This window comes from Candidatus Planktophila sp., from assembly GCF_044348745.1.
Classification (GTDB): Bacteria; Actinomycetota; Actinomycetes; order Nanopelagicales; family Nanopelagicaceae; genus Planktophila.
On record NZ_JBIKSG010000055.1, the window covers coordinates 1 to 57,671 of the forward strand.

Below are 57,671 nucleotides of genomic sequence, written 5' to 3' on the forward strand. Positions count from 1 at the left end.
CATGTGCATATGGGAATGTAACTACAGTTCCGCCGTCAGTTGCTGACCAACCAGAAAGTGTGTACCCAGTGCGAGTGGGCGCGGTTGGTGCTGCTGAAATACTTGCAGCGGTGTTAACCGTGCCATCGCTGACGGTAGTTCCACCTTTTGCATTATAGGTAACTGTTAAGGCGTTGGCGCTCCAGATTGCAAACAAAGTGAAGTTTGCAGTTTGGTTATGTGCAAATGGAAAAGTCACAACTGAACCTGTTGATGTTGTCGACCAGCCACTTAATGTGTAGCCAGCTCTTGTTGGTGCTGTTGGTGCCGCGGAAATGTTTGCTCCAGAATTTACAGATCCTGAAGTTACAGCGCTGCCACCTTGGGAATCGTAAGTAACTGTTAACGAATTACCGCTCCACTGTGCATAGAGAATGAAGTTTGCACTTCGGGTATGAGCTGCGCTGGTTGTGATCTGAGTTCCACCGCTTGCTGCCGTAAACCAACCACTAAATGTGTAACCAGTGCGGGATGTGGTGGCAAGACTTGAGATTGTGCCACCTGTAATTGTCGTTGCTGCGCCACCACTCGGTGCGCTTCCACCATTTGCGTCGTACGTGATGTTGAGAGTATTTCCGGTTCTGACTACAACAACGCCGGAGCCACCTGCACCACCATTAGCGCCTAATGATGAATCACTGTCACTGGAGGTACCTGTCGCTGCTCCACCACCACCGTTACCGGTGTTTGCAGTTCCTGTGGTACCGACAATATTCGCTGACGAATCTTGTTTTGAACCACCACTACCACCTGCGCCATAACTAGTCGAAGTTCCTGAGTAATCAGAAGCGGTTCCATCTCCACCTGTTTCTGTTCCTCTAACGCCAGAGCTTCCACCGCCACCCCTGCCACGTTTCCAGGAAAAACCGGTCACAGGTTGATCAGCTGCACCACCGTTGGCTGCAGCTGATGCAGTTGCAGCGCTTGCTACAGAGCAACTTGGGGATGCAACACCACAACCACCGGTTCCACCGAGAGCTGTAATTGATGACACGATCGAATTTCCACCACTACCACCGCGACCGGTAGAAAGAGTTCCTGCGGTACCACCCGCACCTACCGTTACTTCAAGTGTTGGACCAAGTGTTGCCGTGCCAGTTTTAACTTGACCACCACCGCCACCACCAGCGCCTGTGTTGCCATATGAATAACCACCACCGCCACCGCCTGCAACAGCAAGTACTTCAACATTAGTTAAACCGTTTGGCACTGTCCAAGTACATGTACCAACTGTTGTAAATCTATAAATGGTGTAACCGTTTGCGACTGATGATGTTGGTGAACAAGAAACTAGGGTCCACACTGGATACAAAGTTGTAGCTGCCTCTGTAGTAAATGATCCTCCAAGTGCATGTGTCTGGCTTCCAAGATTAGTTGTTGACCAACCCGTAACAGAATAACCAGTGCGCGTGAAGTATCCATTTGCAGTTGCTGAATTTGGCAGAGTTAAATCTACGCCTCTTGTCTTAGTGAGGGTTTGGTTGCTTCCAGAACCATTTGTTCCGGCTGCCAAAGTGATTACATAGGTAGGAATAGAGATTGCAAAGGTCACAGCTGTGCTTGCAGTTGCGTAGTTTGAAGTTGCTGCAGCTGTCGCCGTTACTTGGCAATTTCCAGCTGCAGTAAAGGTCAGAACTGCCGTCGAAGAGTTAACTGTGCACCCAGTTGTTCCAGCACTTGTTACCGCATAAGAAATAGTTGCCGATCCAAGTGCGGTTGCTAATGCAGAAGGAGTTGCAGGTGAATCAGTTGTCAGTAAATTCGTATTCGGTGCCCAAGTTACAGTTTGTGTGGCTGTGGTGATTGTTAAAGCTCCCGCAACATATGTAATCGTGTAATTGCTTGCACTTCCTGTAGAAAATGTCGCGTTTGAACCTGTGATCGTGTAATTGCCACCTGCGGTAGGAGCTGTCGTTGAGTTATACCCACCCGCAGATGTATATGTATAAGTCATGCCAGAGATTGCATCTGATCCTGCGAGTGTTCCTGAAGTTCGCGTGAATGTGTTAGTTACAGATACAGAAGATCCGGTGTAAGGAGTTGAGGCAGGATTACCAACGGTCAAGGTGATATCAAGTTTAGTGACAGTAAAACTAGGGTTCGTGCCATAAGAGATTGTGTAATTTGTTGCCGCAGCACCAGCACAGCGGACTACGTATGAACCTGCAGCCAAGGTCGATCCCAGAGTTTGCACAGTCACAAATCCTGTATCGCTTGCTAAATACAAAGCACACGTTGGGTTTGTGGTTAATGAAATGTCTGGATTCTTTGTATAAGAAATTGTAGGAAGTGAACCGCCAGATGTTCCGTAAGTCATTGAAGATGCACTGATCGTTGGGGTAACAACCAGTCCTGCATTTGTAATTTCAAAATTTTGTGCAGCTGTAGCAACCGATGCATAGTTAGTATCCGCTGCCAATGTTGCAGTTACTGTGTACGTTCCAACTGCAGTCGGTTTATTACTTGAGCTTGCATAACTTGTTGATCCACGCCCAGCATAAGCATAAGTAACTGCTCCTGTTGAACCCGAGGTAGTTGCTGAATCTGGACCTAACCCTGACCCCGTATAGGTATACGTTCCGCCAGACAAGCCAATTGTAGATACAGCTTTGCTTACAGTTATGGTCACAGGCGTAGTAGTGGTAGCTGATGCATATGTTCCATCTGAAGCCACAGATGCAGTTACTAAACAGGTTCCAGTTCCACTTGAAATTGTTACGGTGCTCCCATTAACGGTGCAGGCAGTGGAAGATCCCACAGAGTATGTGACCGTTCCGCTACCCAATGAAGCGGTTGCTGACACTATCTGTGTTTCTAAATAGGCCTTGTTGTATGCAGTTGTAGCAAATGAAATAGTACGGGGAGCTAAATCTGTTGCAGCAAAAGTTATGGTGACAACTCCGGATGAGTAACTAACTGAAGTAGCGCCCGTATAGGTAAAACTTCCGCTTAACCCGGTCAAGGTGTAACCAGTTTTTGCAGTCAGTGTCACCTTTGCGACATAGACAGTATTGGCAGCAAATGTAGATGGCGCAGCAGTTGTTCCATTGCTTTCAAACCAGGCGACAGTGCCTGTGAATTGAGTGTCATCCACGGCAGTTGTTAAAGGTGTTGCGGCCCTGACCGGTGCTGTCACTTTTGATGTAAGCGCGTTAGCGGTGATCGGCGTTTCAGAAACTGAAAATGAACTTGATGTTGCTGCTGCAAGTGATGTTGGGGTGAAAGTAAGTGTGTGATTCCCCGTTCCAGTAATCACCAAGTTTGTAAATGTGGCAATTCCATTGACTGCAGCAACTGTTGTGGTTCCAGATAATGTGCCACTTCCAGAGGCAATAGATGCCACAACGTTGACCGTTGATGATGTAATTGTTATGCCATTTCCATCAACGATACGAATTACAGGTTGAGTTGTCAGAGCTGAGCGACTAACGGCTCCGGATGGTTGTGTTGTAACTGCTGCACCTGCTGCGCCGCCATTTGCATACCTGACGATTACTACACCGCTTCCTCCTGTACCGCCTGTTCGACCAAAAGATGCTCTCGATGCAGCGCCTGTTCCACCATTTCCAGTATTTGAAGGTTGCGCAGAGGGCGTTACGTCTGCATTGTCTGTTCCACCAGTTCCACCAGTTCCATACGTTACTGATGTGCCTGTGATCGAGTTTGCAAGTCCTGCGCCTCCAGTTTGGTTTTGTGTCGGGCTTTGTCCACCGCCACCGAAGCCGTTTCTATTGAAACAACCATCTTGGCCACCAGTTGCAGCCTGGCTTGGCGTGGCAGCAGTGCCACCTTTAACTGGTGTGGTGAAAGTCGGACAAGAGCCAGTCCATGACTCATAACCTCCAAAACCACCAGCACCACCTAGCGCCGTTACCGAACCAAAAGTTGAATTACCGCCGGAATTACCGTTCTGGGGCGAACCGCCCGTTACACCAACACCACCAGTACCCCCTGCGCCAACCACAATTGAAATGGTCCCTGAAATACTTAACGATGAATTAGCGTAAACATATCCAGCACCACCACCACCTGAAGCAGCATTGTCGTGTGCACCACCGCCACCGCCACCGCCACCAACAACTAATACTTGAGCGACTGTTACGCCTGCGGGAACGCTCCAGTTACAAGTTGTTGCATTTGTAAAAGTTAAAACTGTAAATCCAGCTGGCGGTGATGGATTCTCAGTTGGTGAACAACTTGGGAAGGTTGGTGTACCGGTTGTAGAAGATGTTGCCGCGCCATTTCCAACTACATTCACAGCGCGGATTTGAACGTTGTAAGTAGTTCCATTCGTAAGCGTCACAGGAGTTGCTGCTGAAGTAGTGTTAATGACAAGAGGTGACGCAGTTGTACCCGAATCTCTCGTTCTCCAATTTGAACCACCATCGGTTGAATATTGGTAATTTGTAATTGTTGCTCCGCCGTCAGTCGATGGTGGATTGAATGCAACCGAGAGTGTCATGTTTCCGGGTGTTATGCCAGTTATTGATGGGGCGCCTGGGGTTGTTTGCGGGGTTGCAGTGATTGTGCTGTTCCCAATATTTGCCGAACTTGTCGAATTTGTAGCGGTGCGTGCAAAAACTCTAAAGTTATATGAAGTGCTACTTGTTAGTCCCGTGATGCTTGCAGTTGTTTGTCCAGATACACGGAAAGAGTTGCTATAGGAAGATGCTGCTGCTGTCTTGTATTGAACAACATAATCAGTAGCACCAGAGAATGTTGCCCATGAAAGATTTACCTGACCCGCTGCAGGAATCGAAGCTGCGAGTGATGCGGGGGCGGCCAGGGAAGGGTTTGGGGTTTTGCCCCATATTTGAAAACCTGAGGGGTAAACATATGTACCAGGATTAGAAACTCCCGACGGAGTTGAGGCATTAGGTCCGACAGTAGAACCATCTGAATAACTTACTTGCGCTGCGGCTGAAAAATCAGCCATACCAATTCCACTACCCGTATCATTTGAACCGTTACTAGTTTCGTTGTTGAAAGTAACGCCCCATCGATACACATATGCCGAAGTGTTATTAAAACCGTATCTCGACCAACCTGTTTGATAGGGAAACACTAGTTTTCCAGTAGATGAATCAGTTTCGCGTAACAATGTATTTCGCGTTCTGTAAGTCGACTGATTTCCATTCTGATCGACAAGATTTTGGTTCGTTGTGAACCGTGTGAACATACTTTGTTCAGAAATTGTTTCTTGCCAGGTGTGTCCAGCAAATCGATTGTTAGAACCCAAATCACCTGATCCAGATGCATTGAAGTTAAATGAATCTCGATCTCTAAAGACAGCAACTATTTTCACGACAGGTAAGTAATTGAATGCATCAAACTTTGCATCTGCTGCTACATCGTTTGAAAGACTTGTGGTGCCCGTGGTCGTGGTTTGGTTTGTCCAAAAAGTAGAATCGTTTTTGAAAGTGGTTGACCCCTTTGGTGCTTTCATGCCAAGAAACCACATGCCGCCATCGGGTGCTGACGAGTTCATAATAAGAAATGTCTCTCTTGCCTGACCGTTCACTTTGAGCCAGTAAGAGCCATCCGTGGTTGTTCCGTAAAGGTTAAAGATTTCTTGGGGAGAAGTAGCAGGACAACTGCTGCTAGAGCCAATAATGCATTCGGCATCTTGCGCCGCGGAAGCAGTTGGCGCAGTGACAATTGAAATTGCCGAAAGCGTTGAAACCGCTAAAACTAAAGGAATAAATGAGGCGACGAAACGTCGGGCTTTGCGCATGAAAGTAGCGCGATTAGCAGTCATCCCCGTGTGTTCCCGTCTAGCCCGAAGGACAAATACCCGATTTGTAACCAGGATTTGCCCGAATTGATGGAACATTAGTCCACGTAACGCACCCCCGCCAAGCAAAAATGAGCGTGGCGCAGGTGATTTCAGGCCTGGTTTTGCGCCCAAAAACCCTTAAGAATTAAAGCCCTACTTTAAGAAACTAGCTCCGCGCACATTGTGTGAAAAGCCTTTGTATGGGCATCCACATCGGCGGCAGTTGTATCCGGGCACATCAGCGCCATGTTGTGAAATGGCGTGATTAAGAAGCCATCGTTCAACATACGCAAATGGATGTACTGCTCTAGCTCGAAATCCCCAGCGTTATTGGCATCAGCGCCCGTTACCGGAGCGACCTTGCCGAATATGTATTCGCCTCGTGCGCCAAGTCGGTTAACAGACCATGGCAGATCAAACTCATCAATTGATGCATCCACGCCATCTGACCAACGGCTTCCCAAATCAATCATGCGATCAAAGTTTTCTTGAGTTAAAACCTGTGTCAACGTTGCACGCATCGCAGCTAATGACAACGCATTACCCGCCAAAGTTCCACCGACTCCACCAGTGTCGATGATTTCTAGCTCAACCATTGACTTGATCTTGTCTGCAATCGCTTGAGTCATCCCAAAAGTTCCGGTTGGAATGCCGCTACCTATTGCTTTACCGATAGTTAAAAAGTCTGGCTTTAAGCCACGTTCTGCAGTCATTCCACCAGGACCCACAGAGATTGTGTGGGTCTCATCGATAATCAAAATCGTGCCGTATTTCTGTGCTAATTCAGCAACAGCTTCTAGGTAGCCTGCTTGTGGCAAAACGATTCCCACATTTGTCATGGCAGGTTCCATCAAAATCGCTGCCACATCGCCCTGAGCCAAAGCCTGCTCCATGCCAGCAATATCATTGAATTCAACTACTCGTGTGGTCTGATCCAAGGCAACGGGAGCACCGATATTTCCTTCGCGGGCTACTGTTTTTCCGCTCTCATCTAGGGTTGCAAAGGTTTCATCGACTGAGCCGTGGTAGCAGCGATCGATCACAACAATCTTTGAACGCCCTGTAATCATGCGGCTATAGCGAATCACGTGGCGGTTGGCATCTGTGGCAGAGACCGTGAACTGCCAGAGTGGCAATCCAAAGCGGCCGGCTAACTCTGCAGAAACAATTGCTGCATCTTGTGTCGGCAACATCGCTGTTATTCCTTTACCGACTTGCTCTCTAATGGCGGCAACTGTTGCATCTGGTGAATGCCCTGTCATCGACCCGGTGTCACCTAAACAAAAATCAATATAGGTATTGCCATCAACATCGGTAAAGCGTGCACCCTTTGCTTGGTCGATAAAGATTGGGTATGCCCCTGGCCACTTAGCCATCCATGACATAGGAACTCCGCCAGGCATGTTCACTTGACCTTTTTTAAAGAGCTCACCACTTTTTGGGTGTAGTGCTAAAAAGCGTTCATCTTCAATTTTTCGAAGAGCAGCTAAACGGTCGCGATTAATCATGGACAGATCCTATTCAAGTGATTCAAACACAAAGAGCGCTTCGATGTAGTTCTCGCCGGTAATTCCTAAGTTTTGCGCATCAGGGGGCGCTGTCTGTGGTTCCAGACAAACCCCATCAGAGTCCTCAGAATAAACAACCCACCAAGGGGCATCGCATTCAATAGATATCCGTGCCACATCTTCCCAAACGACAGCCGGGGTGCCTTTGATGCCGGTAAAGGCATCATCCCAAGGTGGCGGAGTTGGTTTAGAGCGCTCTCCCGTTGGAATGCCATCGCTGCCACGAATCAACATCTCTGTTGCTTCAAACTCAATTTCTGCGCTTCCGCCGCGTTCTAGATCCCGGGCAAACCAAGGATGAAAACCAAGCCAGGCCGGTAGATCACAACCATTATCGTCATATTCCAGTGACCAGCGAATCGCATCATCTAGCACTTCAATTCTTTGTTCAACCGTTGCATTTCCATATGGTGATGGCAGATGCAAGAGCGAGCGGCCAGGACCAATTTCTTGCCAAGAGGAAATCAGCCCAAAACCATGCAGTGCATGTGGTGGATCAATAGTTGCTGGCAGTTGAATCTGTTGGCCTGTGCTGTTGGTAATCAGACCTTCTTTGATCCGACCTGCCCAAGGCGCCATCGCATACCAACCCGATGAATGAACCTGCCCTCTGAAGGGAACAGCAAACTCATTCTCCCGCCATTTAAGGGAGGTAATGCGAGCGCCATTGTCATCATCAATTGCTATTTGAAATTCAGCATCATCAATAAATTGCATTATGCATCCAACGCTTCTACTAATTCGTGCAATCGTGGAGGCTGAGCGCCAGCACGTGAAACTGTAATTCCTGCAGCTATGGCTGCGCGCTGTAGGACGGCGTTCAGTACTTGTCCTGCTAGGCCATTAACTGAGTGTTTGATAATGCCTTCAACCACAATCGCACCCACGGTGTCACCGGCCCCAACCGTGTCTACGACGCTTACTTTGGCCCCGTCTATCTCTTCAAAACCATGCTCGGTATAGCCAATGATTCCACTAGCGCCACGAGTGATAACAACCAGTGAGACACCGTTTGCAATCCAACCCTTTGCCACTTCATCCATCGATTGATCTGGATATAGCCAAGAGATGTCATCATCTGAAAGCTTCACAACACTTGAAATTCCAACCCATTTTTCAACAGCTGCGCGATATTTATCTCTATCTCCCACAACAGATGAGCGCACATTGGGATCAAAGACAATAGGTGCAAACTCTCCTGTCTTTATCGCCCATTCATATAAAACCGTTGCTGCGGGTTCCACGATTGTTACCAGGGTTCCGATGTGTAACACCGATGGCTTTAATCGTTCTGGATCTGGCAACCAAGAATGTGAGAAATCAAAGGTGGCGGTGCCATCAATCAGAAATTCATAACTGGCAGAGCCATGTGAATCTAAAGTAACTGTGGCGGTGCAGGTTGGTTTCTCACTACTTAATGAAAGAGATAGCCCAACCCCATCTCGCTCCAATTCTTTGCGAGCGCTCACACCAAAAGCATCTGTTGAAATCCCATCAATAAAATCGACTTCATATCCCAACCGAGCAAGGGCTTTTGCAGTATTTGCTGGCCCACCGCCAACAACAGGACCAATTGGCAAAATATCTATTAAAACCTCACCGCACACCCAGATGCTCATAGAAATTCACCTGCTCCAGTGGTCATGTGCTCAATTGTGCCTTAATCTGCCCTTCATGATCACTATTCCAGAGTCCGACCTCGTAGTTCATCCACTCTGCCTCGGCAGCAATATCTTTGGCGCTGCTGCCACAGAGGCAGAGTCCCACCTAGTGATGGATGCCTATCGCAGCCATGGTGGAAACTTCATCGACACGGCAGATATGTATAACCAGTGGGTTGAAGGACATGTTGGCGGTGAATCAGAATCAGTTATTGGTTCCTGGATGAAATCCCGCGGCAACCGCGCAGATATGGTGATCGCAACCAAGGTTTCAAAGATGGATCGCAGACCAGGGTTATCAGCTAAAAATATTGTGGCTGCCTGTGAAGAATCCCTAGATCGTTTGCAAACCGATTACATCGATCTCTATTACAGCCACTCAGATGATGAAACAGTCTCACTGGAAGAAACTCTTGGTGCATATGCCCAACTGATCGCTGAAGGCAAGGTCCGTTACATCGCAGCCTCTAACTTCACACCAGCCCGCGTTCGGGAATCAATTAAGTTCAGTGAAGATTACAACTTGCCTTCCTATATCGCAGTCCAAGATCTTTATAACTTGGTAGATCGCACCACCTACGAGGCTGAAATGTCTCAAACAGTGGCCGAACTTGGAATCTCTAATATTCCTTTTTATGGCATTGCTCGCGGATTCTTAACTGGAAAGTATCGTCCAGGAGTTACCGAGGTTGATTCAAAGCGCCCTGCTGCTCTCGTATACACAACCGATAAAAACTACGCAGTGTTATCTGCCATGGATGAGATTGCACAAGCCCACAACGCACCTCTAGCAGCAATCGCACTTGGTTGGCTTCGCGCTCAACCAACGGTGAGTGCACCTATTGCATCAGCTCGCACAGTGGCGCAATTGGAAGAAATCATTCAAGTTGTTGAATTGACTCCCGATGAGATTTTAAGGCTTAACGAAATATCTGCTTAACTACTTTTCTTGTAACCGCTTGGCCATAGTCACAGCAACATTGAGCCACTTAGCTACTTGAGCATCGCTGAAACCATTTGTGTTCAGCACATAGAGGCCAGTCATCATGTCACCATTGAATTGGTAGAAGCCGAGCAATGTTCTGCTGCGATCTTCTGTATCTATCACTGCATGGACAAAGACTCTGTTGCCCTCTGAAACAACCCCAGCTGGGATGCTCTTAATGATCTTAAAATCATAAGGAACAAGAGTCCCTGTTGTATCCCGATATCCCTTATCAATCTGGCACTGTGCCAAAACCTTTACCAGCTCTTTTTGGGCAGCAGTTGCTGCAGCAACAGATGAGTACTTAACAACCTCTGTTGATAGAAATGAGAAGGGAGAGCCTTCTTTAAGAGCCAGGACCTGGCGGCGCTCTGTCCGGTCTTTTTCAGAAGGAAAGTTGCCATTACAAAGATCAAGAGATGGATCAATCAAAGTTGTGCCACCGCTCATGGGCAACACACTCCACTCTTGGCTGAAGTCTTCTGCTCTAAAACCAAGTTTGGCTAGCTTTGCTTGTTTGGCATCCGTAAGTGATGAGTCTTGAACAACTGGTGGGCTATCGATCTCAGTCAAAGTTCCAAGGGTTGTTGAAACAGAAGATAAGCCAACTAAAACAAAGTTACTTCCAGTTATCCGAACAACTTTCTTGCCGGCCCCAATATCAAAAGACCCACCTGTTGCTAAAGATTTAGCTTTGCTCTCACTTACAGTCCCTAGAGTTTTTCCACCGACTGCAACTGTGGCGGTACCTGACCCTACAATCACATCAAATCTTCCTGATGTTGTAAGTGACGCGGTGCATTTACCGGTGCACTTTAATGCACCAACTCCAAATGATGCTGGCGCTGGCGTCCATTTGCCGGTGCGCGAAGATTTAGAAGCGGTAATAAAACTACTTGAAATACTTAAATCACCGCTTTGTCCATTACCCACGCAGTCAAAGACTTGAGCTGTGCCAGTTAAAGCCACACCATTTTTCACAGTAAATGCCGGGGCGTTTTTAACTGATGAGCCTTGAATAACTAGTCCATCCTCATCAACAACACTGACCTGACAAATTCCAGCTCCAGCATCTGTGGCACCTTTCCAGGCCACAGTTACCTCATTGGCATTAGCGTTATTAACCACAAAGTTATTGGTAACAACTGGGTAGCCGCGATCAATGACTACCTTTTCCTCTTTTGACCACTGACTCTTGTTGCCTTCTTTATCAATGGCACGAATGGAGAAGTTATAGCTGCCCTCTGGTAAGTCCTTTAAATACACTGTTTTTGGAGCAACAAAGGGGGACAGGTAGGTTGGCTTCCAATTCTCAACATCTGCGGCTTTGAGTGGGGCAATTTTTCCATCTATCTGAGATTCAAATCCAACGATTGCGGTATCAACATCTTCGTTGCCATCTTTTAGAATAGACATACCCGGTGATCTCCACTGAGTTGCAGGAATAACAACAGGCACAGGTGGTGGCGTTGTATCTGCAGTCCGCTTGATTGTGACAACTGCGCCAGTTTCAGAAGCAACAGCGCTAAAAGAAATTTTACCGTTGTAGGTAGTTGCAGATAGTCCAGTCATCGATCCAGAGACTGCTCGTGAATCACGGTAAATATAGGAATCTAAATTAAGCATCCACACATCAGTACCAAGGAGTGAATTAAATTCACTTGTCTCATCTTCGGTATTGGGAGAGATGACAGCAGAAGCTGGTGGTGGATCAATGCGATAAATAGCTAACCCTGGTTTATAGCCAACACCTTCAAGTTTGCGACGATACTCAACCCAATAGGCAGCTTTTCCATCTCTCACATAAATTGCGCGAATACCTTTTGCAAAATCACTTGGTGCAAGATTTACCACATCTGATTGCCAGACCTGTTTGATCTGTGAATCATCTAGATATCCCATGCGCCATTGGTGATAGGTGCTCAGGGGAGAGCTAGTGTCAACATTTCCCATGACATCGATAGTTCCCCCGTATTCAACTGCTTTGCAGCCTTCTCCCCAAGGTCCATCACTTTCACCACTGTCACATCGCAAAAAGTTTGTATGTCCAAGCCCAAAGGTATGTCCTAATTCATGGGTAATAACAAAAGATGATTCACTGTCATGAAGGACGATGTTTCCATTAGTGCTTCGGGGGCCGCCCAACTCTGCTCGACCTGACCACACACAGCCTGCTTTAGGAGCAACAATGAGCAAGTACCTCTTGCTGTAATCAGTTATTCCTAGTTTTCTAAATGCTTCAGGCTGAATCGAATCCAAAAAGGTAGAGGAAGCAATACCTGAACAAGGCATCTTTGAGGTTAAAGAAATAGGTGTTTGAAGCACCTTTCCGGCCGTGAATGAAATAGTTCGATCACTGGTATCACCATAGAGAGTGGTGAATTTTTTCCAGTCAGCATTGACTTGTGTATTGATCAACTCAGCAATTTTATTTCCATTAGCAGGTGGTGCAGCAGCACCAGGCCAGGTTACTGTGACGATATCAATGACTCGCACATCAACTGCAACTGCAGGGGAGAGACCAAGAGAGGTAAGTGCAAAGAACAGCGCAAGTACTGCAACTACTCGATTCTTAATCAACTTCACTTATATCTCCCACGCTGTGTCTTCATGACGATTAACTGCAAAAACTTGATACCCCTGAAGTTCAGGTTGTCCAAACCATGGGGCGCAATCACTACCGCCAACCATAACGGCAGTTGCCATGGCATCGCATAGCCACCCCGCAGCACCAACAACAGTTGCAGAGGCTGCGCCAATAGCGATCAAACCCGTGTGGGGATCACGGATATGTGCACCTCGTTCATAGGTGCCAGAGGTTGCAATGGCACCATCTGTAATCTCATAGACCTTCACAACTTCCATCCGGTTCTCAGGATTGACAACACCAATAGACCAGGGCTTTATTTCTTCGGCAGCTGAATCAAACCAGCCACCGCGCAACGCTAAATCTCCTGCAGCATTTACTTGCACGTGTGGCACACCTGCTGCAACCAACATATCTGCACACTTATCTGCAGCCCAGCCCTTTACTAATCCAGAAGGATCAAAGCCACCTTTAACTGCCCAAGGGTCAAAAGCCCCATCACTTAACCACTTTGCTTGAGCACACAAATCCCAAACCTCAATGACATCATCTGGGCAATCTTCGATGGCAACTTTTCCTAGGCGCAACCGTGTAATCCAAGAATCCTCTTTGTAGGTTGAAAAATCTCGATCTACTGCTTCACAAAAATCAGTTATTTGTTTCATTGCCAGATTTAAATCTGCATCACTGACAAACTGTGAATAACAATCCACATCCACAATTGTTCCCCACACAGCAATCTGCTCGCGTAAGTGATTCACTCGACAACCCTACCCGCTTAGAAACCTGCGTCGGCAAGGGCTCCCTGTAATGATTTAAACCAGCCATAGCTTGTATATGAAGCACCTGATGCTCCCTGAATATTTGCACTCTGTGCCTGAAGTGTTTGTGCTTTCAAGATAGGCACCGCCATGTTTGTGTATCTATCATTTTTACCCTTAGGTGCCTTCACCGCCACAGCATCTGTAATCTTGCCATTGGAAACGGTGATCTTTACCTGCACATTTCCATAATTAACATTGGTTACTGGACCGGTATATGTTCCATCTTTAATACTTGTTGTAACAGGTGCTGTTGTCTGTGTTGCTGCAGCAGATGCAGTGGCAGTTGCACTCTGTGAAGCAGTTGGCTGAGTTGTTGCACCAGCTGTTGCCTTCTTTGTTGCCACAGGCTTTGCACTCTTTGCTGGAGCTGATGAAGAGGTTGATGATGAAGCAGACGCTGAAGAACTAGTTCCAGTCGTTCCAATTGCAGTACCGCCAGCGATGTTAATCGAGCTGGTAGTCGATAACTGAGGTGGCGTAATCGCCAACACAGCACCAAGGCCCCCCACAGTGCCTCCTGCTATTAGCAACGCCCGCTTCATCTCATACCCTCACTTCGTTATGCACCGTGTGTGAATCTCCCTCGAGAAGACCAACACCTTTATACAAGCCTAGTAACCTGAAGGTTTTCTGAGAACGCCCGCAAAGCGGACGCAGAGTTCTTCTGCTGTGGCTCTGAAATACAAAAGGCAGGTCAGGCATATTCGCCCAACCTGCCCTTTGCTTTAGAACTTACTTATTGCGTGCTGCGATCTTTGCCTTAATGGCAGCTAGACGAGCTGCACGTGCCTTAATCGCTTCAGTTTCTTCAGCAATTACTGCTGCAATGTTTTCCTTAGAACCCAATGAAGATGCATCACGATTCTTCAACAAATAAGTCAAGATCGACTTATTGTTGTTTTCTTTAGCAAGGAAACCAGTTGCAATCAGCTGTGTGACAGTTACCTGCTTTTGCGTAGCGGTAGTTGAAATCTGGTCTACCAAGTTTTCAATCTTTACTACCTTAGCAATCTCTTCATTCTTCACACGCAGATCAGCTGGCAACTTCAGTAGTGCAGCATTAACGCGCGCTAGAGCTGCCTCAGATGAAACCATAAAATCTGCTTCTTTGTACTGAGCCATTGTTCCTGGCTTGTCACCCTTTAGTAGGCCTTGCAATACAACCTGTGCAGCAGCAATTGCTACTTGGCGCACTCGCTCAGCTTCCAGAGCCGCGGCTTGTGCTGCCGCATTTGATGATCCAACGCTTCCTCCCGAGGTAAAGAAAGTTGTTGGGCTAACTACCCATCCTGTTATTGCATCAGTTCCATTAACCAGTAAGTTAACTTCGCCAGGACGACAGAAATAGTTAGCACTTGTAGTTCCTTCTCGTAAACGATAAAAAGTGTAAGTCGTGCCAGTTACTGGCGTGAAGGTCCCTCGTGTACCTGAAGCATTAATTAGAGCCTGTGTAAATGCAGCATCATGTGCAGAACCCCATACAAAACTAGCAGCGCCAACAAATGAAAAATCGATGTTATCGCCAGAGGTCCAATTCCGCACACGAGTCGTGGCCGAAATAGATGTAAGTGTAGTTTGGCAACTTGTCATCGATGCGGCGGTGCTTACCAATGAAACTGTGCTGCCATCTGAAATAGTGATTGCCGATGACGGCGCAGCAGTCGCAATTGAAATTCCTGTTGCCAAAACGGCGGCACTCAGAATTGATGTAATTTTTCTTAACATGTGTATTCCCTTAAGTCTCCGAGCACTTCCTTGATCTCGCGAGGGTTCGAAAAGACTCAAGTGTGGGCTAATTTATAGGCACATTGTATAAGGCATTGGACTATTAGTCTAAATCCCACTCCTGATCCTTTTTAGGCTACCCCAACACCTCACGAGCAATCCGGCCAATCAACCTCTCCCAGTCGGCATCATTCATTTGGGTAGTCGTAATGTCATCAACGATTCTGCCCAGTGTGTAGGCCTGAATAAAGACCGCACCAGTTCTGGCTTCAAAGCTCTTATTTAAAAATCCTTTTTCCTGCGCCTGCTCAAATGCCAGGGTTAGAGCATCGGTCAACTGCTGTTGCAATTGTCCTAATGAAGTTCTAAAGCTCTCATGACGCTCACTGCGAGCCAACTGTCGTGCTCGCATAAAGCGAATAGATTCATTCTCGCGTGCCTGTGTCGTTGCAGTGAGCCGATCAAGTGCAACGAAAAACTCTTCTTTGGTTGTTGAGCTCGCAATGATTTTTTCAATCACATAAATTGAGGTTTTCACAGTTTCACCAAAGCGATATAAGAAAGTGGCTTCCAGTAAATCACTAAAGTCTTCAAAGAAGTGATACATCGAGCTCTTTGAGGCACCAGCACGCTCAAGCACCATCGCAGCGTTAATCTCTTCGAGAGCGACCTCATCCATTAAATCAGAGGTCACTTGAATTAATTGTTGCTTTGTTTTGTGGAGACCGTTTTCCATTTAAGAACTTTACTACTCTTTGTGAAAAGCAAAGGCCTCATCGTGAAAACGATTCTTGGGCACGCCTAAATCCTCTGCTGCTTTTCGCACAGCACTGACCAACGGCTCTGGTCCACAAATATAAATATCGCTATCTGCAAACTGTGGCACTAGTGCTTTGAGTGAATCAGCATCCATGGGATGGTTCTTGCGTGATCCCACTAAGTAATGCACGCGGATTGATCCACCGCTGTTATTTGCCAAGTAATCCATTTCCTTTTTCAGCACTAGATCTTCTTCTTTAGAGGCACGGAATAACACATCCATCTGCACGCCACCTGCAAGCTCCTCCATAATCGCTCTAATAGGCGTAATTCCCACACCTCCGCCCACTAACACCACATGAGGTTGGGTGCTGCGCCCTGCTGTGAAAGCACCATAGGGTCCTTCAACAAAGACACGTGTGCCAGGCTTTAGAAAAGCTAGGGAGCGTGAATGATCCCCTAAATCCTTAACTGTAATTCGCAAATGCTTTTCTGTCGGCGCAGCCGACAAAGAGTATGGATGTGACATCAACGCATGTCCTCTTGCTAAAAAGCGCCAACCAAAGAACTGCCCACCTTGGGCAGCTAAGTGATGAAGGTTGCTACCTTTCATAATCACAGAGACAACTCCAGGACCCTCAATGACAACTTTTTCAACCTTTAAATTTACTTTCATAGATCGATAGAAAGGAACCCAGAAGCGCCAGTAAACAATTGCTACCGCCATCAATACATATAACCCAATCCAATAAATGCGATTGAGTGGATGACCAACAAACATAGAGCCATTAACAATTTGGTGCATAAATGAGGCCGCCATAGCAAAGTAGGTCAACACATGAACCATCCACCATGTCTCATAACTCATCTTTGCTCTGGCCTTCTTATAGGAAGTAACTCCTGCCACAATCATTAAGAAAAAACCAGCAAGTGCAAACCACATCCACTCATACAAGGTTAGAAACTGCCACAACTCTTTATAGAGTGGGATTGAATCTTGTCCTGCAAAACCCACGATGATAAAAAGAACATGCATGCCAATCAAATATAAAGACCACGGCCCTAACTTGCGATGCCAAGTAACTAAGCGATCATGGCCAACACCTTTTTCAACCCACGGAATACGAGCAACGAGAAATATCCCAACGACAGCAAAGTAGGTGCCGACCAAGGCAGCTAATCGACTAATCGAAACCACGACTGCATAAAAGCCATTGAAATCACTAAGCCGCACAGTGGTTAATTGCAGCGCCAAGGTCAGCCCCAGCCCGCCGCCGAGCAGCAACGCCGCCCAGTCGGTGCCCGCCGAAGAATGCTTATAAATGCGGGTTGGCTGCGTCATGGGATGATTACACCGCAGATACCTGAGAACCAGGTGAGCGCAAACGGAGATATCTCTCGAATTTGAAACTAAGGAGCAGGAACCACTCTTGGATCAAGCCTTAAGAGCTCTACTTTGATCTCTTTCATTCGAGCATCTGGTGTATCAGGCAACTTTGATAACTCTTCCCAGGCTGAATAAGAGTCAGGGAAGGTTTGAACTGTTAACTCCAAAATCTCCCGCGCCTGCTCGACAAAATTATTGTCCTTTAAAACACGAGCACTGCCCACCATTCTTACTATGTCATATGGTTGCTGAATCGCTGCTTGCTCAATTTTTTCAATAGTTTGAGATTCGATAGCGTTCTGAAAGTTAACGGCGCTGTTCCAGTATGGAAACGCAATCACAAGCGCCAGCACGGCGCCACCAGTTAAGCGCAAAAGATCAGAGGCAGGCAACACTTCACTTTTTTGAACATTTTTCTTTTTAGAGGTCTTTGCCGCAGTCTCCGTTTTTGCAAGATCGCCTGTGAAACAACTATAGCCAAGCAATATTCCACCAAGTGCCCAGCCCCATACCGCGTTACCAATTTGGTTAATACTTATGAGAAGTTGTGCCTGAAAGGCAACCCAAATTGAAAAACCAATAATGTAGTAAGGGCTAAGTTTCTCAGTTTTCTTAACCATAGTCAGGAAGGAATACAGAACTAAGACAACTAAAAACAGATTAAGCAGTAAGAAAGGAAATCCACCATTTGACGAGAAATCTAAATAAACATTATGAGCTGCGTTGGTTTCCTGGGTGGGTAGCCACTGGAAAGCCCCTTCTGATCGCGCCCTGCGATACCAGGATCCAAAATTATCGAGCCCAATGCCAATAAATGGGCTATCTACAGTCATTTTCCACGCTGCGCCCCAGTAATACCCGCGAGCCTCAAGGGAGCTCTTATAGATAATTGAGGCAAGCGGCCCACTATTTATCAGTCCAAGAGCAACAAGAATTAGCCCAACAAAGCCGACAGAGGTCAATGAGTAACCCAGAACTTTGCTCCGCTGGTAGGCAAGAATGACAATCACAAATGCAATACCAATAACTGCTACTAACACGCCTTGTTTTGCACCTGCAATTTTAAGGGCATAAATATTGAGAAGAGAGGAAACGATATAGACATATCGAAGGTTGTTCTTCTCTTTGATCACAATTGCCATAGCAAGGCTTGCAATCAAAGCTAGTCCATGGAAAGCAGAGAAGAAGTCGGGATTGCCAAGAAAGCCAATCGCTGGGCTATAGAGACTCACAAAACCAGCGGGATCTATCTTCATCGATTGCAAGATTCCATACACACCTGAAACTATGCTCACAAAAACTAAGCCAAGTAAGAATCGCTTGATTAAAGACTCATTTGAAGTCAGTGCGCCTAGAAGGAAAACGAAAATCAATCCAAGATAAGCCAACAAGCCATTATTGCGACCAAAAGTTCCAAATATCTGTTGCCCAAAATCCGCATCTGCCAGAAGCAGAATCAGCAAAAGATCCAGGATATATACCCCGGTAAATATCAATAAGACTTTGGCCTTGCCTTTGAAGTAAAAACCAAGGTGAGGCAAGATCAAAGATATCCCTGCCGTACTCAGAATAAAGAGAAAAAGCATTTTTGGAGCATTTATTGGGTCAAGGATTAATCTCGGGGCCACAATCATTGAGACAGCGGCAATCCCATAAATAAAGTACTTGCGGATAAATGACTCGGCCATGCCTCTATTCATGGCCAAATACTAATTCCTTAGCCCCGATTAGTTGGAAAAGACCCTCTCATGACATATGAGAAGGCACTTATTACCCACAGCCGGCTCTCGGATCGTCCGAGAACCGACTAATCGAAAGGAAACAAATGTCTACAAAGACAACTATCAAGCGCATCGCGCTTGTAGCAGTTGCTGCTTTGGGCTTTGGTGTCATGTCAGTTGCGCCTTCAAGCGCAGTTGTAGCAGGCGACTCCATCACGCTCTCAGCGACAACAACTACTATCACGACGGGGTCTGCAGCTACTGTAACCCTAACAACAGCTGGTTACTTCGGTGCTGCGTCTGACTCAATCACCGTAACAGCTGCGCTAAAGACATATCCAGTAGCAGCAACAGTAACTCAGATTACTTCTGCAGCTGGCCTTGTTTTCTCAGACATTGATACTGCAACTGCCTACACAGGTGGTTCAGCAGGTGGTTCAAACGTGACTAACTCAGGACCAACAGCTGTTGTTGGTGTTGCAGGCGCTGCTCCAAAGCTTGTGTCTACACGTTCAAAGCTAACTGTGTCACCAACGCTTGTTGGAACATATACATACACACTTACACCATCAGGTGCAGCTACTAACGTAGCAGCACTCACATGGACAGTTGTTGTAGTAGCTAAGGCTGCTGCTACAGCAGCAACAGTTGGTAACACAGCTGGTTCAACACTTGTTTATGGCTATGCATATGGTTACTGGGATGGATCTACTAACCGAAATGCAGCAGGCGGGCTTTGGGGTAATGGTGAAAATGATTTCACTGCTACAACAACAGCAGCACTTAATACTGCAGGTGGCGCGACATGCTACGCAGACCTTGGAAAGGGTGCAGGTTGCCTCCTTGGCAAAATAGAACTCTCTAATGGTTCTACCGTTGCTGGTGCTGGGTTATTGGCTGCAGAAGCACCAAACCTAACTTACGTGGTTTCTGGTCCTGGATCAGTTTCACTTTTCGACGGTACTAACTATTCAGCCCCAGCTAAGGTTGCTTATGAAGTAACTGGCGTTGCTATTGGAACTCCAGGAAGTTTGACAAAGCAATTTGTTGTCAATACTGACGGAACTCCAGGCAAGATCACCGTTACTATCACATCTGGAACTACAACAATCGCTACTGTTTCAGCAACCGCATTTGGTAACGCCAAGACAATCACGCCAACAGTTGTAAATAATCCTATTGTTGCAGCTGCAACAAACACAGGAACAATTACAGCTCTCGTAAAGGATGAAAGCGGCACACTAGTTCGTGGAGCTACTGTTTATGCAGTATCTGACACTGTTGCAGCTATCAGCAACAGCTACACATCATGCGGTACTACAACTGAGACTGGTTTGGTTACTTGTAACCTTGTCGGAGTTGCTGCAGGTACAGCAAACATCACACTTACAACTAACTCATCTGCAACAGCTACTACAGGAGTTTCTTCAACACCTGTAGCAGTTCGTGTAAGCGATGGCGTAGCAACTAAGGTTGCATACACATTCGATAAGGACACATACGCACCAGGTGAAACAGCAAAGATCACAGCAACTGTTTCTAACGCTGCAGGTGTATTGCCAGCTGGTACATACACAGTTCTTTCATCTGCTGGAGTTACAGCTAACTTCACAGTTGCAGGACTACCTGCTGCAACAGTTCTTGCGGTACTAAACACGGGAGCAGCTACATACACTGTAACTATCCCAACAGGTATCACAGGTGACTTGCAGCTAGTTGGTACAGCTTCAGCAACAACAATTACCGCAACATTCGGTAAGGCAACTGTTGTTAACGCCGCTCTAGATGCTGCAACAGCAGCAACTGATGCAGCAGCAGAAGCAATTGATGCAGCAAATGCAGCAACTGATGCAGCTAACGCTGCAGCAGAAGCAGCTGATGCAGCAACAGCGGCAGCACAAGATGCTGCTGATGCAGTAGCTGCTCTATCAGTATCAGTTGCAGCAATGATCGATGCTCTAAAGAAGCAGATCACAGCTCTAACTAACCTAGTAATCAAGATCCAGAAGAAGGTAAAGGCGTAAGCCCAAAGCTTCACTGATCTATATGTGAGGCCGGAGTTCGGTTCTTAATTGAATCGAACTCCGGTACACATAAAGTTTTAAAAACCAGTTATGTCTTCATTGAGATAGCTGGTTTTTAAACAATAGTTAGTGACTAGTCTTAACAATCTGACCATTCTGACTATTTGTTAGGCCTAAGAACTCTAAAAATTTATTGAGTTAATCTCGGGAGTACGTCATTATAAAATTTGAGCTAACTCCTTTTGATTTCGAAACTGAAATGAGAAGGGGTAATAGTGTTGTTTGAAAGTTTTGCTATGCAGACTGTTGACAGCTTGCCAATTCGTCATAAGACGCGTGCAACCTATCTTTCTATGCTGCGATTACACATTTTTCCTACCCTTGCCCACCGTGAGATTGCTACGATCAAGCGATTAGATATACAGCGCACTATCTTTGGGCTCCCTCCGCAAACATCTGCGATGTCATTAGCTGTAATTAAAACTGTGTTCCGGGAAGCGTTAGCTCAAGAAATTGTTGAGGCATCACCTGCCCATGGAGTATCTGGGCCTAAAATTATGGTTAAACCCCGTGAGTTTCTAACGTGGGATGAGGTTTCAACAAGTTCCTTTGGTAAGTACGGGCCGCAAGTCAGATTCCTAGCCCTACATGGACTCCGCTGGTCTGAAGCTGTTGCATTAACTGTTGAGGACATCCGGGATGATCGAGTATGGATTAATAAATCTGTTCATGGTCAGACAAAGAGCAAGGCAGGCATTAGATCTGTGCCTCTAGTAAGTCCTTTCATTGTCTTTCCTAAGAGCCCTAAGACCCTGCGTAAGGTCTTAAAACCCTATGGTGTTGATATTCACTCACTACGTCACACCTACGCATATTTGTTAAAGCAACAAGGTGTTCACGTAACTACCGCCCAACGATTACTGGGCCACTCTGATCCGCGAGTAACAATGGGTATCTATACCCAGGTACTTGATAATGAAATTGATGAAGTTGGATTGTTGTTAAGTAAAGCCGCTGGTTTCTAAGCCAGGCCTAAAAAGAATTAAAACCATCGAGAGCGAGTTAGGTTGACTTGAATTGGGGAGCTAAGGAATAAACTCGCCCACAACTCTTGCAAGCTCCAAAATCTGATACATAGATCCGATATCAGTCTGTCACTTCTTTACCTTGTACCCACTTGGACACTTAGGTTTCACCGCAGTAACCTTCTTGGTTAGTTTGCCCTTGACACAGGTGATAGCAGTTTTCTTTGAGGCGACTTTAGTTCCCGCAGCCTTTGCTACTACTTTTTGCTTGGCTTTCAGTTCAGTAGCGCTCATTTGGTTGGCGGTAATAACACCTTTGGGAGTCACTCGCGCTTCAGAAAATAGCAATTCAGTATCTACGGTAGCGGTATCGCTTTGCGTAGTGACGGTAGCGGTATCGCTTTGCGTAGTGACGGTAGCGGTATCGCTTTGCGTAGTGACGGTAGAGGTATCGCTTTGCGTAGTGACGGTAGAGGTATCGCTTTGCGGAGTGACGGTAGCGGTATCGCTTTGCGTAGTGACGGTAGCGGTATCGCTTTGCGTAGTGACGGTAGAGGTATCGCTTTGCGTAGTGACGGTAGAGGTATCGCTTTGCGTAGTGACGGTAGAGGTATCGCTTTGCGTAGTGACGGTAGAGGTAGTGACAGTCCCAGCTTTAATTGTCACACCTGACCCGGTGTCCCATACTCGTCCATCTGGATCCGTTGCAATTCCTCCAGAAAGTGTTGTGCCATTCGACAGAACAAAGACTCCATTGAAGTAAAAAACATTGAGGCCATGCCAGCCCGCAACATTTCCAGAACTTGAAGCTTTAGTTTGAAAAATTATTCTACTTCCTGCAGGACAGCCCATATATTCCGTTGCCATAGTCCCACCATTGCCAAATGGGTCATTGCTTGATGCAACAATTACCCCACAAACGTGCCCATCTGTGTGAACGACCGCATACCCACCTAGAATGCCTGCTGCTGCGGTTGCTCTTGCTGCTAATTCAGCTGCTGTTGGTGGGGAATAGGTTCTAGTTAGAACCGCATACCCTCCGAGGCCACCACCACACATATTTACTCCACACAATTCAATCAAAGCGCTGTTAGGTTGCGTGGTTACTGTAGAAGTATCACTTTGAGTAGTTACCGTAGAAGAATCACTTATTGGACCAAGAACTCTATTTTTTTCGACCCCACTTGCATCATAGATAGTCCACTCGCCACAGGAAGTCCAACCCTGAGTTAAGCAGATTCGCTCATAAGTATCGTCAGCAGTAGCACTCTCAGCCTGACTAAGAGGCACAAGTATTGAGAATGAAATTGCGGATAATGCAACTTTTACAAACTTCTTCATTGTTGGCACCTCTTTCTATCCTAGTGTTCGTGTGGCACTAGTGAATGTCAAGGCAAAAGGTAGAAGATCACCTCTAAGTTAGCGCAAGTCTCTTCACCGAGTGCACTTTAGTCTAACGACAGAGGCAAAAGCAGCGAGAGCTAGGCTCGAGCCTAGAAAGCCGAAACCCGGCCCCCTCTTGCGAGAGAGCCGGGCTTCGGACTAGAGCTAACTCCTAAGAGTTAGATCCTTGGAAAGCTCGGGCTAATTAAGCCTTTACCTTCTTCTGGATCTTGATTACTAGGTTAGTTAGAGATGTGATCTGCTTCTTTAGAGCATCGATCATTGCTGCAACTGATACTGATAGAGCAGCTACTGCATCTGCTGCATCTTGTGCTGCAGCTGTTGCTGCATCTGCTGCTTCTGCTGCAGCGTTAGCTGCATCAGTTGCTGCATTTGCTGCATCAATTGCTTCTGAAGCTGCATCTGTTGCTGCTTGTGCTGCATCCTGTGCTGCGTTAACAACAGTTGTCTTACCAAATGTTGCTGTAACACCTGTTGCAGCTGTTCCTGTAAGAGTCAGATCTCCAGATACTCCTACTGGGACTGTAACTGTGTATGAAGCAACACCAGTTGCATCAGTTGTTGTAACAGTTAGCGCTGGGCCACCTGTTAGAGCGTAGTTACCTGTTACACCTGCTGTTAGAACTGTGTATGTACCAGCTGGCAATACACCTGCAGCGTTTGAAACAGTTGCCTTAATTGTTGCAACTTCACCTGGAGCATATGTGTCCTTAGCGAATGCGTAATCAACCTTTGTTGCAACTCCATCGCTCACGCGAACAGATACTGGAGTTGAAGAAATTCCAGTAGTAGCTGTTGCAGATGCGTTAGTTGTAAGGGTGATTGCAGATGTACCAGCTGCTACACCAGTTAGTGAACATGAAACAAGACCATCCTTGTCTGTTGCACCACATGATGTGTAGCTGTTGCTGATTGCAGCTGTTGTGCCAGAAACTGCGTAAACAGTTAGATCTGGAACCGCGTTGCCAGAAGCATCAGTTACTTTACCTGTAACAGTTGCTGCTGTCGCAGCAGCACCAATTACTGGCTTAGCTGCTGTTGCTGTGATAGTTGCTGGGTTACCGAAGAAGTTGATCTTCTTTGTACCAAGAACAATTGAGCCAGCCTTGATTTCAACAGTTACAAGTCCTGGAGCACCAGTTCCATAAACGTATACGTACTGTGTCAGTCCAAGGTTAGTGAGCTGAGTAGATGTTGTAGTCGCGTAGATTCCCTTAGCGCCTAGGTTAGCTGAGTAACCACTGCCTTCACCTGAGATTGCAACAAGACCTGGACCTGATGTAACAGTTGCTGTTAGAGCAACTGCGTCAGCAGCGATCAATGGGAATGTTGTATTTCCATTGCCCTGAATAACTCTTACTGACATTGCAGGAGCATCGCTTGGTGTTGCGTATGCTGAGAAAGTAAGTGCATCAGTTGTTGTGCTCCATGCCGCCCAAGTTCCACGAGAAGGGATGTTCTCGTAGTAAGCGTATGTAGCTAGAGCAGTTGTCGCAGCAGCTGTCATTGCTGGACGTGCTGTAACAACAACAGTCCATGTGATTGCTGTTGTGTTAGCTCCACCTGATGGTGTGAGTGTGAATGTGTATGTACCTACAACTGGTAGTGATGCTGCAGCAACAGTCACCTTTGAACGTGTAGACACAAGCTTTGGAGCAGTGCCAGCAACACCAGTTTGAGATGTTGTTGTTGAGTTAACAACGCTTGATCCACCAGCTGAACCACCTGTGTAGGCAGTTGCAGTGTCAACATCTGAGAAAACACCTGGAGCAGCGAGTGATGTTGCAATTTGAGCTGCTGTTAGTGTTGATGGCCATGTTTTTAGCGCAACTGTTACTGTCACTGTGTCTGAAGCAGCAGCAAAGTAACCAGCTGTTGTTAGTGTTACAGAGGCTGGGCTTCCAAGAGAGACAGTAGTTGTGCTCTCTGAAAGTGTGTAGGTGTCGTTAAGTACAGCCGCGCTTGAAGGCACAACTGAAACAACACCAAAGCCCAAAGCTGCAACTGCTACAAGCGCGATGCGCTTGATAGTTGTCTTTGTAGACATTTGTTTCCTTTCGATTAGTCGATCGGAGGAATTTCCCCCGTTCGGCTTTGGGTAATAAGTGCCTTCTCATATGTCATGAGAGGGTCTTTTTCACCCGTTTCGATGAATCGCACGTGCTGATTCACCAAATCCCCCACCGTGTATCCGGACGCGGCGAGGAAACCTATTTATTTGTTTATCACCTGCACTGCTTGCGCGAGTACGGTGGTCTTGCCTGAGTTCAGAAGAACTCGAGTTGTGATGGTCTTTGGAGCATCGACTAGGTCATAGCCGCGCTTGCCAGTTGGCATCACAAAATCTGTTGTGTTGAGGTAGCCGATGTTAAATGTGGCTGTGATAAGGAAGTTGCCGTTTGCAAGGCGATCAAGTGATGTCTCTGTTGATTTAACTTCAACTGAGCGCCAGTTGCCACCAAAGCCAACGTTGATTGAGTTGGCACTGTAGTTGGTACCTGTTCCATCAACTGTGATCAACTGATCGATCAAAACATTTGGGCCAGCTGAACCGGTAATAAACTGGTTGCTAACTAGTAAGCCTGTTGTGCCAAGAGTTGAAATTCCCTTTGTAACGCGGCCAACGCCTGCGTTGCCATTTTCATCTGTGATTGAAAATGCTGTTGGAATACCCTCTTTATTAAGGCCAATGAAGGAAAGCGCAGCAATCTTTGCGTAGATCGCATCTTGCTTAGCCTTCTTAGCAGCAGCTGTTGCTGCAGCCTTTGCTGTGGCAGAGGCTGATGCAGATGGTGCTGCAGACTCTGAAGGAGTTACCTCAGCTGGAGTTGAAGTTTCAACCTGGGCCACACCTGGTGCAAGAGGTGACTCATTGCCAGTCATTGAGTTAAAGCCAAGGAAGGCTGTAATAACTAGAACAAGTGAAAGAGCAGCCTTAGATGACTTTTGCGCGATTTCAATGCTCTTCTTGTATGTATTTGAAAGAGCGTTAAGTGCAGTCAGGCCAGTCTTTTCATCAACAATCCACTCTTCAAGAACACGAACCATTGACTTGCGAGCGCGACCCAAGATGTGGCGCACGTTGGCAGGTGTTGTGTTAAGAGCAGTTGCAATCTCTTCTGTTGTGCGGCCTTCCATTTCCCACATCACAAGCGCTGTGCGCTGATCTGGGGTTAGGCGAGCTAGTGCTTCGCGGATAATCGCGGCATCTTCTGCTGCAGTAATAGTTGTATCAAGATCAATGTGGTTCTCAGTTGCAATCTCGTTGAGACGCTCCTGTGTGGTGTCAGCATCAATTGCAACCAGGTTTGGACGAGCACCGCGAGCGCGGATTACGTTTAAAGAAAGGTTGGTAACTGAGGTGCGAAGGTAAGCAATCGCGCGATCTGCTGTGTCTAGATCAGGAGCAGCAAGCATGAACTTCAAGAACGCTTCCTGGACTACTTCGTTAGCTTCAGCCTCGTTCTTTGTGATGCGACGAGCCTGAGAGACAAGCTGTGTGCGGTGTTCTGTGTAGATCGCTGAGAGTTGTGCAATAGACCAATCAGCGGCTGAGCCTTGAGCGTCTGCGGGATTTGCGCTCAATATGCGGGCGGCATCGGTCGCTGCAGCTGCTTTCGCCGCTTTCGACTTCAATAGTGCCATGTGAGTAACTCCCGCGAGTTTGTTAAAACGAAGACAACGTCTTGCCCTCTATTAGTTAAGACACCGCTGGGGGCCAAATGTTGTGCCCAAATGAAAAGTATTTTGGGCTAATTCCTGGATCCAAGGGTGGTTGAGCGTAAATGGGTAGATTGGGGATAGAACGCAGGGCTTTCGCCGAATGGCAGCGAGAAACAAGCCTGCCGGAATCAGGTCTCTAGTCTATTGGGTGGGCAAGGGTAAAGCCCGCATTGAGGGTTTAAGCGTGTCTAAAGGGGTTAGAAGAGCCCCAAAGCAAGTGCCTTCTTGGCAGCTTCCTTGCGATCGCTAACCGAGAGCGCCTGGTAGATCCGCATGGTCTCGTGGCGGATGGTTGAGACTGAAAAACCTAGCTCAGTGGCTAACTCGTGATTGGTCTTGCCCTCAACCATGCCCCCCAGGATCGAGAGCTGACGGGCGGTGAGTTGGGCATCGCCGGTGTCCTTGGAGTCGCCCAGGGAGTTAATGCTGATTGCCTGATTAGGGGATCGGCGAATTTGGAAGGAGAGATAGAGAGCAATCGGCATACACAGGTTGTCGATGGTCTCTGCAATAACCAGCTTCTTGGAGTCTTCGATCGGGTTAATAAACTCAACGATTAAATACCCCTGCACAACACCGTGATCACGAAGGGTGCTCACAAAAAAGCGAGAGTCATCTGTCCATTCTTGGCCAGAAGCGCTCACAATCAATTGAATATCTGGAGCCACAATTGCATGCCATTCCGCGCTGGGAATCGTGCGATTTCTCCATGCCATCGCATCTGGATATCCATATTGACCTAACAAAAGAATTGAATCATCGCTATTGAGCAGACCAAAGCGGATTCCTTTAACTCCATATTCAGTTAAATAATCAGTAGCCAGCGCTCGCGGAATATCCTCCATCGCTGGGTGAAAGGTCATCCATTCAATAAACTTTCGGACCGTATTCAAATCTGTTGATCCCATGTGTTCAGTGAACAGTTCAATAACTGGTCTTGACCTTGGATGTCCATGTGCTAAATGTATGGGCATTGACCTGTCAAAGGGAATACGCATCAATGACCTGACTAGTCACAGAAAAGAGAATTGGAGGGTGATTTAAGGACGAAGGGTGGTGCTCGAGCGCTCAATGATCTGTGGCTGAAAAACAACATGCTGATGAACATGCTCATCCCCAGCTGATAGCTCAGAGACCATTTGGGTGCCCATGGTGATACCTAATTGATAGGGGGTCTGGGAAACAGTTGTTAAGGGGACAAGTGCAGATTCTGCATAGGAGACATTGTCATATCCCAATACTGAGATCTGGCCCGGCACTGGGATGCCGACCTTATGAAAGTAATTCATGATTCCAAGTGCAAGAGCGTCATTGCCAGCAAAGATGGCATCAGGCAAGGGACCGCGGGCAATGATGTCGGGAGCAATGTTCTCACCCGACAAGAAATCTAGTGAAGGAGAGGACATCACATCTAGCTGCACCCCGAACTCTTGGGCAGCAAGTGAAATGCCCACAAAGCGTTGATTTGATTGGTGATGATGCTCTGGTCCTGATACCCACAAGATTTTTTTGTGACCCAGCTTTGCTAAATATTCAAGCCCTATATAACCACCACGAACTTGATCAATAGAAACAGAACATTGGTTGGGTTCTTCATCAGTTTGTGAAAGGTAACTCACGCGAACATTGCGATCAATGAATTTTTCAAAAACTTGGTTATTGGGTCCAACCGGAGTAACGATAATTCCTCGAAAGTTTGCTTCCGTCATTGATGTGAGAAGCTGGAGTTCAATCGCTTCATCTTCCCGTGAATATCCAATTAACACACGCAGGCCAGCCTTTGCGATTGAATCTTCAATACCCAAGGCAAGTTCATCATAAAAAGGATTTTGTGCAAGAGGCAAAATCAATCCAACGATCTTTGAGTTGTTACTCGTGCCTGAAGAATTGCTATATGGAATGAAGCCCAACATATCGATTGCATCTCGAACCTTTAAACGAGTTTCTTCGGAGACATTTAAAGGTCTGTTTAATACATTTGAGACTGTTCCAACCGAAACCTGTGCTTGTTTAGCAACATCTCGAAGGCTCGGTTTCTTGCTCACTCCTCAAACATACTCATTTAGCGCCCTTTTTTCTATATAAAGCCTTTCGATATTCACACAGATTGACTACAGTTTGAGATTATGGCGAAGAAGTTAAATGTGGCTACTCAGCAGGCTGAGATCACTATTGATCAGGTTGCAAAAGCTGCCAACGTTAGCCCTGCAACTGTCTCTCGCGTTCTCAATGGGACTGCAAAAGTCTCTGCTGATAAAGAGAAAGCAGTTCGTAAGGCTGTTGCAAAATACAACTTCACGCCTAATGCAACTGCGCGCCGATTAGCTGGTGGGCGCAGCGGATTGATTGCTTTGCTCATGGAAGAATCCAGTGAAGAGTTTTTTCTCAATCCCTTTTGGGGCCAAGTGGTGCAAGGTTTTTCAACTGCAATTACAGAAGCTGGTCTACATCCCATGCTGCTAATCAGACCAAAAAGCGGAGCAGAGGATTCACTCTTTTCCACATTACAAGCAGGACAAATGGACGGCATCGCGATCTTTAGTTGGCACAGACCACTTCGAAGTTTTGAAAAGATGTTAGATCCCAAGATGGCGGTTGTCTTTGGTGGTGACTTAGGTGGTTCTAAAAAGTATCCCTATGTTGATGTGGACAACGTCAAAGGTGGTTATTTAGCAACTAAGCACCTAATAGATTCTGGTTGTAAGAACATTGTGACGATTACCGGTGACCTAAAGTTGCAATCTGGTCGAGATCGCTTAGATGGATATGAAAAAGCTCTTACAAGTGCCGGCATGAAGATCAATGATCAACTGATCATCCATGGTGACTACACCCAATCAAAGGCAGAAGAGTTAATCCGTCAATTTCTCAAAAGAAAAATCAAATTTGATGGTGTTTTTGCCGGCAATGATTTATCAGCACTTGGTGCCATTAATGTATTGCTGCAAAACAACATCTCTGTGCCAGGCAAGGTAAAGGTTGTTGGTTTTGATGACTCACCTGTTGCCAGTCGAAATCACCCATCGATAACAACCATTAGACAACCGATTAGAGAATTAGGCGCACAAGTTGCGCACAGCCTATTAGCGATTTTAGATGGTGAAGAAGTTGAAGATAAAGTCTTGGATGTTAAGTTAATTAAGCGCCAATCATCTGCTTCTAAATAGCAGTGTTAGCAGCAATAATCTCTTTGTACTTTTTAAAGCTCATCTTTGGGGTGCGCTCAAAAGTTTTATAATCAACATGGACTATTCCAAAACGCTTGGCATAGCCTTCGGCCCACTCAAAGTTATCAAGTAGTGACCAAGCAAAATATCCCTTTACTGGCGCACCATCTGAAATAGCGTTCTGGAGTGATTGCAGGTGTGCCACTAAATAGGCGGTGCGCTTGGTATCAATTACTTCGCCATTTACCTTCACATCATCATATGAAGATCCGTTTTCAGTAATGACGATGTAAGGGATTGATGGCCAATCCTTGTGGACTCTCTTTACTAAGTTACCCAGGCCTTCTGGTGTAACAACCCAGCCCATGGCCGTTAAGTCATTGGTTAGATGAGCAGGAGATGAGCCATCTACACGCTGTGGGAATGGCATAAAGCCACCCTCGATTGCTGGCTTATCTTCTGGGCGCGGTGAGCGCACAAATCCATCGCAGTAATAGTTAATGCCTAAGAAATCTGGGGCTGCAATAAGTAGTTGTTCATCTCCTGGCAAGTCCACGCGGCTGAGCATTTCGCCGTAACAATCAACCAGGTTTTGTGGGTATTTTCCAGTTGTAAATGCATCGATCCACCAACGATTTAGATTTGAATCATTGAGAGCTGCAAAATCAACAACATCTTGATCATGAGGTGATTCATTATGAATGTTGTTCATATTCACAGTCAGCCCTACGGTTGCATCTGGGCAAACTCTCTTAATTGCGCGAGTTGCAGCAGCATGAGCTAAAGCTGTGTGATGACTTGCAGCCACAGCTAAATTGAAATCCTTTTTACCTGGGGCGTGAACTCCATTTGAGTAACCAAGCCATGAAACACACCACGGTTCGTTGATGGTAATCCAGGTTGAAATGCGATCGCCAAATGCCTCTGCACACGCCGTTGCGTAATCTTCAAATGCCTTTACGACATCACGGTTTGCCCAGCCACCTTTATCTTCAAGTGCTTGTGGCAAGTCCCAATGATACAAAGTAACCATTGGTTCAATGCCAGCTGCAACAAGTGCGTTAATTAAACGATTGTAAAAATCAAATCCGCGTTCTTCTCTAACGGCGTCCCCATTTGGAAATAGGCGAGGCCAGGCAATAGAGAATCGGTATGCACTCACACCAAGATCTTTCATAATTGCAATGTCTTCATCAAAACGGTTGTAGTGATCACAAGCTTGATCACCGGTGTCGCCATTTACTACCTTGCCAGGTGTCTTTGAAAATGTGTCCCAGATGCTTGCGCCTCGACCATCGACATCAAATGCGCCTTCAATTTGATAACTTGCAGTCGCAGTTCCCCAGGTGAAATCTTCTGGAAAGTGAGAACTCATGTCGTGGATATCCCATCTGTGCAGATCAAATTACAACGTTTTGGTAAATGATAATTTGTTAAGGAAACGCTGTAGTAGTCTACTGAAAGCGGTTTCATAAGCAATACTGTAGCCTAATTAGATTCCAGCCTTTAGGAGAAAAACATGGCCAACGGGCCCGAACTATCACTTTTGTGGTCTGAGGAGTTTGCCGACCACCATGGCGGTGAGGTTCTAGAAGATATTTGGAATTTTGATATTGGCGATGGGGCATCTGCCGGATTAGTCGGCTGGGGTAACAATGAACTGGAGTACTACACCAAAGATTCAGTCAGTATTCATGACAACCTCATCATTACTGCCCAAAGGGTGACCCCTGATTCTGGTTTGAACTGTTACTACGGTCCAGCACAATGGAAGAGTGGCAAGATCCACACAGCTGGCAAAATTGGATTTAAGTATGGTCGACTTGAGATTAAAGCCAAGATGCCATGTGGAACTGGCGTTTGGCCAGCATTGTGGTTACTCGGAGCAAATCTTCTAGATGGTGTTGCTTGGCCACATTGTGGAGAGTTAGACATTCTTGAAAATACTGGTGCTCATCCCTTTCAAGTTCAAGGAACAATCCATGGGGATGGCTACTTTGGAGAAAGTGGATTAACAAAAATCATTCAGTCTCCAACAACTCTTTCAAGTCAGTTTCATACCTACTCGATTAATTGGACTCCAGACTCAATCCAGTGGTTCTTTGATGATCTTTGCTACAACACAATTAATCGAGCAGATGTTGAATCGCAAGGCAAGCCTTGGCCATTTGATCAAGAGTTCTATCTCATTATCAATCTAGCTATAGGTGGCTGGTTTGCCGGAGATGTTGATCCAGAGTTAAACAGTGCTGAGTTACAAGTTAACTCAATTAAGTACTACTCAATAGATGGGGTTGGCGATCTCATCCTGCATTAATGCTTGATTACTTCTCCCACACCATTGATCGTTGAGAATCTGATCCAGTCAAAACTTATGTTTGCTTGCTTTAGGCCTGGCTCAATTGCTCCGCCAAGGTTTCCACCCATAGCCAAGTTCATCACTAAGTAAAATTCATGGTCAAAAACCCAGTCTTTATCCTTCTTTTGCTGGCTTCCAAAGAGCACACCATCGACATACCAATCAATGCTGTCTGGCAACCAATCGACTGCATAGGTGTGGTAATCGTTGGCAAATCCATTAGGCATATCAACAGTTGTACCTCGTCCACCAAAGCCACCTGAAAGTAGACCGTGTAAGTATCCGTAGGCAGTATTAGGTGATTTACCAACTAACTCAGTGACATCAATTTCTCCACACCATGGCCAAATTCGAGTATCAATATCCGCGCCCAGCATCCAGAACGCACCCCATGTACCGGAACCAACAGGACCTTTAATCCGTGCTTCTAGACGACCGTACTTAAACCCAACTTTATCTTTTGTAATGTATTTAGAACTTATCCACTCACATGGAGTTTTGTAATAACAGTTATAGGCATTGGCACCGGTTGTGGTCGCATCAATTTGCAGTGCACCAGATGAAGTGATCTTGGCTAAAGTTGGGATGTAGTACTGACGTTCTTTATTTCCCCAACCACCACCTGCTGCAGCTTTACTTCCATCACCATCTTCAGATGTCCAGATTGCACTATCTGGTGCTGAGCCTTCAGGAAGATTGAACTCATCTGACCACACCTGCACATATGTTCTCTTGAACATTGGGATCGCTACTTCACTTGAAACAACTTTGTTATCTGTAAATCCTTTAGCGCTATATGTTGCGATGACATAAACCTTAAAACCTTGATCTATGCCTGCAGTTGAATAAGTTGCAGACTTTGCGCCCTCAATTTCAACTGGTCCTTTAAACCATTGATAGGTGACCTTTGCACTCTTTGGTGAAAATACCCCTGGAGTTGCAATTGCTTTACCGCCAGAAGAATCAGCAAGGGTTGCAGATGGCTTCACATTGATAATGACATGGCCGATCTTGCCCACAACTGATGAAACTGTGGCACCTGCCGCTGTTACCTTCAATTGAATGCTCTGGTTCTTTTGCTTGACAGTTGCCTTAAAGGCGGTTTTTGTAGCCCCAGCAACTGCTTTTCCACCCACAAACCATTGCAGCTTTGGACTCTTAACTCCACTAATTGAAGCCGGAACTACTGCCAGATTTAATCCAGTGTTATCTGAGTAAACAATCTGCGGTTGTTTTGAGACATCTGCCTGGGCTGAAAATGGCACAACTAGTGCAAGAAGTGAAAATGAGACAAGAAATGCTAATGAGCCCTTAAGTGACTTCATTAGCATTTCTTACTCTCCCCCTACTTCGCTACAACTTTAGATGTGTATGTCTTTCCATCGATAACCACAGAGACTGTCTTTGCTCCTGCAGATACCTTCACAGGAACAACCTGCATAGGAGATGAGATCTTGACTGTAGTTTTCTTAGCACCTGTTACAGAGACAGTTGCTGACTTTCCAGCAGCTCCTGCAACAGCGACTGAGACTACAAAATCTTTTCCAGTTTTTGCTACAGAGGTTGAGATGCCGCGGTAGTAATGGAACTCGACACCTTCTGCTGATGCCGCAGTTGTATCTGCGATCTCAGGAACAAGAGTTGCAAATGCTGTGCTAGCCCCTGGCATTGCCGATGTTGCTGAAGCTGGTGCTGCGTTTGGCTTTGTGTCGGTATTTTTCAGAGTAAATGCGGCATAACCAAATGCATCAGTAGTTGCCTCAAGTGTTGACTTGCCACCGTTCACCTTCAAGGTAACAACCTTGTTTGGTACTCCGGTCTTTCCATCATCACCAGTTACCTTGTAAACAACAATTAGGCTTCCGCCAATCGGTGCATATGCTTGCTTAAGACCCTTAGCTGCATTTGTTACAGAATTAGTTGCATCTAATTTTGGTGTTACCAATGTGATTGTTGGCTTTGTTGCTGGCACAACAATTGGTGTCTTTGGTATGTAGTAATGAAATTGAGTGATAGCTGAGTGATCGGCCTGCTCACTATTAACTTCAGGAAGCATCTGTGAGTGAAGACGATCGAGCTTATCCTCGCTAAAAATTGGCTTAGATGTCATTGATTCTGGCTCTGTCTCGCCTAATGACTCAAGATCTAGGTTCTTGACGGCAAAGGTCACGTTTCCGTATGCATCGGTGCGCTTGATTACATTTGCTTGATCAAAAGGCGGGCGATCAATTCCCTTTGTCTTTATTCCATCAACTGAAATAATTGAGGCAGCTTCGCTATAACCCTTATTCATTCGTAGGTTAACGGCTGTGAAGGCAAGCGGCTTTCCATTCTTGTCTCTGACGTTATAGGTCAAATTAATTGTTGATCCAACCGGTGCAAACGCAACTTGGTAGACCAAACCAGTTCCAAACCAGCCCTTAGCGACCCAACCATCAGCCATTTGCTGATTGACTCGTGCATCTGAAGTATTGGACGCATCAAGAAAAGGTGATTGCAACGTAATGTAGGCATCTCGTGGTCCACCTGTTGCAGCAGTTGCGCTGTAGAAAGCAACTGGAGAAATAGCCAGGACCATCGCAAGGATGAGGCCGATGTGAGTACGGAATTTAGACATGTGTATGCCTTTCTTGCCTAGGGTGGATTGAGATTTAATCATTAACCTTTTACCGCTCCGTCCATAACACCGCTTACTAAGCGGCGACCGACGAATATAAAGAGAATCAAAAGTGGTGCTGTTGCTAAGAATGCACCACCCATCTGTAGTGAGTAATCAAGTCCATAGAGCGGCTTTAGCTGAGTTAAAGCAACCTGCAATGTGAACCGCTCGGGAGATTGCAAAACAATGGTTGGCCATAGGTAGTCATTCCATGATGCTAAGAATGCAAAGAGACCAAGCACAAATGCGCTCTGGCGAATGCTTGGAAGCACGATGCTCCAGAAAACACGTGGCACGGAGGCACCGTCAATGCTGGCAGCTTCAAGAATTTCATTAGGGACCTGGGCATCAATGATCTGGCGCATCCAAAACACGCCAAAAGCAGTAACTAACGCTGGAACGATCAATGCATACAAGGTATTAACCAAGTTCAATCTATTGGCCATAATGAACAGTGGCACGATTCCCAGCTGGCTTGGAAGCATCATGGTTGCAACAACAAAGAGGATTGAGAACTGGCGTCCTCTAAAGTGCAGTTTCGCAAAAGCAAAACCAGCGATTGCAGAGAAAATTACTTGCGCTACTGCAATGGCAACACCAACTATGAAGGTGTTAATTAACGCCTGAGTGAAATAAACACCTTCAGCAGTCAAAACCTTGTTAGCAACCTCCAAAAAGCGAGGTCCTGGAACAAGTGATGGTGGTGATTTAGAGATTTCAGCATCAGTGTTGGATGAAACGATAAACATCCAATAAAAAGGGAATATAGAAAGGAATGTAATCAAGACCAGCATCAAGTAATGCAGCTTGGAAGTCTTCTGCCACTTCGGAATATTGCGCTTCATCGGCTGCCCTCACCTGAGATCTTGCGAGTGATCACGAAGTTAATCGCCGAAATAATCAGAACAATAAATGTGATTGCTATACCGATAGCTGCCGCATAGCCATACTTGTTGTTCAAGAAGGCTTGGTTATATAGGAATAGGGTCAGAGTCAAGAACTGCTTGGTAGATCCACCATCTGCAGCCAACTGCTGAGGCTCAGCAAATACTTGAAGTCCACCGATTGTGCCAACGATCAACACGAAGGTAATGGTGTTCTTCAGTGATGGGAGAGTGACATACTTAAACTGCTGCCATTTGGTTGCTCCATCAACAGATGCAGACTCATAGAGCTCATCTGGGATTGCCAGCATTGAAGCTAAGAAAATCAGAGTGTTATAGCCAACCCAGCGCCAGGTAATCATTGTCGCAATTTGGATGTGGCTTGGGATTACACCTTCAATGAAGTCGATGTTTTCAACCCCTGGGATTAAGACCAATACGGTGTTAATTAACCCGTATTCACGGCCAAACAGTTGCTGGAAAACAATAGTGATTGCGATGACAGAAGTGATGTTTGGTACCAAAAGAATGGTGCGCCAAAAAGACTTTCCCTTTAAGCGCTTATTACGAAGGATTGCAGCAAGGCTGATCGCAATAATCATCTGAGGAAAGGTTGATAGCGCCCAGATGCTAAAAGTGTTTCTAAGAGCTATCCAAAAATCTGAATCTTGAAATAGGAAAATGAAATTGTTAATCCCATTAAATTCAGATTCACCGAGGGGATCCCATTTGAAAAATGCAATGTAGATGGAGTAAACAACTGGTGCGACACCAAATATTAAGAAGATTATGAAAAATGGAGCAATCGCGGCGTATCCCCAGCGACCATCCATTGATCCCACACCTGGAAGCGGTTTCTTTTCTTTCCTACTTTTTTGCTTCCAAGGAGTAAGAGGCGCTTTTTGGCGCCCCTTACCGTCCTTAATAGTTGTCATCGGATAAATACTTTAATTCTTAAAGAGTTTATCGATGTCAGAAATAACAAGTGCATATGATTTTGCAGATGTCATTTTCTTAGATGCCACTCGGCCAAGACCTGCACCAAATGTTGCATCAATCTTGCGTTGTAGTTCTCCTTCAAAGATTGGCTTCAACTTCAAGACACCCTTTGTATAGATAGCACCTATTGGCGCGTTGCTGAAGAACTCATCTTTGTATTCAAGCAAGGCAGCATCATCGTAGAGAACTGAAGTTGAAGGGAAAAGACCATAGGTCTTGAAAACCTTTAACTGTTGTTCTGGTGCTAAGTACCAGGTAAGGAAGTCATAAGCAGCTTGCTTGTTCTTTGAGTAGCTAGGAATACCAAGTTCTGTTCCACCTTGGTTTCCGCCACCTACTGGAAGATCAGCAATATCCCACTTGCCCTTTGTATCTGGTGCTTGCTTCTTGATGTAATCAAGCATCCAGGCTGGAGCAAGAATCGTTGCCATTGCGCCCTTATTCATACCGATGTTCCAGTCAGATGTGAACTGGCCAAGGCGCGCGCCAATACCTGCCTCAAGTGCTTTAACTGTTGTGTCCCAAGCCTTCTTGATCTGAGGGTTTGTCTTGTAAACAAGCTTTCCTGCATCAGTTCCGTCTGGTTGGTAATACTTAACAGTTCCCTGGTTCATTACAGCTGCATAGATTGATCCAGCATCATCAATGAATCCCTTGCCTGCTTTCTTTTCTGCAGGCGTTAACTTTGCAACATACTTCTTACCGGTTGCAATAAATGCATCCCACGTTGGCCACAACTTACTCACCGCTACACGATCAGTTGGTAATCCAGCCTTCTTAAACAAGTCTGTGCGATATGCAACTTGCAACCCGCCGACATCTGTTGGGATACCAATCACTGCGTCATTAAATGCAACGCCTTGTTCCCAGCGCCATGGAAGATAATTCTTTTTAATGTCATTTGCTGATAGTCCAGCTGCAACGCCTGCAGAGACGTTGATCGCTGAAGTTTTCATCTGTCGCAAATCTTGGAAACAACTTGGGCGGTTTCCTGTGCGCCAGTACCCTGAGTAAGGAACTTCAAAGGCGATGATGTCTGCTGGCCCACCTGTTTGACAGGAAAGGATTGTCTTTTGGTGAAGAGGATCAACATCGTTCTTAATCGGGATGATTTTAATATTAGGGTGAAGCTTCTGGTATTCACGTTGTAGACCTGGCTGAATAACTTCGCCAAAAGTCCAGATAGTTAAAGTGATTTGCTCGGCTGCCTTAGCAGGTGCTGAGAGCACGCCTAATGAAACGGCCATCGCAACGAATGCACCAAGAAACGCATTTCTGGTCGTTGATTTTTTCATGTGTGAAACCTTCCCTTTAACAGACCTGACATCCGGCAGGCCCCTAGTGAAACCTTGAAACTCTCAGGAAAACTCTCGCCTTTGGAGGTTTCCATGAAAGCGGTTTCAAGGTACGCTATTTAAGCCTTTAATGCTATTTGGCACAAGGGAATTTGGGTTAAAGTTTGATAACGAGGGGAGCCCGCTAATGGCCACGAAAAAAGTGATTCTGGCACCAACCAGTCTTTTTGTTGCACTGTCTGTTGCTCTGACCTTGATGGTCAATCCTGTCGCAGATGCTGCCACTAAGAAAACGCTAAAGCTCTTGTGGTCAGATGAGTTCAATGGCAAAAAAGGAACGCTCCCATCATCAAAGACTTGGACCCGTGAAATCGGTGGTGGTGGCTGGGGAAATTCTGAACGCCAGTTCTATACCGACAAAGCTGCCAACGCCTCTATGGATGGCGCGGGCCGTTTGGTTATTACCGCCAACAGAATTTCAAATGAGTACGGCGATCTCATTGGAGATGTACCAGGCACCGAAGACATCCTTAATCGTTGCTCTGAATGCCAATTTACGAGTGCTCGCATGAAAACAGCACGGAATCTTTCATTTCAATACGGCCGCATTGAAGCGCGTATCAAAATGCCACAAGGTATTGGCACCTGGCCAGCATTTTGGATGTTAGGTGGAGATTTATTAGATGGTGTCCCATGGCCTGAGTGCGGCGAAATCGACATCATGGAGTTTCGTGGTGACATTCCAGATCGCTCTACCTCTGCAATTCATGGTCCAACAACACCGCAAGGATCTGGTTTAGGCGCAGCATTTTTAAGCTATGACTCTTTGTCTAATGGTTATCACACCTATGCAATTGAATGGAAAAAGAATTCACTGACATTCATTGTTGATGGCAGAGTCACAGGGACCTTCTCTTCTGCAGACACCGGAACCCGCGGCTGGGTCTATAACCAGAAGTTCTTCTTGATCTTGAACTTAGCTATGGGTGGCACATATGCTGGCGAATACATCGATCCAATGCTTAATCAAGCGCAATTACATGTTGATTACATACGTTTCTACTCAGTTAATGGAGTTGGAAAAGTATTTAGAGGTTAATCCACTAGGAAAAGGAGCAGGAAATGAAGCACATATCAATTACACGAAAGTTAGTAAGTGGGGTTGCAACGCTTTCGCTCCTGCTCGCTGGTGGGCTGATAGGGCAGAGCTCATCTCAAGCAGCTGGACTACCAACAATCCGCTACGTATCTCCTGACTTTAACGCTGCAAATGAAACCTTTACATCCGATGGTCTCGGTCAGTACTACGCAGCAGGCGGCCGCAGCTTCTTCAAGTATGTTGGCGCTGGCTCAACAATCACAGTTACCTATTTGGTAACTACAGATGGAACGACACCAGCGGCTGATAAAGCTGTTTCATTTATGGTCAACGCTCCATACAGTGGATCAAAGGCAACATGGGAAGTAAACGGCAAGGCTGTCGGTGCCTCAAGTGATTCGGCAACTGGATACGGACTACTAGTTCCAGGAAAGACTGATGCGGCTGGAAAAGTTTCATTCACGATGAAGAACACAAACACTGCAGATTCCGCGATGGCAATCCCTGCTTCAGAAACACAGCCACGTGCAACAACTGGACGTGTCTACGGAAACATGAAGCTCATTATTGATGGTTTGACTGACATGCAACAAGTAACAGACCTGTTGACTTTTGATATAACAAAGTCACCTGCAACAACTATTGGGGCTGCGGTTACACCAACACCTACTGCCACTCCAACTGCGACTGCAACACCTACAGCCACTCCAACACCAACTGTCACTGTGCCAGTCACCTTGCCATCAATGCGTCTTGTTTCACCAGCATTTGGTCCATCAAACAGCATTGATACAACTGGTGACATTGCTCAGTACTACTCTGCCAAGACTCGTGCGTTCTACACATACATCGCGGCAGGAACTACTTTGACTCTTAAGTATCTTGTTACCTCTGATGGAACAAAGCCACTTGCAAACAAGGAAGTAACTCTGCAAGTTAATTCTCCATACAGTGGATCAAAGGCAAACTGGTTGTTCGGAGCCACAAAGATAACTACTCCGGCATCAGAGACAGCATCAGGTGCTGATTTGAAGGCAACAACAAATGCCATGGGTGAAGTTACCTTCATCATCAAGAACACTGACACAACAGGCACAGAGGCAAAGCCAGCAACACCAACCACACCCGCTCCAAAAGTTCGCCTCTACGGCACCTTTAAGCCGATTATTCCTGGCTATGGTGACAAGGATGCAGATGTTGATCTAGTGACATTTGATATCTATGCAGCACCAAAGCCTGTTGTTAAAGCAACAACAATTACTTGCGTTAAGGGTAAGACAACTAAGAAGGTGACTGCGGTTAATCCAAAGTGCCCAACTGGTTATAAGAAGAAGTAACAATTCTCTAATAAGAGATCCCGGTGCCCGTATGGGTGCCGGGATTTTTTATGGGGTAAAGACTTCTCCGTAGCCATTGAGCTGATAACTACGAACCCAGTCAATACTCATTGTTGATGATTGAAGGTTTGCCCAACTCCCACCAAAAGAACCCACTGCGTTGTTGAGGATGAGGAAGAACTTCTCATTAAATACCCATTTACCAGACACGCGTGAGGGAGTTGTGTTACTGACTAACTGACCATCGAAATAGTATGAAATCGAGTTTGGTAACCACGCTATTGCATAGGTGTGATAGTCACTTGAGACATCTACTCTTCCAAAGTTTACTTCATCAAAAACAAATCGGTGATTGTCACAGCATTTATTAGGGGTGTCTGTAGCAGAGAAATGAGTTGCAGATGTAACGATAGATGGTCTATCAGAGTGAATCTCTACGATATCCATCTCTCCTGAATAGGGCCAACCCACTTGATTTATATTGTCGCCCAACATCCAAAAAGCTGGCCAATTCCCCGAACCTGCGGGCATCTTTATACGAGATTCAATAAACCCATACTTAAAGGAATGCTTGCCTTGTGTGTCTAAGCGCCCGCTGGTAAATGAACAGAGTCCCACATAACAAATTCCAGCATTTGCTGGTGGTTGAGTAATTCTCTTTGTGGTGATTATCAAGTTTCCATTAACTGAGCCATCCTGGGCGATAGCTTCAGGAATGTAGTACTGCTGCTCATTATTATGGCAAGTGCCACCACCATTTGATGCAGCATGTCCACAACGCCTGGGTGTCCATGATGTTGAACTTGCTTGAGAACCTGCTTGCCCTTGAAAGTCATCGCTCCATAAAAGTTTGCCAATAACTAATCCCGCAATCTTGGGCACTTCTGCGGCCGCTTTTGCTGCCTTAGCATCTGCTGCAGCTTTTGCCGCAGCTTCTTGCTGTGCTTTTAATTCTGCTGCTTGTTTGGCCAAAAGTTCTGCCGCTGCCTTCGCTGAGGCATCTCGAATATCAGCAAGTTGTTGCCAAGTGGGACCATTAATTGGAAATGGTGCAAAATCAGAGGTGTTGTCTTCGGTTAATTGCCAGACCAATTTGTTGTTCACTTTTGCACAGGTGTAGAGATCGCGATTCTTTAATTGTTGCAATCCAGATTGCTTGCAGGAAGTCCCAGCGATGGCATGAGCGGTAACAAAAGAAAAAGATGCAAGGATTACTGCCAAAGTTGATACCAAAGCCAAGGGCAACCGATTTTTTAGGGAATCAAACACAGGGTTAGGTTACCCGCAAATAGGGGAATTAACTTTTTGTCAGAGTAAACACAGCACTCGTTTCTCCTGTGCTCTTAACTGTTAACGTATAAGGAGCTCCTGGCAGCTTGAATACTTCACCAGCCTGAAATCCCGTCAAAGTAGATCCGGTTAATGAGGCAAGGATAGGTTCTCCATCCTCATCAAGTGTTACTGGAATTGTTGGAAGATCAGATTGCTTTCTTAGAATTAGAGTTGGACCAACGGCAGCACCTTTATCAATTGCCCAGTTGGGGCCAACCATTCTGAGTTGAAGCTGTGGTGCGTAGAGAAGGTGAGTAAACGTCATGCAACGATCTTTGCCAGGGATGTAATACTCAAAGAAGTACCAGGTGCCTTTATAGTTAAATTGGTACAGAATGTTATCTGTTGCCTGTTTTGACTCATCAACACTTATATCAACCCCAATTTTTAGGGTTTTCGCCATTGGTGTGCGAAAGATGGTTGCGCGCTGGGTGGCACTGAGCGTCGTGCCCGGGCACCAATCATCATTGCCCATTAAGTCTCTAAAGTCTCCGTATTCGTCAACAGAGCAGTTGGTTGTATTAAATTTGGTGTAATCAGAACCCTTGCAATACATCGTGGATGAGTGCCGATATCCAAAGTTATGGCCAAGCTCATGAATCAAGGTTGTTGCTCCTAAAGACCTGAGGTTAACCGCATTGCCTCCCATCTCGCCAAGTCCTGCATATCCACAGGAATCATAAATATTTGCAACAACCACATGGGTTCCGATTGGAATCGTCTTGAACCCAGCAATCTTTATCGCCGCTTTTATGTCAGCATCAGGGTTGCAACGCTCGATGGCAGTACCTGCTTTACCAATATAAAACTTTGAAGTTGTGAACTTCATTTTGCCTCTGGAGTTTTGCTTCCAAAATCTAATTGCTTCTGTGACTGTTTCTTTCGCAAAACTCAGCATCTCCCCATCACTTGTTGCTGTCGCTGTGTCCACTTGATTTTCAGTCCAGAAATTTGGTTGATCCTTAGGAGTTAATCCCACATAGACAATCTTGTGTGTCGTGGCCCATTCATTCTGAGCCTTGGGCGCACCGGTGGCAGGTGCAAAAGGAGCAAGTAGGGCTAATGAAATGGCAACAATGAGGATTCTCTTCATAACTACTACACCGTTGATTAAGTGAGTATTTATGCGACTTAAAAACAATTTATGGCTGTGGGCCCAGACGGGCTCGAACCGTCGACCCACGGATTAAAAGTCCGTTGCTCTACCGACTGAGCTATAGGCCCCACTGCAGCATTATCTGCGGGCGTAATCGTATCGGAGATTTAGATGACCCACTTCACGCACAAAAGCGGCATAAAAATGGGGTCAACTGATGTTAGACAAGCACAAAGCCATCACACTGATCACTAGTGTGATGGCTTTGTCTGTGCTTTAACCCTTGGCTTGATGAGCCTTCATTAACAAGTAGTCAAAAATGATTCGGTATCCAAACATTGCTACCGCGCCGATAAGGCCAGCAAAAATGCCGTAGAAGATGTAGGAAGCCTCACCGTAGTAAGAAGTATCCCAAGCTATGTACCCAACAATTGGTCCACCAATTAAATAGATCCAACCAAAGACGGTGAAAATATTTCTAAAAACTCCGCCCCAGGTAATAATTGAATCTGCATACTTTATGACTGCTTGACTAGTGTGCTCGCTCATGAACTGCTCCATTCTTTGGTACCAGTACTGGTATTTGTAATAATTATGAGGTTCGATAATTCCAAGTTGTTGCTGTGACCCACCTGTGAATGGTCAAAAGTGAAAAACTTACGTGAGCCTATGCGTGGGGCTTAGTCATGTGATGGGGTGCGCAAGAACAGCACCAGGGCCGATAACCAGCCTGCGGCAAATACATAAATCAGCACTGATCCTAAAGAATCTGAGTATCTGTAAATTCCAATTGCCACCAATGCGCACACACCAGATGCCGCCCACAGCGCAATGGCAGCCATAGGCCGGGTTAATCCTGCTCTCACTAAACGATGGGAGAGATGATCTTTGCCGCCAGTTAATGGAGAAACGCCACGTGCCAAGCGAGAAAACACTGCAACACATGTATCAAGCAGTGGCACCGCTAATAAAATTGCTGGGATTGTTAAAGACTTCCAAGTTGGTTGTATCCCTGGATTTAATCTGATTGTTGCAGCTGAAATAATGATTCCTAAGAACAAGGCACCGGCATCACCCATATAGATCTTTGCAGGCGACTTATTCCACATCAAAAATCCAATAGTTGCACCAACTGTCACAATCGAGAGAGCGCTAACTAGTTCTTGGCCTCTATCAAATGCAATAAAGAAAACTCCCAATGCTGCAATTGCAACAGCGCCCGCTGCTGCGCCATCTAGGTTGTCAAAGAAGTTAATACTGTTACAAATTCCTACTATCCAAAAGATGGTCACCGCTGTGTTTATAGTCGATGTGCCAAATGGAGTTCCGGTTGTGCCACTGTTTACGATAACTATCGCAACAACTGTGCCAACAACTGATTGTGCAATTAATCGAGGCCACGGTGATAGCGAGCGCAGATCATCAATTAATCCCATTGCTCCCAATAACAAGGCGGGTAACAAAACAGTGAGAGCTAAATCTTTAAGCTGACCTGAATTCTCACCATTTTTGTTTCCACCAACATAGACAGCAGCTAAAGTCGTGATTGTTATTCCCAAAGCAATTGCTACCCCACCTAAATACGGCACTGGTTCTGCCTGTGATTTACGGGCCAAGTTAGGAGCATCCATCGCACCTAATCGAATTGCAAGTGCCCGCACCGGCCAAGTTAATAAACCAGTTAATGCAAAGGCTGCGATACCTAAGACTAGAAATTGTGTGGTGGAGATAATCACTGCGAAATCTTACTCATTTGCCATAAGACCAGAGTGTGCGGCTCGCTTTAACCGGTCACGAATTGCAATTGCAATGCCATCACCCACAGGTTGCTGCACAACAACAGTTGATAGGCCTTGCTCATCTGCTGCGCGCAGCGCTGCATATAAGACTTGTGCAAACTCTTCATGTGTTCTTGGTGCAGCCAATCGCACAACACCTTCTGCTGCCACAACATCTGCCATTGCAATAAATCCTTGACCGGCCGTCGGAGATTGATCCAATACAACTACTGCTGCCGGTGCGTAGTGACTATCCAAGGAACCGCTGACACGGATCTCTGGTTCTTCCACAGACCCAACAACTGTCAGTCCTGTGCTCTGCTCGATCATTTCAAGTGTTATCGCACCTGGACGCAAAATCTTTGGCGTATCTCCTGTGCAATCAATAATCGTTGACTCCACACCCACATCACATGCACCACCATCAAGAATCTGATCTCCATCTGCCAGGTAATCACCTAGCTCTGCTGCAACGGCATTAGCAGTTGTCGGAGAGACATTTCCAAAACGATTGGCACTCGGTGCTGCCACACCTTTACCGCCAGCGGCCACAAAAGCCTCAAGCAATCCCAGTGCGACAGGATGATTAGGCACTCGCACGCCAACTGTGTCCTGTCCGCCTGTTACAAAGTCGCCTGCCAAATCAGATCTGCCCACCACCAATGTCATTGGCCCTGGCCAATAATCACGCGCCAGTGCAATTGCATATGTGGGCACATCACGCGCCCAATCACCCAAACCATCCATGGATGCAACATGCACAATCAGTGGATGGTCGGCTGGCCGACCCTTTACTGAATAAATCCGCGCAACTGCCGCTGTATTGCACGCATCTGCGCCCAACCCATAAACAGTTTCAGTTGGAAAGGCCACTAAACCACCAGCCATCAAAACGGAGGCAGCATCGCTCATCGCTGAGGCATCGCACCTACTTAAGAACTGGCTCACCCGCTAATTCTCCCACTATTCCCAGCAATAACTAACGCCCATCACAACAAATACGAGATACTTATCCTATGAAACTAACAAAACTTCGCACAATCGCATCCATCCTGACCGTTTCTGCAGTTGCAGGCGTTATCGCCCTTGCAATCCCAGCCAATGGTGCTGGCACATCAACTGATCGATACATCACCCTCACAGGTGTTGGCACGATCTCTGTTGTCCCAGATGCAGTCCGCTTTAATGCAACAGTCTCTGTTGTTGGTTCAACAAATGCTGCAGCGTTGTCTGCTGCAAGCAAATCATCTGCAGCTGTGCGCGCAGCGCTGAAAGACAAAGGAATTGCTATTAAGGATATTCGTTCAGCAAATATCTCTGTCTATCCTGAATACACCTGGACACAAGAGGCTGGCACAAAGATCACCGGCTACCGCGCCTCGCAAACATTTGATGTCCTCATCAGAAAAGCATCTGATGCTGGAAGCATCATTGAAGCAGTTGTCACGGCAGGTGGCGACAATGTGCAGCTTGGTGGAGTAATCCCAACAACTCTTAATCCAGCTGTGGCAACTGAAGAAGCACGTGCAGCGGCAGTTGCTAACGCAAAGTCAAAAGCAACTTCTTACGCAAAACTTCTTGGCACATCAATTGGCAAGGTGTTATCACTTGAAGAGCAATCTTCTCCTGTGTACTCATCACCTTTCCCAATGGCAAAGGCAGGAGCCGCAGATGCTGCAGCTGTTGAGGTTGATCTAGGTGAGCAAGATGTAACAGTGACAATTACTGTTCGTTGGGCGCTTAATTAATCGCTAACAACCTTTAAACAAAAGAGCCGCAACCCCTAATCCGAAGGGGATAGCGGCTTTTTTGTGCTTAATTATCGGGTTTGGTCACACGCTCAATGGCGGGTAAGATTGGCAAGCCTTAGAACGTCCCCATCGTCTAGGGGCCTAGGACATCGCCCTTTCACGGCGGTAACACGGGTTCGAATCCCGTTGGGGGCACGCAGTACCGCAGTATCTGTTCTAGAGATGCAAAAGTAGTAACGGCTTTAAGGTGACATAAGAGCCACTTATGTTTATCAATTACTTAAGGCCCGGTAGCGCAGTTGGTTAGCGCGCCGCCCTGTCACGGCGGAGGTCGCGGGTTCAAGTCCCGTCCGGGTCGCAAAGGTTTTGGTGTTGTATGCAAATTTATTTGTGTGCCATGCGTACTAGCGGGCAACTGCTAGCAAGATCTTTGTTGGCTTGGTAGCTCAGTTGGTACGAGCGAACGACTGAAAATCGTTAGGTCGCCGGTTCGATCCCGGCCCAAGCCACATTGAAACATTAGATCTGAAAAGTTATGAATTTTCGGAGATTAAATACAAATTTGTGCCATCTACCTTAAAACTATTTAGTTGTAGCATAGAGTCATGAGTTTGAACCAACTGCCGGCCTTACGTGCGCTTTCTGGTCCAGTTCTAGTTACTGGCCATAGTGGTTTCAAAGGTACTTGGTTGACTCTGTTGCTTGAAAAGTTGGGAATAGAGGTTGTTGGATTTTCGCTTTCACCGGAAAAAGACTCACTCTTTGATCGAGCTAGTCGCACCGGAGCAATAAGTGAAGTATTTGCGGACATTCGTGATTATAAACGTCTTAATTCTTACATTAACTCTGTTAAACCATCCACAATCATTCATATGGCTGCACAACCATTAGTGCTCGAATCCTACCGACTGCCAAAAGATACTTTTGATGTCAATGTAATGGGAACAGTCAATGTACTTGATTCTGCATTTAATACTGATTCAGTTCATGCAGTTGTTGTAGTGACTACAGACAAAGTTTATAGAAATGATAATTCGGGCCGAGCATTTATCGAATCAGATCCGCTAGAAGGGAAAGATCCCTATAGTGCCAGCAAGGTTGGAACCGAGGCAGTGGTTGCTGCTTGGCAACAGATTCAACGCACATCTGGCGGACCTAAAGTTGTTGCAGTCCGCGCCGGAAATGTTATTGGTGGTGGTGATTGGGGTGACAACCGTTTGCTCCCAGACCTAATTCGTAGTTTTAGTAGTGGACAAAAGATGGCCGTGCGCAATCCTGCAAGTACACGACCTTGGCAACATGTTCTGGATCCACTGACCGGCTACATATCAACTCTCGAAGCCGTTCTCAATGGTGAGAAGATTACTTCAATTAACTTTGGACCTGATACAAAGAGCATCGCAGTCTCGGAAGTTGTAGAAGTAGCGGTTAAAACTTGGGGACTTAGCACAAATATTGAACTTGGTAGTTCGGTACAGAATAATGCGGCTGAAGCAGTATCCCTAGACTTGAATCCAGATTATGCAAAACAATCACTTGGATGGAAACCATTTTGGAGTCAAGAAGAAGCTGTAATTTCTACGGTCCAGTGGTGGAATAAGGTTCTAACTCAACGAGTTAAACCCGTAGACGCATGTCTAGATGATCTAAGCCAAATCTTGTCTCAAAAATAAATTACTTAATCATCAATCTATTTTCAACCACGGCGGTGGTGTCTCTTTAGCCAGCTCAGCCAGTTCATTTCTCTCTCGAAGAGTATCCATGGGCTGCCAAAAGTCAGTATGGTGAAAAGCCATAAGTTGATTTTCGTCGACGAGCCTTGGGAGTGCACCGGTCTCAAATGCTTCGCTGTCATTCAATACAAAATTGACTACTTCTGGTTCTAGCACGAAAAAGCCTCCATTGATCCAACCAACATCGGATTGTTTCTTTTCACCGAAATGGTCCACCCTGTTGCCATCCAAATGAAGATACCCAAATCTAGCTGGTGGGTGAACGGCTGTTACGGTTGCAAGTTTTCCATGTGATTCATGAAAAGCTAACAATTTTTTGATAGGAACGTTTGCAAGTCCATCACCGTAAGTGACAATTATCCGCTCTCCAGGAAACTCCTTCATGCATTTGGCTATTCGGCCACCAGTTTGTGTGTCATGGCCTGTTTCAATCCCACTTGCATTAAATGAAATGTCTTCTGTTGTGCTCTTCGACGAGATTTCATTAAGCCACTTTTGTATAACATCACCTTTATAACCTAATGCAACTACAAATTCGTACTTTCCCTGGCTTGCGAATATATTCATGATATGCCAAAGAATTGGTTTATCGTCGATTAGTACCATGGGTTTTGGTTTCGTCTCTGTTTCTTCTGCCAAGCGGGTTCCTAATCCACCTGCAAGAATTACAACCTTCATTTAAACTCCAATGTGATCAACTACGCACAGATACTTACTATTGAGAAAATGCTATCCCAAAAATAAAGTCTCAGAGAGAAAACCCCTTTAAAATAATCAGAAACATTTATAGTCCTAGAAGTTTCGCATGAGTCGCAAAATCTGGAGATCCGTCTCTAACCTCCTGAAAAGTTCCATAAGCCTGACATTTTCCATTTTCGAGGTAAAGGACATAATCAGCTGCTTTTACGGTCGCCAGCCTGTGAGCTATGGACACAACAGTTGCTTTTTTTGAAAAAGTGGAGAGAGCAAGTGAAATATGATTTTCCGTTTCGGGATCGAGCGCGCTGGTGGCCTCATCAAGTATCAACATCTGAGGGTTAAGATAAAAAGCCCGAGCTAATCCGAGTCTTTGACGTTGCCCGCCGCTCAACTTGAAACCACTTTCGCCGATTTGGGTGTACAAGCCAGATGGAAGTTTCTTGACAAATTCATCCAGCTGCACTTGTTCTAATGCAAGCCACACCGCATCAAAATCTATTTTGTTTTCAGGTATCCCAATTACAATATTTTCCAGAATGGTTTTAGACAGAATTTTTGTTTCTTGCGGGACGTAGGCAATCTTATCTCTCCATAACTCCAGTGCTATCTGCGGGGTAACCCCATTCAATAAGACAGTCCCATCTTGTGGAACCAATAATCCAAGCAATAGATCGACTAGGGTACTTTTCCCTGCTCCAGATTTTCCTACGATAGCAAGCGAGCAATTTGCATCGAGAGTGAAGGAAACATTTGAGACGCTTGGATACGTATTGTTTGGATAGGTAAATGAGAGATTTGAAACTTTTAATTCAGGTGAGAAAGCATTTGCGCTATCCTCACAAACTAAGTCATTAACCGGAGCTCGGTCTGGTTCTAGGTCTAAACGTTCAATAAAATCAAGTGTCTGCTTTGCCTGTCCGCTGGCATTTCTTATTGCGATAAAAACACCCTGCAAACGTAGCATTGAGGGCGTAGATCTAACTGCGATAGTTAGGAATAAAGCCAAAGTTGTAGAAGCAGATACAAGATCACTCGAACTTACCTGAGAGATCCCTAAAGCTAAAACACCAAGAACCAAGGTTACTTCGAGAGAGAACTTCGGAATTTGCTCAATGAATCTCTTCGTTGAATGCGCTAGCGCTCCCTTCTGAGCCTGCATCCGAATGCCCTTGACAAAGAATTCTTGTCTTCCAAAAACTGTTATTGATCTAAAGTTTCCGATAGTTTCCTGTAGCTCACGCTGACCATCGGAAGAAGTTTGAGCAACTACCGCACCTACCTCTCCTGCCCACCTCCCTAAAATTTGATGCAAAAGCACTCCAGCTGAACCAAAGAATACAACTGTGCACAACATCAGAATAGGGTTGATCCAAAGCATTAAGGCTGCAAACAAAATCAAGAGAGTTGCTTCACTCAAACCAATTGCTAATGGCCCCAATAATTCAATTGTGAGGTAACTAGTCCCATGAAGAATTGCATTTGAAGTTTCTTGGCTTGACTTAGATTCTATGAAAAGCAAATTTTTCTTCAAGAGGCGCTCGGAAAGCCTTGAAACTATCTTTGAATGCTGATTCCCGAGAAAGACCAAATTCTTTCTTATCAACCAAAGGCAAGTAACGCTTTTGATTAAGAAGAAGACAGCTGCGCCAATACCGCTTACCACGGCTAGTTTAATCAAAGAATAATCGGTAAAAAATTGAAGCTCATTTAAATTACTAAGTAATGCATCCGAATTCGAATTAGGTTCAAAAGCTCCAACTAAAAGTAAAACTACTAGAGTTATCAACCCCGCACCGATTAAGTCGAGAAGCCCCGTCGACATTTGAGCAATTACGAGAATCCAGAAGCGCTTTCTATCCCGAGATGACAGGAGTTTCAGAGCCGCCTTGGTGGAGGCAAAAAATGTTCCACTTGAACTTCTTTTTCGAATAATCATGAGTACACGGGCAATCGAATATCGTCAGCAAAAGCCTTGATATCTATTTGTTTAACAGTTTCAAATTTTGCTCCGATGATTTTCTCAGGACCTGGTTTTCGCCTTAAAATCTTAAATATTAAGACTATGTTCTTCAGTGAAAAAATGGAGCTTGTCGCTGTTAGAAGGTCTTTGATTGAAATGCACTTAATGTTGTGCAACAGTCCTAAGAAATCTATGTCTTTACTTCTCCAGCGCCGATATGAGACACCTATTTGCCTCAAAATGTAGTTCCCTCTCGATGGTCGATATTTGTGAAATCTCGGATTGGTCCTGGAAAGCGTTTCTAGCCAACTAAGCATGACAGAATTAAGGATATTCCCTGGCATTTGGGGAATCTCAGATTGAGCCAAACCCAAATAAACCTCACCGGCGGAATCAGAGTTCTGGTAGGCACTATTTCCAAATGAACTTGGCGCCATACCAACTATGCACCAACGTTCGTCAACGACTTTCCATTTTTTTGCAACAACCAAAAATTCCATTAAAGCAATGTGATCCGGAAAAGGCATTTTGAATTTTCCGCCTACCTTTTCAAATGTATCACGAGTGAAGATTGTTAACTGCATATTTAAGGGAATCAGTGGGACAAAGCGATACATATTTGAAATCACTTTTTCATATTTTTTGTCTGATAAAACTCCCAAAATCGACTTCTTATAATTGAAGTGGCGGGGTCTACTCAGTGCCAAATTCTTTGTCATTTGACTTGGGAAGATGTACGACCATCCATTAAATGATAAACAATCTGGACTTTCTCTTTCGAGTAACTCGAGAACTTGTAACAGATGTTCTTGAAGGATGTAATCATCATCACCGATCAGCCATAGATATTTGCCTGAAGATTTCTCTACTGCTCTTGTCCAATTATCTGCAACGTTCAAACGTTCTGGCTCAATTGATAGAACAAGTCTCGTGTCACTCACGTATCTGCTCTCAAGTTTCAATAATTGGTTGGGAGCATTTAAAGAAACAACTAATTCGAAGCCAGCCTTTTTGCTTTCTAACAATTCAGAAATAATCGAGACAACTCGCTCGTTGGGATTGACCGTTGGGAGAAGAATGCTCAAGAGTGGGTTTTCGCTTTTCAACCTGATCCTCTGTCTTCGTTACTAAGTCATGAGATGGAAAATGATTTTATCGCGCCCCAAAACAGTGGCACGGCCTTAAATCTACTACTCGGCATCTAAATTGGTCGACAACCCCTGCAGATGTCATTGAGGAATCCAAATTAAACTAGGGTTTTACTGTAACATCCGCGGAAACTATTAATCCTTAGGAGTCTTCAGAATGCAAGAGCAAATATATGGGCAAATACTTTGCTTGCTTTGTGAAGCGCCGGCCAAAAAATGGCTAACCACAACAAATGGTGGGGTTGGCCCAAAAGAGAGTTTTGAGATTTTTCAATGTACAAGTTGCTTCTCGACGGTAATTGTTCCAGTACCCGTTAATTTAGGAAATTATTATCTTGACTATCATTCAATTCCCAAGGGTTCAAATTGGAGACGAGCTGTCAAAGCCTGTAAGAATCGTTTAACGGTAGTGAATCGCTGTGTTGGTGATTCCGCTACGATTTTGGATGTTGGTGCGGGTTCAGGGACATTTGTTGCTGCCGCCAGTGAAATTGGCCATCTTACCTTTGCAATTGAGCAAGACAAGAGTTGCAGGGAAAACATTGAGGCATTTATGTCTGGTCGAGTTGTTGAAGATTTATTTTCCTACGAAAAAAATGGTTTCCCCGCTCCAGATGTCATAACTCTTTGGCATGTTTTCGAGCACATTCCAGATCCAAATGACTTCTTGGCTCAGGTTTCAAGAATTTTTCCTACAACAACAAAATTAGTCATAGAAGTGCCTAATGCTCAAAGTTGGCTGTTTAGAATTATGCGAAGTAAGTGGCCTCACTTAGATGCTCCTCGTCACGTCTTTCTGCCCAGCAAAAAGGGTATTGAATGCGTCGCGCAAAGAAATGGCATGCGAGCCACGAGAATACGTAATCGCGACAATGCAGCATGGGCTGCTTTCAGTCTTTCACACTTCGGCAATAGAGTCGGTGAAGTCAGACTTGTTCAAATTCGTCGCCGCATCCTTCAAATTCTCTTCACACCATTTTTCTTTTTTGAGACCGGTTACCGAAGTTCTACGAGTACATATGTATTGGTAAGAGATTCAAAATAGTTCTTGATAATTGAAGGAATGAAGCCTCTCTGTTAGAGCACAGATTCAACAGCGTTATCCCACTTCAGCAGCAATATTTCTTTTGTGTGATTTGCTTTAAGATACTCTTGTCCACGTCGGACTAAATCTTCACCAAACTCTTGATTGTGCAAAAGATTTAACTTTTCTTCCCAATCTGAATTGTTCTTACAAACAATGTCTGATCCTGAGATCTTCGAAACCCTTGTGTAAGCTGGTGTTGCCGAAGTAATTGTTGGAAGTGCCAGTTTCCACATGATTAACAATCTATTTTCTGGCTTGAAGTACTGAAGTTTGTTGGAGAGCAGTACAGGAATTATCGCAGCACGTGAATCTTTTGCTGATGAGACTAGGTTCTCGACATTCCAAGGGATTAAATCTGTATCGTCACTCATAGGTCCAAGCAAATTAGAAAGTAGCGTTGCTGTACTGGCAGGGAAATACTGGCCAAGTAATCTGTGGTACTTCTGATCTGTGACAAATTTGATTCGGGTGCCATACTTTCTGTTTTCTTGAATTAGGGTTGGGCTAATTGTTTTTACCCCTCCGAGTGTTACAGGCAAACCCTCCCAGAGCAGGTGTCTTTTGGATTTAGACTCATTTGCTTCTCCTCGAAACTCTAACCAAGGAACTTCATCATGCGAATCTAAAATCACATGAACATTCTTTGAATGCCTAGCTATCAATTCACTTTGCTCAGGAGAGCTGCATACAACAGCTGATGCGGTGATGCACATGTTTTCTACAAACTGCGTGAATGGTTTAGGTATTCCTGATAATTGTCGAGTCACCACTTTTGAGGTTCCTCTGAACCAATCTTTGCTAAGGCTTTCCCTTGCCAGATAACCGTCTACTAAATCAAAAATGACGGGGGCGTTAATTTTTCGATTCACATAAAATCCTAAATCAGATCTCTCCGATAGGACCAGAACATCAAATTTATCATCTAAATTAGTAACTATTTCATGTCCTCTAGCTTTCGCCCAAAAAATAATTCGTCGCCTGTCACCTGGTGCATCAAGATTTCTACTGTTGGGGACGTAGCCAATCCGAAGTTTCTTCATCGGCTTAATGCCCATTTCAATCCAGCCGGCAAAGAATCAGCAGACGACCAGCCACTTTGGAACAATGGTGAGTCACCGCTGACTATCAAGTTTTGGATATTTTTATTCTCAGAGGCGCTGATCGGATGTGTAATCTGTGTCTTCACCCCTAGGATATTTCCTACTTCAATTAACACGTCATGAACGTTTGTACCAATACCCGTCCCTATGTCGATGACTTCAGGCGTGTTGTGTGTGATGCTCCAGGAAATCGCCCTACCGATGTCGCGGCTAGAAATCCAGTCAAGTCTCATGAAAGGATTTTGTAGTTCAATTTCGTATCCCCTCACCAAACGCTCCGCAGCCCAGGGAATCAATCTTTCGGAATCTTGTCCTGGGCCATAAGGCTGAAAAACTCTGGCCCAAGTGAGTCGTGCACCTACCGCCGTTGTCAGACCCTGGAGTCCTAAAAGAGTTTCAAGCTTCTTCTGGCCATAAAGATCTACAGGAGATGGGGGCGTCTTCGCAGCATTGCATAAATCCAATTGATTTCCATACTCGGCCGATGTGCCTAGGCCAATAAAATGACTTGTTCCCGTTTGTAAACAATCTTTTGCAAATTGCAAAGTCCCAGAAGCGTAATGCAAATTTTCTTCGCTTTGCCTATAAGTCTTCTGGGCGGTAACCCATGCACTCTGGACAACAACTTCAGGTTGCCAATCACTAAGAAAGCTTCTGTACGTATCAGGCCTACCAATATCTGCAGAAACCCAGTTCTTATCTCTAATGGGGTTAGCCGACCTACCCATGCCAATGACATCATGCCCATCATTGATAAGTTCTCTGAATATCTCTTTGCCAAGAAATCCGTTACCACCAACAACTAGAACTTTCATAAGAGCTTAATAGCAACGACTTTGGATAACATTATTTTTGATCCTTGGAGATGTTTACAGCATCATTTAAGAACAATCCTTCGGCATCTTTTGCTGAAACGATTCCGACAGATAAAGGCCAAGCTATATTGAGTTCTGGATCAGAATACCGAATCGAATGTGCGTTTGCAGGATTGTAGGATGCAGTAATTCCGTATAAAACACTTGAATTGTCCTCTAAGGTCTGAAAACCATGCGCAACTCCGGCAGGGAGATAGATAGCCTGTTCATCGTCCCTTTCCAACTTCAAAGAAGCCCATTTGCGGAAAGTTGGGGAACCATATCTAAGATCTGCCACCACATCAAAAATTGACCCAGCTATACAAGAAACTATTTTATCTTCAGCAAATGGAGGCGATTGGAAATGTAAGCCTCTTAGAGTGCCCACATGCGTATTGGAAGAAATTGCTATTGAATCTAAATCAGTATTCAAATTAAGAGAGGCAAATAATTTTTTATCAAAAATCTTTTCAAAAAAACCGCGCTCATCACTACTTTTACCTGTCTGAAGGATCCTGGCACCAGGAATTTCCGAGAATTCGACACGAGACATTTGATTAATTCACTTGTTCTAAATTTGGTACTGCTGTCCAAACTCTGGTCGGAGCAAGTGCTTGGTTTTCGATTATTTCGGATAATTCTTTCGTGATATTCCAAGGAAAGATAATTACATCGCTTGGCTTTAAATCAAAAAGTGTTTTAGGGCTAACAATGGGTATCCCAAGCGACGGCATAAATCGGCCTTGTTTCTCAGCGCTTGCGTCCGCAATAACCTTAATCCAATCTTTCTCTATTCCAGAAGCATTTATTAAAGTGCTAGCTTTTGCTGGTGCTCCATACCCACAAATTAAGTTTCCTACCTCATATGAACTCTTAACCCAGTTATAAAAGTTTAAAATTAGAGCTTGAATTCTTATATCAAATTGTTTCCAAGCTGATTCGTCAAATAATCCATCCTCAACCTCTTTAAGTATCTTTGTCGCCACATTCTGCACATTTGATGACGACTGAGACCCTTGCCTGAGCCAATAACGATTTGACCCCCCGTGGGTAACAATTTCCTCGACTTTGAAAAGCTGCAAGCCAGCCTCTTTGGTAATTTTATCGACTGAATTGGCGGTCAAATACGAATAGTGCTCGTGATAAATTGTGTCAAATTGATCCTGCTTTATGAAATTGATTAGCGAGGGATTTTCTATGCTAACTCGTGTTTCCGGTCCAACTAATGCTGCAATACCAGCAACAAAATTCTGGATATCTGGAACGTGCGCCATTACGTTGTTTGCAACAATCAATTTTGGAGTGCCTCGTGATGCCCTAAGATTTTGTGCAAGTTCAAGACTAAAAAATTCGCTAAGGGTGGGGACGCCAGCTAGTGTTGCGATCTGAGCCACATTTTCGGCAGGTTCTACTCCCAACACGTCTACACCTAACTTCATGAAATGCTGAAGCAGGTAGCCATCATTGCTTGCAATTTCTAGTACCCAATCGCCTTGACCAAAACTCATTTCATTTGAAACTACCTCTGCGAAATTGCGTGCATGCTCCAAGAAACTTGTGCTTGTCGAGGAAAGATAGCGGTAATCTCTAAATAGACGGCTTGGCATAACGACATCTTCAACTTGGCCTAATCCACATGAACGGCAAATTCTTAAATGTAATGGAAAAAGTTCGATTTGTTGATTCTCGTTGGGCCAAAGTTCGTTTGCAATTGGAAGTTCGCCAAGGTCTAAAGCTGAAAAGAGATCTAAACCATTACATCCCCGGCAAAAATTCTTGCCGCGTCCGACTATGTAGGAATTTCCGGTTTCCAATTTAGACCATTTCTCTCAGGTAGTTATTTTTTGAACTTAATGTCAAAGAATAGTGAAATTCTCATGCATTCTCGGCATAGATCAACATAAACGCGCGGGTTTTGGGTCACAAATCAGCCTTAGGCACATTTCCAGAATGGTTTCAGCAAGTAGGTTGGTCTGTGTATTTGTGGTAAACCCCAACTTGTGCGCGATGTTCTAGACTAAGCGAATGAGAATTTTAGTAACCGGCGGGGCAGGGTTTATAGGCTCGCATTTATGCGAAAGATTGGTTGAAGAGGGTCATGTAGTTACAGCGTTAGATAACCTCTC

The 57,671-nt window shown here is 45.4% G+C and carries 45 protein-coding genes and 4 tRNA genes (1 of these 49 running past the window's edge); 14 read left to right on the plus strand and 35 right to left on the minus strand.

All coding sequences use genetic code 11. The features are described from left to right. The 4 genes from AC9UH7_RS06195 to AC9UH7_RS06210 all read right to left on the minus strand — a co-directional run. A partial coding sequence (locus AC9UH7_RS06195) for a beta strand repeat-containing protein (RefSeq protein WP_509596274.1) occupies positions 1 to 5,773 on the minus strand: 5,773 nt, incomplete at its 3' end. A gap of 200 nt (positions 5,774 to 5,973) precedes the next feature. Next, positions 5,974 to 7,323 carry a transaminase gene (locus AC9UH7_RS06200; RefSeq protein ID WP_509596276.1) on the minus strand — a complete coding sequence of 450 codons (1,350 nt, stop codon included), beginning with the start codon at positions 7,321 to 7,323 and terminating at the stop codon, positions 5,974 to 5,976. Positions 7,324 to 7,332: 9 nt separating this feature from the next. After that, a complete protein-coding gene (locus AC9UH7_RS06205) occupies positions 7,333 to 8,100 on the minus strand; it encodes an aldose epimerase family protein (RefSeq protein ID WP_509596278.1) in 768 nt (255 codons plus the stop codon). Further along, a complete protein-coding gene (locus AC9UH7_RS06210; protein WP_509596280.1) occupies positions 8,100 to 9,002 on the minus strand; it encodes a carbohydrate kinase family protein in 903 nt (300 codons plus the stop codon). Before AC9UH7_RS06210 ends, AC9UH7_RS06205 begins: the two co-directional genes overlap by 1 nt. 55 nt (positions 9,003 to 9,057) lie before the next feature. Between AC9UH7_RS06210 and AC9UH7_RS06215 the strand changes: the two genes are divergently transcribed. Then, positions 9,058 to 9,984 (plus strand): aldo/keto reductase, encoded by a 927-nt coding sequence (locus AC9UH7_RS06215; protein ID WP_509596282.1) that lies wholly within the window; start codon positions 9,058 to 9,060, stop codon positions 9,982 to 9,984. Here AC9UH7_RS06215 and AC9UH7_RS06220 read toward each other — a convergent pair whose 3' ends face one another. The 7 genes from AC9UH7_RS06220 to AC9UH7_RS06250 form a co-directional block, all read right to left on the minus strand. Then, positions 9,985 to 12,615 carry a hypothetical protein gene (locus AC9UH7_RS06220; RefSeq protein WP_509596284.1) on the minus strand — a complete coding sequence of 877 codons (2,631 nt, stop codon included), beginning with the start codon at positions 12,613 to 12,615 and terminating at the stop codon, positions 9,985 to 9,987. After that, positions 12,616 to 13,377, minus strand: coding sequence for an FAD:protein FMN transferase (locus AC9UH7_RS06225; RefSeq protein WP_509596286.1), 762 nt, complete (start codon positions 13,375 to 13,377; stop codon positions 12,616 to 12,618). It lies immediately after the preceding gene. A 17-nt stretch (positions 13,378 to 13,394) separates the two neighbouring features. After that, positions 13,395 to 13,982: an FMN-binding protein gene (locus AC9UH7_RS06230; protein ID WP_509596288.1), complete on the minus strand. Its 588-nt coding sequence runs from the start codon at positions 13,980 to 13,982 to the stop codon at positions 13,395 to 13,397. Between the two features lie 190 nt (positions 13,983 to 14,172). Beyond that, complete coding sequence (locus AC9UH7_RS06235) at positions 14,173 to 15,165, minus strand: hypothetical protein (protein ID WP_509596290.1); 993 nt, start codon at positions 15,163 to 15,165, stop codon at positions 14,173 to 14,175. A gap of 136 nt (positions 15,166 to 15,301) precedes the next feature. Next, on the minus strand, positions 15,302 to 15,901 hold the full coding sequence (locus tag AC9UH7_RS06240) for a TetR/AcrR family transcriptional regulator (RefSeq protein ID WP_509596292.1): 600 nt from the start codon (positions 15,899 to 15,901) through the stop codon (positions 15,302 to 15,304). A 12-nt stretch (positions 15,902 to 15,913) separates the two neighbouring features. Further along, positions 15,914 to 17,266, minus strand: a complete 1,353-nt coding sequence (locus AC9UH7_RS06245; RefSeq protein ID WP_509596294.1) for a ferredoxin reductase family protein — start codon at positions 17,264 to 17,266, stop codon at positions 15,914 to 15,916. Between the two features lie 68 nt (positions 17,267 to 17,334). Then, positions 17,335 to 18,999, minus strand: a complete 1,665-nt coding sequence (locus AC9UH7_RS06250) for an O-antigen ligase family protein (RefSeq protein ID WP_509596296.1) — start codon at positions 18,997 to 18,999, stop codon at positions 17,335 to 17,337. A 137-nt stretch (positions 19,000 to 19,136) separates the two neighbouring features. Here AC9UH7_RS06250 and AC9UH7_RS06255 point away from each other — a divergent pair, with 137 nt between their 5' ends. After that, the gene (locus AC9UH7_RS06255) at positions 19,137 to 21,056 is read left to right on the plus strand and encodes a hypothetical protein (protein WP_509596298.1); all 1,920 of its coding nucleotides are present in this window, start codon (positions 19,137 to 19,139) and stop codon (positions 21,054 to 21,056) included. 275 nt (positions 21,057 to 21,331) lie between these two features. Then, positions 21,332 to 22,081, plus strand: coding sequence for a tyrosine-type recombinase/integrase (locus AC9UH7_RS06260; protein ID WP_509596300.1), 750 nt, complete (start codon positions 21,332 to 21,334; stop codon positions 22,079 to 22,081). A gap of 129 nt (positions 22,082 to 22,210) precedes the next feature. Here the strand turns inward: AC9UH7_RS06260 and AC9UH7_RS06265 are convergent, their stop codons facing one another. The 5 genes from AC9UH7_RS06265 to AC9UH7_RS06285 all read right to left on the minus strand — a co-directional run bounded on the left by AC9UH7_RS06265 (position 22,211) and on the right by AC9UH7_RS06285 (position 29,253). Then, positions 22,211 to 23,422, minus strand: a complete 1,212-nt coding sequence (locus AC9UH7_RS06265) for a hypothetical protein (protein WP_509596302.1) — start codon at positions 23,420 to 23,422, stop codon at positions 22,211 to 22,213. 247 nt (positions 23,423 to 23,669) lie between these two features. Beyond that, positions 23,670 to 25,532, minus strand: a complete 1,863-nt coding sequence (locus tag AC9UH7_RS06270; protein WP_509596303.1) for a hypothetical protein — start codon at positions 25,530 to 25,532, stop codon at positions 23,670 to 23,672. Positions 25,533 to 25,699: 167 nt separating this feature from the next. Then, positions 25,700 to 27,130, minus strand: a complete 1,431-nt coding sequence (locus tag AC9UH7_RS06275; RefSeq protein ID WP_509596305.1) for an RNA polymerase sigma factor — start codon at positions 27,128 to 27,130, stop codon at positions 25,700 to 25,702. Positions 27,131 to 27,405: 275 nt separating this feature from the next. Continuing rightward, on the minus strand, positions 27,406 to 28,116 hold the full coding sequence (locus AC9UH7_RS06280; protein WP_509596307.1) for a response regulator transcription factor: 711 nt from the start codon (positions 28,114 to 28,116) through the stop codon (positions 27,406 to 27,408). 132 nt (positions 28,117 to 28,248) lie between these two features. Further along, positions 28,249 to 29,253, minus strand: coding sequence for a LacI family DNA-binding transcriptional regulator (locus tag AC9UH7_RS06285; protein WP_509596309.1), 1,005 nt, complete (start codon positions 29,251 to 29,253; stop codon positions 28,249 to 28,251). An 81-nt stretch (positions 29,254 to 29,334) separates the two neighbouring features. Here AC9UH7_RS06285 and AC9UH7_RS06290 point away from each other — a divergent pair, with 81 nt between their 5' ends. After that, a complete protein-coding gene (locus AC9UH7_RS06290; protein WP_509596311.1) occupies positions 29,335 to 30,375 on the plus strand; it encodes a LacI family DNA-binding transcriptional regulator in 1,041 nt (346 codons plus the stop codon). On the opposite strand, the gene AC9UH7_RS06295 is transcribed toward AC9UH7_RS06290, so the two are convergent. Further along, entirely contained in the window at positions 30,368 to 31,750 is a 1,383-nt protein-coding gene (locus AC9UH7_RS06295) for a GH1 family beta-glucosidase (RefSeq protein ID WP_509596313.1), read from the minus strand. The two genes, AC9UH7_RS06290 and AC9UH7_RS06295, sit on opposite strands and share 8 nt — an antisense overlap. A gap of 144 nt (positions 31,751 to 31,894) precedes the next feature. Between AC9UH7_RS06295 and AC9UH7_RS06300 the strand changes: the two genes are divergently transcribed. After that, the gene (locus AC9UH7_RS06300) at positions 31,895 to 32,692 is read left to right on the plus strand and encodes a glycoside hydrolase family 16 protein (protein ID WP_509596315.1); all 798 of its coding nucleotides are present in this window, start codon (positions 31,895 to 31,897) and stop codon (positions 32,690 to 32,692) included. Here the strand turns inward: AC9UH7_RS06300 and AC9UH7_RS06305 are convergent. From AC9UH7_RS06305 to AC9UH7_RS06325, 5 genes are all read right to left on the minus strand, one after another. Further along, positions 32,689 to 34,059, minus strand: coding sequence for a family 16 glycosylhydrolase (locus tag AC9UH7_RS06305; RefSeq protein WP_509596317.1), 1,371 nt, complete (start codon positions 34,057 to 34,059; stop codon positions 32,689 to 32,691). The genes AC9UH7_RS06300 and AC9UH7_RS06305 overlap by 4 nt on opposite strands. Before the next feature lie 20 nt (positions 34,060 to 34,079). Next, positions 34,080 to 35,351: a hypothetical protein gene (locus AC9UH7_RS06310; RefSeq protein ID WP_509596319.1), complete on the minus strand. Its 1,272-nt coding sequence runs from the start codon at positions 35,349 to 35,351 to the stop codon at positions 34,080 to 34,082. Positions 35,352 to 35,392: 41 nt separating this feature from the next. Further along, positions 35,393 to 36,142: a carbohydrate ABC transporter permease gene (locus tag AC9UH7_RS06315; RefSeq protein WP_509596321.1), complete on the minus strand. Its 750-nt coding sequence runs from the start codon at positions 36,140 to 36,142 to the stop codon at positions 35,393 to 35,395. A gap of 92 nt (positions 36,143 to 36,234) precedes the next feature. Continuing rightward, the gene (locus AC9UH7_RS06320; protein ID WP_509596323.1) at positions 36,235 to 37,212 is read right to left on the minus strand and encodes a carbohydrate ABC transporter permease; all 978 of its coding nucleotides are present in this window, start codon (positions 37,210 to 37,212) and stop codon (positions 36,235 to 36,237) included. 12 nt (positions 37,213 to 37,224) lie between these two features. Further along, the gene (locus tag AC9UH7_RS06325; RefSeq protein WP_509596325.1) at positions 37,225 to 38,571 is read right to left on the minus strand and encodes an ABC transporter substrate-binding protein; all 1,347 of its coding nucleotides are present in this window, start codon (positions 38,569 to 38,571) and stop codon (positions 37,225 to 37,227) included. 187 nt (positions 38,572 to 38,758) lie between these two features. Here AC9UH7_RS06325 and AC9UH7_RS06330 point away from each other — a divergent pair, with 187 nt between their 5' ends. Beyond that, positions 38,759 to 39,670, plus strand: a complete 912-nt coding sequence (locus AC9UH7_RS06330) for a glycoside hydrolase family 16 protein (RefSeq protein WP_509596327.1) — start codon at positions 38,759 to 38,761, stop codon at positions 39,668 to 39,670. Between the two features lie 23 nt (positions 39,671 to 39,693). Continuing rightward, positions 39,694 to 41,007 carry a hypothetical protein gene (locus AC9UH7_RS06335; RefSeq protein WP_509596329.1) on the plus strand — a complete coding sequence of 438 codons (1,314 nt, stop codon included), beginning with the start codon at positions 39,694 to 39,696 and terminating at the stop codon, positions 41,005 to 41,007. 48 nt (positions 41,008 to 41,055) lie between these two features. Here the strand turns inward: AC9UH7_RS06335 and AC9UH7_RS06340 are convergent, their stop codons facing one another. From AC9UH7_RS06340 to AC9UH7_RS06365, 6 genes are all read right to left on the minus strand, one after another. After that, the gene (locus tag AC9UH7_RS06340) at positions 41,056 to 42,276 is read right to left on the minus strand and encodes a glycoside hydrolase family 16 protein (RefSeq protein ID WP_509596331.1); all 1,221 of its coding nucleotides are present in this window, start codon (positions 42,274 to 42,276) and stop codon (positions 41,056 to 41,058) included. Between the two features lie 28 nt (positions 42,277 to 42,304). Next, complete coding sequence (locus AC9UH7_RS06345; RefSeq protein WP_509596333.1) at positions 42,305 to 43,432, minus strand: metallopeptidase domain-containing protein; 1,128 nt, start codon at positions 43,430 to 43,432, stop codon at positions 42,305 to 42,307. Between the two features lie 58 nt (positions 43,433 to 43,490). Beyond that, positions 43,491 to 43,563, minus strand: a tRNA-Lys gene (locus tag AC9UH7_RS06350). A 148-nt stretch (positions 43,564 to 43,711) separates the two neighbouring features. Beyond that, complete coding sequence (locus AC9UH7_RS06355; RefSeq protein WP_509596334.1) at positions 43,712 to 43,984, minus strand: hypothetical protein; 273 nt, start codon at positions 43,982 to 43,984, stop codon at positions 43,712 to 43,714. A 131-nt stretch (positions 43,985 to 44,115) separates the two neighbouring features. Then, positions 44,116 to 45,171, minus strand: a complete 1,056-nt coding sequence (locus AC9UH7_RS06360) for a glycosyltransferase family 4 protein (RefSeq protein ID WP_509596336.1) — start codon at positions 45,169 to 45,171, stop codon at positions 44,116 to 44,118. Between the two features lie 9 nt (positions 45,172 to 45,180). Then, the gene (locus tag AC9UH7_RS06365; RefSeq protein WP_509596465.1) at positions 45,181 to 46,125 is read right to left on the minus strand and encodes an L-threonylcarbamoyladenylate synthase; all 945 of its coding nucleotides are present in this window, start codon (positions 46,123 to 46,125) and stop codon (positions 45,181 to 45,183) included. Positions 46,126 to 46,229: 104 nt separating this feature from the next. Between AC9UH7_RS06365 and AC9UH7_RS06370 the strand changes: the two genes are divergently transcribed. The 5 genes from AC9UH7_RS06370 (at position 46,230) to rfbG (ending at position 48,637) form a co-directional block, all read left to right on the plus strand. Then, positions 46,230 to 46,961, plus strand: coding sequence for an SIMPL domain-containing protein (locus AC9UH7_RS06370; RefSeq protein ID WP_509596338.1), 732 nt, complete (start codon positions 46,230 to 46,232; stop codon positions 46,959 to 46,961). Positions 46,962 to 47,086: 125 nt separating this feature from the next. Continuing rightward, positions 47,087 to 47,159 (plus strand) — tRNA-Glu (locus AC9UH7_RS06375). Positions 47,160 to 47,248: 89 nt separating this feature from the next. After that, positions 47,249 to 47,322: transfer RNA gene (locus AC9UH7_RS06380), tRNA-Asp, on the plus strand. Between the two features lie 77 nt (positions 47,323 to 47,399). Next, positions 47,400 to 47,473, plus strand: a tRNA-Phe gene (locus tag AC9UH7_RS06385). Between the two features lie 96 nt (positions 47,474 to 47,569). Continuing rightward, on the plus strand, positions 47,570 to 48,637 hold the full coding sequence (rfbG, locus tag AC9UH7_RS06390; protein WP_509596340.1) for a CDP-glucose 4,6-dehydratase: 1,068 nt from the start codon (positions 47,570 to 47,572) through the stop codon (positions 48,635 to 48,637). Between the two features lie 12 nt (positions 48,638 to 48,649). Here rfbG and AC9UH7_RS06395 read toward each other — a convergent pair whose 3' ends face one another. From AC9UH7_RS06395 to AC9UH7_RS06405, 3 genes are all read right to left on the minus strand, one after another. After that, a complete protein-coding gene (locus AC9UH7_RS06395) occupies positions 48,650 to 49,375 on the minus strand; it encodes a sugar phosphate nucleotidyltransferase (protein ID WP_509596342.1) in 726 nt (241 codons plus the stop codon). A gap of 106 nt (positions 49,376 to 49,481) precedes the next feature. Beyond that, positions 49,482 to 51,332, minus strand: a complete 1,851-nt coding sequence (locus AC9UH7_RS06400) for an ABC transporter ATP-binding protein (protein ID WP_509596344.1) — start codon at positions 51,330 to 51,332, stop codon at positions 49,482 to 49,484. After that, the gene (locus AC9UH7_RS06405; RefSeq protein WP_509596346.1) at positions 51,329 to 52,441 is read right to left on the minus strand and encodes a glycosyltransferase; all 1,113 of its coding nucleotides are present in this window, start codon (positions 52,439 to 52,441) and stop codon (positions 51,329 to 51,331) included. Before AC9UH7_RS06405 ends, AC9UH7_RS06400 begins: the two co-directional genes overlap by 4 nt. 472 nt (positions 52,442 to 52,913) lie before the next feature. Between AC9UH7_RS06405 and AC9UH7_RS06410 the strand changes: the two genes are divergently transcribed. Then, positions 52,914 to 53,549, plus strand: coding sequence for a class I SAM-dependent methyltransferase (locus AC9UH7_RS06410; protein WP_509596348.1), 636 nt, complete (start codon positions 52,914 to 52,916; stop codon positions 53,547 to 53,549). A 32-nt stretch (positions 53,550 to 53,581) separates the two neighbouring features. Here AC9UH7_RS06410 and AC9UH7_RS06415 read toward each other — a convergent pair whose 3' ends face one another. The 4 genes from AC9UH7_RS06415 to AC9UH7_RS06430 are packed head-to-tail and all read right to left on the minus strand — an operon-like array spanning position 53,582 to position 57,359. After that, positions 53,582 to 54,631, minus strand: a complete 1,050-nt coding sequence (locus AC9UH7_RS06415) for a glycosyltransferase family protein (protein WP_509596350.1) — start codon at positions 54,629 to 54,631, stop codon at positions 53,582 to 53,584. Then, positions 54,628 to 55,506 carry an NAD-dependent epimerase/dehydratase family protein gene (locus AC9UH7_RS06420; RefSeq protein WP_509596352.1) on the minus strand — a complete coding sequence of 293 codons (879 nt, stop codon included), beginning with the start codon at positions 55,504 to 55,506 and terminating at the stop codon, positions 54,628 to 54,630. The genes AC9UH7_RS06415 and AC9UH7_RS06420 overlap by 4 nt, the downstream gene beginning before the upstream one ends. A gap of 31 nt (positions 55,507 to 55,537) precedes the next feature. Next, entirely contained in the window at positions 55,538 to 56,098 is a 561-nt protein-coding gene (locus tag AC9UH7_RS06425) for a dTDP-4-dehydrorhamnose 3,5-epimerase family protein (protein ID WP_509596354.1), read from the minus strand. Between the two features lie 4 nt (positions 56,099 to 56,102). After that, positions 56,103 to 57,359 carry a class I SAM-dependent methyltransferase gene (locus AC9UH7_RS06430; protein WP_509596356.1) on the minus strand — a complete coding sequence of 419 codons (1,257 nt, stop codon included), beginning with the start codon at positions 57,357 to 57,359 and terminating at the stop codon, positions 56,103 to 56,105. Positions 57,360 to 57,570: 211 nt separating this feature from the next. Between AC9UH7_RS06430 and AC9UH7_RS06435 the strand changes: the two genes are divergently transcribed. Continuing rightward, positions 57,571 to 57,671, plus strand: the 5' end (the start) of a protein-coding gene (locus AC9UH7_RS06435; protein WP_509596357.1) for an NAD-dependent epimerase/dehydratase family protein. 865 nt of this gene lie beyond the right edge of the window; only the first 101 of its 966 coding nucleotides appear in the window; the start codon lies at positions 57,571 to 57,573; the stop codon falls past the right edge of the window.

Bases quoted from the DNA above. Each gene is read 5' to 3' on its own strand.
- AC9UH7_RS06200 (WP_509596276.1), bottom strand. From the start codon at position 7,323: ATGATTAATCGCGACCGTTTAGCTGCTCTTCGAAAAATTGAAGATGAA.
- AC9UH7_RS06205 (WP_509596278.1), bottom strand. From the start codon at position 8,100: ATGCAATTTATTGATGATGCTGAATTTCAAATAGCAATTGATGATGAC.
- AC9UH7_RS06210 (WP_509596280.1), bottom strand. From the start codon at position 9,002: ATGAGCATCTGGGTGTGCGGTGAGGTTTTAATAGATATTTTGCCAATT.
- AC9UH7_RS06215 (WP_509596282.1), top strand. From the start codon at position 9,058: ATGATCACTATTCCAGAGTCCGACCTCGTAGTTCATCCACTCTGCCTC.
- AC9UH7_RS06230 (WP_509596288.1), bottom strand. From the start codon at position 13,982: ATGAAGCGGGCGTTGCTAATAGCAGGAGGCACTGTGGGGGGCCTTGGT.
- AC9UH7_RS06235 (WP_509596290.1), bottom strand. From the start codon at position 15,165: ATGTTAAGAAAAATTACATCAATTCTGAGTGCCGCCGTTTTGGCAACA.
- AC9UH7_RS06240 (WP_509596292.1), bottom strand. From the start codon at position 15,901: ATGGAAAACGGTCTCCACAAAACAAAGCAACAATTAATTCAAGTGACC.
- AC9UH7_RS06245 (WP_509596294.1), bottom strand. From the start codon at position 17,266: ATGACGCAGCCAACCCGCATTTATAAGCATTCTTCGGCGGGCACCGAC.
- AC9UH7_RS06250 (WP_509596296.1), bottom strand. From the start codon at position 18,999: ATGGCCGAGTCATTTATCCGCAAGTACTTTATTTATGGGATTGCCGCT.
- AC9UH7_RS06255 (WP_509596298.1), top strand. From the start codon at position 19,137: ATGTCTACAAAGACAACTATCAAGCGCATCGCGCTTGTAGCAGTTGCT.
- AC9UH7_RS06265 (WP_509596302.1), bottom strand. From the start codon at position 23,422: ATGAAGAAGTTTGTAAAAGTTGCATTATCCGCAATTTCATTCTCAATA.
- AC9UH7_RS06270 (WP_509596303.1), bottom strand. From the start codon at position 25,532: ATGTCTACAAAGACAACTATCAAGCGCATCGCGCTTGTAGCAGTTGCA.
- AC9UH7_RS06275 (WP_509596305.1), bottom strand. From the start codon at position 27,130: ATGGCACTATTGAAGTCGAAAGCGGCGAAAGCAGCTGCAGCGACCGAT.
- AC9UH7_RS06280 (WP_509596307.1), bottom strand. From the start codon at position 28,116: ATGGGATCAACAGATTTGAATACGGTCCGAAAGTTTATTGAATGGATG.
- AC9UH7_RS06290 (WP_509596311.1), top strand. From the start codon at position 29,335: ATGGCGAAGAAGTTAAATGTGGCTACTCAGCAGGCTGAGATCACTATT.
- AC9UH7_RS06295 (WP_509596313.1), bottom strand. From the start codon at position 31,750: ATGAGTTCTCACTTTCCAGAAGATTTCACCTGGGGAACTGCGACTGCA.
- AC9UH7_RS06300 (WP_509596315.1), top strand. From the start codon at position 31,895: ATGGCCAACGGGCCCGAACTATCACTTTTGTGGTCTGAGGAGTTTGCC.
- AC9UH7_RS06305 (WP_509596317.1), bottom strand. From the start codon at position 34,059: ATGAAGTCACTTAAGGGCTCATTAGCATTTCTTGTCTCATTTTCACTT.
- AC9UH7_RS06310 (WP_509596319.1), bottom strand. From the start codon at position 35,351: ATGTCTAAATTCCGTACTCACATCGGCCTCATCCTTGCGATGGTCCTG.
- AC9UH7_RS06315 (WP_509596321.1), bottom strand. From the start codon at position 36,142: ATGTTTATCGTTTCATCCAACACTGATGCTGAAATCTCTAAATCACCA.
- AC9UH7_RS06320 (WP_509596323.1), bottom strand. From the start codon at position 37,212: ATGACAACTATTAAGGACGGTAAGGGGCGCCAAAAAGCGCCTCTTACT.
- AC9UH7_RS06325 (WP_509596325.1), bottom strand. From the start codon at position 38,571: ATGAAAAAATCAACGACCAGAAATGCGTTTCTTGGTGCATTCGTTGCG.
- AC9UH7_RS06330 (WP_509596327.1), top strand. From the start codon at position 38,759: ATGGCCACGAAAAAAGTGATTCTGGCACCAACCAGTCTTTTTGTTGCA.
- AC9UH7_RS06335 (WP_509596329.1), top strand. From the start codon at position 39,694: ATGAAGCACATATCAATTACACGAAAGTTAGTAAGTGGGGTTGCAACG.
- AC9UH7_RS06345 (WP_509596333.1), bottom strand. From the start codon at position 43,432: ATGAAGAGAATCCTCATTGTTGCCATTTCATTAGCCCTACTTGCTCCT.
- AC9UH7_RS06355 (WP_509596334.1), bottom strand. From the start codon at position 43,984: ATGAGCGAGCACACTAGTCAAGCAGTCATAAAGTATGCAGATTCAATT.
- AC9UH7_RS06365 (WP_509596465.1), bottom strand. From the start codon at position 46,125: ATGAGCGATGCTGCCTCCGTTTTGATGGCTGGTGGTTTAGTGGCCTTT.
- AC9UH7_RS06370 (WP_509596338.1), top strand. From the start codon at position 46,230: ATGAAACTAACAAAACTTCGCACAATCGCATCCATCCTGACCGTTTCT.
- rfbG (WP_509596340.1), top strand. From the start codon at position 47,570: ATGAGTTTGAACCAACTGCCGGCCTTACGTGCGCTTTCTGGTCCAGTT.
- AC9UH7_RS06395 (WP_509596342.1), bottom strand. From the start codon at position 49,375: ATGAAGGTTGTAATTCTTGCAGGTGGATTAGGAACCCGCTTGGCAGAA.
- AC9UH7_RS06400 (WP_509596344.1), bottom strand. From the start codon at position 51,332: ATGATTATTCGAAAAAGAAGTTCAAGTGGAACATTTTTTGCCTCCACC.
- AC9UH7_RS06415 (WP_509596350.1), bottom strand. From the start codon at position 54,631: ATGAAGAAACTTCGGATTGGCTACGTCCCCAACAGTAGAAATCTTGAT.
- AC9UH7_RS06420 (WP_509596352.1), bottom strand. From the start codon at position 55,506: ATGAAAGTTCTAGTTGTTGGTGGTAACGGATTTCTTGGCAAAGAGATA.
- AC9UH7_RS06425 (WP_509596354.1), bottom strand. From the start codon at position 56,098: ATGTCTCGTGTCGAATTCTCGGAAATTCCTGGTGCCAGGATCCTTCAG.